44 protein-coding genes (2 of these 44 cut by a window edge) are annotated in these 57,671 nt (G+C 33.1%); 18 read left to right on the plus strand and 26 right to left on the minus strand.

Features of this window, described 5'->3' with window-relative positions:
- The 6 genes from asnB (HYN56_RS12435) to HYN56_RS12460 all read left to right on the plus strand — a co-directional run.
- Nucleotides 1-406: the 3' end of an asparagine synthase B gene (gene asnB, locus HYN56_RS12435; protein ID WP_109192467.1), read on the plus strand. 1,271 nt of this gene lie to the left of the window's left edge; only the last 406 of its 1,677 coding nucleotides appear in the window; its start codon lies beyond the left edge, outside the window; it ends in the stop codon at nucleotides 404-406.
- A 317-nt stretch (nucleotides 407-723) separates the two neighbouring features.
- A complete protein-coding gene (gene asnB / locus HYN56_RS12440) occupies nucleotides 724-2,340 on the plus strand; it encodes an asparagine synthase B (protein WP_109192468.1) in 1,617 nt (538 codons plus the stop codon).
- Nucleotides 2,341-2,779: 439 nt separating this feature from the next.
- Nucleotides 2,780-4,720: a DNA topoisomerase (ATP-hydrolyzing) subunit B gene (gyrB, locus tag HYN56_RS12445; RefSeq protein WP_109192469.1), complete on the plus strand. Its 1,941-nt coding sequence runs from the start codon at nucleotides 2,780-2,782 to the stop codon at nucleotides 4,718-4,720.
- 110 nt (nucleotides 4,721-4,830) lie between these two features.
- Nucleotides 4,831-5,766, plus strand: coding sequence for a malate dehydrogenase (mdh, locus tag HYN56_RS12450; protein WP_109192470.1), 936 nt, complete (start codon nucleotides 4,831-4,833; stop codon nucleotides 5,764-5,766).
- Nucleotides 5,767-5,991: 225 nt separating this feature from the next.
- Nucleotides 5,992-8,985: a protein translocase subunit SecDF gene (secDF, locus tag HYN56_RS12455; protein WP_109192471.1), complete on the plus strand. Its 2,994-nt coding sequence runs from the start codon at nucleotides 5,992-5,994 to the stop codon at nucleotides 8,983-8,985.
- Between the two features lie 85 nt (nucleotides 8,986-9,070).
- Entirely contained in the window at nucleotides 9,071-9,685 is a 615-nt protein-coding gene (locus HYN56_RS12460; RefSeq protein WP_109192472.1) for an acyloxyacyl hydrolase, read from the plus strand.
- A gap of 56 nt (nucleotides 9,686-9,741) precedes the next feature.
- Here HYN56_RS12460 and lgt read toward each other — a convergent pair whose 3' ends face one another.
- From lgt to HYN56_RS12485, 5 genes are all read right to left on the minus strand, one after another.
- On the minus strand, nucleotides 9,742-10,674 hold the full coding sequence (gene lgt, locus HYN56_RS12465; RefSeq protein WP_109192473.1) for a prolipoprotein diacylglyceryl transferase: 933 nt from the start codon (nucleotides 10,672-10,674) through the stop codon (nucleotides 9,742-9,744).
- 61 nt (nucleotides 10,675-10,735) lie between these two features.
- Entirely contained in the window at nucleotides 10,736-10,984 is a 249-nt protein-coding gene (gene yidD, locus HYN56_RS12470) for a membrane protein insertion efficiency factor YidD (protein ID WP_109192474.1), read from the minus strand.
- Nucleotides 10,985-11,090: 106 nt separating this feature from the next.
- Nucleotides 11,091-12,572, minus strand: a complete 1,482-nt coding sequence (cysS, locus tag HYN56_RS12475) for a cysteine--tRNA ligase (protein ID WP_109192475.1) — start codon at nucleotides 12,570-12,572, stop codon at nucleotides 11,091-11,093.
- A 135-nt stretch (nucleotides 12,573-12,707) separates the two neighbouring features.
- The gene (folE, locus tag HYN56_RS12480) at nucleotides 12,708-13,379 is read right to left on the minus strand and encodes a GTP cyclohydrolase I FolE (protein ID WP_091495932.1); all 672 of its coding nucleotides are present in this window, start codon (nucleotides 13,377-13,379) and stop codon (nucleotides 12,708-12,710) included.
- A gap of 187 nt (nucleotides 13,380-13,566) precedes the next feature.
- A complete protein-coding gene (locus HYN56_RS12485; RefSeq protein WP_109192476.1) occupies nucleotides 13,567-14,763 on the minus strand; it encodes a pyridoxal phosphate-dependent aminotransferase in 1,197 nt (398 codons plus the stop codon).
- Between the two features lie 123 nt (nucleotides 14,764-14,886).
- On the opposite strand from HYN56_RS12485, the gene HYN56_RS12490 reads away from it, so the two are divergent.
- The 5 genes from HYN56_RS12490 to HYN56_RS12510 all read left to right on the plus strand — a co-directional run bounded on the left by HYN56_RS12490 (nucleotide 14,887) and on the right by HYN56_RS12510 (nucleotide 22,716).
- Nucleotides 14,887-16,215 carry a PDZ domain-containing protein gene (locus HYN56_RS12490; RefSeq protein ID WP_109192477.1) on the plus strand — a complete coding sequence of 443 codons (1,329 nt, stop codon included), beginning with the start codon at nucleotides 14,887-14,889 and terminating at the stop codon, nucleotides 16,213-16,215.
- Nucleotides 16,216-16,365: 150 nt separating this feature from the next.
- Entirely contained in the window at nucleotides 16,366-18,996 is a 2,631-nt protein-coding gene (locus HYN56_RS12495; RefSeq protein WP_109192478.1) for a gliding motility-associated C-terminal domain-containing protein, read from the plus strand.
- 32 nt (nucleotides 18,997-19,028) lie between these two features.
- Nucleotides 19,029-19,955, plus strand: a complete 927-nt coding sequence (locus tag HYN56_RS12500) for a PorP/SprF family type IX secretion system membrane protein (protein ID WP_109192479.1) — start codon at nucleotides 19,029-19,031, stop codon at nucleotides 19,953-19,955.
- Between the two features lie 10 nt (nucleotides 19,956-19,965).
- On the plus strand, nucleotides 19,966-22,095 hold the full coding sequence (locus HYN56_RS12505; RefSeq protein ID WP_109194790.1) for an OmpA family protein: 2,130 nt from the start codon (nucleotides 19,966-19,968) through the stop codon (nucleotides 22,093-22,095).
- 138 nt (nucleotides 22,096-22,233) lie between these two features.
- On the plus strand, nucleotides 22,234-22,716 hold the full coding sequence (locus HYN56_RS12510; protein WP_109192480.1) for a hypothetical protein: 483 nt from the start codon (nucleotides 22,234-22,236) through the stop codon (nucleotides 22,714-22,716).
- Between the two features lie 88 nt (nucleotides 22,717-22,804).
- On the opposite strand, the gene HYN56_RS12515 is transcribed toward HYN56_RS12510, so the two are convergent.
- Nucleotides 22,805-23,185: a DUF1573 domain-containing protein gene (locus HYN56_RS12515; RefSeq protein WP_109192481.1), complete on the minus strand. Its 381-nt coding sequence runs from the start codon at nucleotides 23,183-23,185 to the stop codon at nucleotides 22,805-22,807.
- 267 nt (nucleotides 23,186-23,452) lie between these two features.
- Between HYN56_RS12515 and HYN56_RS12520 the strand changes: the two genes are divergently transcribed.
- The 3 genes from HYN56_RS12520 (at nucleotide 23,453) to HYN56_RS12530 (ending at nucleotide 29,756) form a co-directional block, all read left to right on the plus strand.
- On the plus strand, nucleotides 23,453-26,086 hold the full coding sequence (locus tag HYN56_RS12520) for a valine--tRNA ligase (protein ID WP_109192482.1): 2,634 nt from the start codon (nucleotides 23,453-23,455) through the stop codon (nucleotides 26,084-26,086).
- A 333-nt stretch (nucleotides 26,087-26,419) separates the two neighbouring features.
- Complete coding sequence (locus HYN56_RS12525; RefSeq protein ID WP_109192483.1) at nucleotides 26,420-27,445, plus strand: hypothetical protein; 1,026 nt, start codon at nucleotides 26,420-26,422, stop codon at nucleotides 27,443-27,445.
- Nucleotides 27,405-29,756: a hypothetical protein gene (locus HYN56_RS12530; protein ID WP_109192484.1), complete on the plus strand. Its 2,352-nt coding sequence runs from the start codon at nucleotides 27,405-27,407 to the stop codon at nucleotides 29,754-29,756. Before HYN56_RS12525 ends, HYN56_RS12530 begins: the two co-directional genes overlap by 41 nt.
- A 66-nt stretch (nucleotides 29,757-29,822) precedes the next feature.
- Here HYN56_RS12530 and HYN56_RS12535 read toward each other — a convergent pair whose 3' ends face one another.
- From HYN56_RS12535 to HYN56_RS12560, 6 genes are all read right to left on the minus strand, one after another.
- Nucleotides 29,823-31,136 (minus strand): APC family permease, encoded by a 1,314-nt coding sequence (locus HYN56_RS12535; RefSeq protein WP_109192485.1) that lies wholly within the window; start codon nucleotides 31,134-31,136, stop codon nucleotides 29,823-29,825.
- A gap of 148 nt (nucleotides 31,137-31,284) precedes the next feature.
- The gene (locus HYN56_RS12540; protein WP_109192486.1) at nucleotides 31,285-33,591 is read right to left on the minus strand and encodes a TonB-dependent siderophore receptor; all 2,307 of its coding nucleotides are present in this window, start codon (nucleotides 33,589-33,591) and stop codon (nucleotides 31,285-31,287) included.
- A 235-nt stretch (nucleotides 33,592-33,826) separates the two neighbouring features.
- Nucleotides 33,827-34,552, minus strand: coding sequence for a DUF4198 domain-containing protein (locus tag HYN56_RS12545; RefSeq protein ID WP_109194791.1), 726 nt, complete (start codon nucleotides 34,550-34,552; stop codon nucleotides 33,827-33,829).
- Nucleotides 34,553-34,696: 144 nt separating this feature from the next.
- Nucleotides 34,697-37,126 carry a TonB-dependent receptor gene (locus HYN56_RS12550; protein ID WP_109192487.1) on the minus strand — a complete coding sequence of 810 codons (2,430 nt, stop codon included), beginning with the start codon at nucleotides 37,124-37,126 and terminating at the stop codon, nucleotides 34,697-34,699.
- Nucleotides 37,127-37,234: 108 nt separating this feature from the next.
- Nucleotides 37,235-38,380, minus strand: coding sequence for a PepSY-associated TM helix domain-containing protein (locus HYN56_RS12555; protein ID WP_109192488.1), 1,146 nt, complete (start codon nucleotides 38,378-38,380; stop codon nucleotides 37,235-37,237).
- An 81-nt stretch (nucleotides 38,381-38,461) separates the two neighbouring features.
- Complete coding sequence (locus HYN56_RS12560) at nucleotides 38,462-40,780, minus strand: TonB-dependent receptor (RefSeq protein ID WP_109192489.1); 2,319 nt, start codon at nucleotides 40,778-40,780, stop codon at nucleotides 38,462-38,464.
- A gap of 252 nt (nucleotides 40,781-41,032) precedes the next feature.
- Here HYN56_RS12560 and HYN56_RS12565 point away from each other — a divergent pair, with 252 nt between their 5' ends.
- Nucleotides 41,033-42,193 carry an MFS transporter gene (locus HYN56_RS12565; protein WP_091495899.1) on the plus strand — a complete coding sequence of 387 codons (1,161 nt, stop codon included), beginning with the start codon at nucleotides 41,033-41,035 and terminating at the stop codon, nucleotides 42,191-42,193.
- A 278-nt stretch (nucleotides 42,194-42,471) separates the two neighbouring features.
- On the opposite strand, the gene HYN56_RS12570 is transcribed toward HYN56_RS12565, so the two are convergent.
- From HYN56_RS12570 to HYN56_RS12580, 3 genes are all read right to left on the minus strand, one after another.
- Complete coding sequence (locus HYN56_RS12570; RefSeq protein WP_109192490.1) at nucleotides 42,472-42,975, minus strand: DUF6265 family protein; 504 nt, start codon at nucleotides 42,973-42,975, stop codon at nucleotides 42,472-42,474.
- Between the two features lie 761 nt (nucleotides 42,976-43,736).
- Entirely contained in the window at nucleotides 43,737-44,213 is a 477-nt protein-coding gene (locus HYN56_RS12575; RefSeq protein WP_109192491.1) for a DUF6265 family protein, read from the minus strand.
- A 264-nt stretch (nucleotides 44,214-44,477) separates the two neighbouring features.
- Complete coding sequence (locus HYN56_RS12580; protein WP_109192492.1) at nucleotides 44,478-46,784, minus strand: type IA DNA topoisomerase; 2,307 nt, start codon at nucleotides 46,782-46,784, stop codon at nucleotides 44,478-44,480.
- A 228-nt stretch (nucleotides 46,785-47,012) separates the two neighbouring features.
- On the opposite strand from HYN56_RS12580, the gene HYN56_RS12585 reads away from it, so the two are divergent.
- Nucleotides 47,013-47,804 (plus strand): DUF5995 family protein, encoded by a 792-nt coding sequence (locus tag HYN56_RS12585; protein ID WP_109192493.1) that lies wholly within the window; start codon nucleotides 47,013-47,015, stop codon nucleotides 47,802-47,804.
- A 15-nt stretch (nucleotides 47,805-47,819) separates the two neighbouring features.
- Here HYN56_RS12585 and HYN56_RS12590 read toward each other — a convergent pair whose 3' ends face one another.
- The 3 genes from HYN56_RS12590 to HYN56_RS12600 form a co-directional block, all read right to left on the minus strand.
- Complete coding sequence (locus HYN56_RS12590; protein ID WP_109192494.1) at nucleotides 47,820-48,233, minus strand: DUF3997 domain-containing protein; 414 nt, start codon at nucleotides 48,231-48,233, stop codon at nucleotides 47,820-47,822.
- A gap of 78 nt (nucleotides 48,234-48,311) precedes the next feature.
- Complete coding sequence (locus tag HYN56_RS12595) at nucleotides 48,312-48,851, minus strand: hypothetical protein (protein ID WP_205727657.1); 540 nt, start codon at nucleotides 48,849-48,851, stop codon at nucleotides 48,312-48,314.
- Nucleotides 48,852-48,914: 63 nt separating this feature from the next.
- Nucleotides 48,915-49,346 (minus strand): copper resistance protein NlpE N-terminal domain-containing protein, encoded by a 432-nt coding sequence (locus tag HYN56_RS12600; protein ID WP_109192496.1) that lies wholly within the window; start codon nucleotides 49,344-49,346, stop codon nucleotides 48,915-48,917.
- A gap of 677 nt (nucleotides 49,347-50,023) precedes the next feature.
- Here HYN56_RS12600 and HYN56_RS12605 point away from each other — a divergent pair.
- The gene (locus HYN56_RS12605) at nucleotides 50,024-50,401 is read left to right on the plus strand and encodes a GreA/GreB family elongation factor (protein WP_109194792.1); all 378 of its coding nucleotides are present in this window, start codon (nucleotides 50,024-50,026) and stop codon (nucleotides 50,399-50,401) included.
- A gap of 75 nt (nucleotides 50,402-50,476) precedes the next feature.
- Here HYN56_RS12605 and HYN56_RS12610 read toward each other — a convergent pair whose 3' ends face one another.
- From HYN56_RS12610 to HYN56_RS12635, 6 genes are all read right to left on the minus strand, one after another.
- Nucleotides 50,477-50,956, minus strand: coding sequence for a hypothetical protein (locus tag HYN56_RS12610; RefSeq protein WP_109192497.1), 480 nt, complete (start codon nucleotides 50,954-50,956; stop codon nucleotides 50,477-50,479).
- Between the two features lie 5 nt (nucleotides 50,957-50,961).
- Nucleotides 50,962-51,456, minus strand: a complete 495-nt coding sequence (locus tag HYN56_RS12615; protein WP_109192498.1) for an SRPBCC family protein — start codon at nucleotides 51,454-51,456, stop codon at nucleotides 50,962-50,964.
- Nucleotides 51,457-51,517: 61 nt separating this feature from the next.
- Nucleotides 51,518-52,210 (minus strand): hypothetical protein, encoded by a 693-nt coding sequence (locus HYN56_RS12620; RefSeq protein ID WP_109192499.1) that lies wholly within the window; start codon nucleotides 52,208-52,210, stop codon nucleotides 51,518-51,520.
- A gap of 267 nt (nucleotides 52,211-52,477) precedes the next feature.
- On the minus strand, nucleotides 52,478-52,831 hold the full coding sequence (locus HYN56_RS12625; protein ID WP_109192500.1) for a hypothetical protein: 354 nt from the start codon (nucleotides 52,829-52,831) through the stop codon (nucleotides 52,478-52,480).
- Nucleotides 52,832-52,986: 155 nt separating this feature from the next.
- Nucleotides 52,987-53,292, minus strand: a complete 306-nt coding sequence (locus HYN56_RS12630) for a hypothetical protein (protein ID WP_146194592.1) — start codon at nucleotides 53,290-53,292, stop codon at nucleotides 52,987-52,989.
- Between the two features lie 178 nt (nucleotides 53,293-53,470).
- Nucleotides 53,471-53,707, minus strand: coding sequence for a helix-turn-helix domain-containing protein (locus HYN56_RS12635; protein WP_109192502.1), 237 nt, complete (start codon nucleotides 53,705-53,707; stop codon nucleotides 53,471-53,473).
- Between the two features lie 111 nt (nucleotides 53,708-53,818).
- Here HYN56_RS12635 and HYN56_RS12640 point away from each other — a divergent pair, with 111 nt between their 5' ends.
- Entirely contained in the window at nucleotides 53,819-54,154 is a 336-nt protein-coding gene (locus tag HYN56_RS12640) for a hypothetical protein (RefSeq protein ID WP_109192503.1), read from the plus strand.
- Between the two features lie 65 nt (nucleotides 54,155-54,219).
- Here the strand turns inward: HYN56_RS12640 and HYN56_RS12645 are convergent, their stop codons facing one another.
- Both HYN56_RS12645 and HYN56_RS12650 read right to left on the minus strand, forming a co-directional pair.
- Nucleotides 54,220-54,462, minus strand: coding sequence for a hypothetical protein (locus tag HYN56_RS12645; protein WP_109192504.1), 243 nt, complete (start codon nucleotides 54,460-54,462; stop codon nucleotides 54,220-54,222).
- A 260-nt stretch (nucleotides 54,463-54,722) separates the two neighbouring features.
- Nucleotides 54,723-57,671, minus strand: partial view of a hypothetical protein gene (locus tag HYN56_RS12650; RefSeq protein ID WP_109192505.1) — the 3' portion only. It continues 891 nt past the right edge of the window; only the last 2,949 of its 3,840 coding nucleotides appear in the window; the start codon falls outside the window, past its right edge; it ends in the stop codon at nucleotides 54,723-54,725.

A 57,671-nucleotide genomic window follows, 5' to 3' on the forward strand; every position in this document is an offset into this window, starting at 1 on the left:
CAAAGAACATCCGATGGAAAAATGGGTTGTTCGTAAAGCTTTTGAAGATATGCTTCCGGAAAGTGTGGCGTGGAGACAAAAAGAGCAGTTTTCTGACGGAGTAGGATATAGCTGGATTGATACTTTGAAAGAAGTGGTAGCCAGAGAAGTTTCGGATGAGCAATTAGCAAATGCTAGATTTAAATTCCCATTACAGACGCCAACTTCAAAAGAAGAGTATTACTATCGTTCAATTTTTACAGAACATTTCCCAAGTGATGCAGCAGCATTATGCGTGCCTCAGGAAGCAAGTGTAGCTTGTAGTACAAAAATTGCTTTGGAGTGGGATGAAGCTTTCAAAAACATGAACGATCCATCTGGAAGAGCAGTAGCTAGTGTTCACGATGATGCTTATGTGAAAGCGTAAAACAACGAGTTTAATTTTTAGAATTAGTATATATATTGCCGAAAGACGTTCTTGCAAAAGAACGTCTTTCTTGTCTAAAATTGTTAAATTCTAGATTTCAGCTCTTTATAAAAAGTTTTTGGCAATTAGTAAGTTTACTTTTTTTATATTTGGCATTCTCCGAAATAAAATTAAATCCCCAAAGATTTTAATATGGAAAGTATTAGGAAAGCAAAAAATAATCTTTAGTTTTGCTTTTAGTGAAAATTTTTAATGATTTTTTAATGTACAGCTTACTTGAGTTTTGTACAATACAATATAATAATAAATAGAATAGTATGTCTGGATTGTTAGCCGTAATTGGTAAAGGAAAAGACCCCAAGCTTGTAAAAGAACTTTCAGAAAGAATGTCTTATCGCGGACCTGATGAAAGTGATGTTCATATTATGGAAAATGGCAGTATACTTTGTCATGAAAGTCTTTCAATCATTGATCTTAATTCTGGAAAACAACCAATTCAGGGAACAAATAAAGCCTGGATGGTTCACGACGGTGAAATTTACAATTATAAAGAACTCAAAGAAACGGTTTTAAAACACCATACTTTTAGAACAGAATCAGATTCGGAAGTAATTGTGCATCTTTATGAAGAGTTTGGTTATGATTTCTGTAACAAACTGGATGGAGATTTTGCTTTCGTTGTAATCGATGGCGATAAATATATTGCAGGCCGTGACCCAATTGGTGTGAAACCCTTATATTATGGTTTGGATGAAAGAGGACGCATTTATTTTTCTTCAGAAATGAAATCTATTGCAGATCAGTGTAAATCATTTTCTACTTTTCCTCCGGGGCATTATTATACAGCAAAAACGGGTTTTATAAAATATTACCGTCCGGAGTACGAAGATCATAAAAATGCAGATCAGCCTTTAGATCTAAATGTAGTTCGTCAGAGTTTAATTGATGCTACAAGTAAGCGTTTATTGGCTAATGTTCCTGTTGGAGTGATACTTTCGGGAGGATTGGATTCATCTTTAACTTCTGCTATTACTGCTCGTGCATTAAAAGAAAAAGGGCAGAAATTACATTCTTTCTCTATTGGTTTAGATGCGGATTCTCCGGATAATATTGTAGCGCGAAAAGCAGCTGAATTTTTAGGAACAGAACATCATGAAATTCATTTTTCTGTAGAAGAAGGAGTTCAGATTTTAGAAAAAGTAATTTATCATATCGAAACGTATGATATTATTTCAGTAAGATCAGGCGTTCCAATGTATTTGTTGTCTAAAGCTATTGCGGAACAAGGTGTTAAAGTAATTTTATCTGGAGAAGGAGCCGATGAGGTTTTTGGAGGGCATTTGTATTTTAGAAATGCACCTTCGGCAGAAGAATTTCAGGATGAAACCATAGAAAGAGTTCAGAAATTGTTTACGGCAGATTTGCTTCGTGCAGATAAAACCACAATGGCACACGGACTAGAAGTGAGATTCCCGTTTTTGGATACTACATTTTTAGATACGAATATCCGAATCAAAACAGAAGAAAAACAGCCTAAAACATACGATGGAATTGAAAAATACATTTTAAGAAAGGCCTTCGATACACCGGAAGATCCTTATCTGCCGTCAGAAGTTTTATGGCGTCAAAAAGAACAATTTTCAGATGGAGTAGGTTACAATTGGGTTGATGAATTAATCGAATATTGTGCTTCGCAGGTAACAGATGAGCAGTTAGCGGGTGCAAATGCAGAATTTCCATATAATTCACCAACAACAAAAGAAGCGTACTTATATCGTTCGATTTTTCATAAATACTATCCGCAGGTCAGTGCGGCTCAAACAGTGCGTAAATGGATACCGAAATGGCAGGAAAACCTGGATCCAAGTGGGAGAGCAAATGCTGCACACCTGAAAGGAAATTTCGAAAATGTAAAAGCTGGAGCAGCTGTTTAAATAAAATTCCAATCTTTGAAATCCCAAATTCCAATATTAGGAATGTAAATATCAAAAAGCCGAAATACATTCAAATGTAGTTTCGGCTTTTTAGTTTTATGTATTTCTTATTTGGGAATTTTAATTGACGTTTCGAGTTTGTAGTTTTTTCATTTTTGGAATTTCAAAGATTGAAATTTTTAAGCTTTCGTAATTATTTCCTGTTTTGGAATTGGGGATTTTAAAGATTGGAATTTTAAAACTTTCGCATTATTTCCAGTTTTGGAATTTGGAATTTGAAAAATTGGAATTTAAACTAAGGTTTTGGTTTTATTTTTAGGTTTTTCAGACAATTGTGTTAATAACTTAACTGCTTTAAGTGGTATTTTACTGGGTATATAGCCTGCGTTTTCATATATTTGCCTGTTAGACAATAATTACATTTATTAGAATAAATTATATGAGCGAAGAAATCAAGAAGAACAATTATTCAGCAGATAGTATTCAGGCATTAGAGGGGATGGAGCACGTAAGAATGCGTCCATCGATGTATATTGGAGATGTAGGGGTTCGAGGACTGCATCATTTAGTTTATGAGGTTGTTGATAACTCTATTGATGAGGCCATGGGAGGTCATTGTGATTCGATTAGTGTTTCAATTAATGAAGACGGCTCTGTTACAGTTGAAGATAACGGACGTGGTATCCCGGTTGATTTACATAAAAAAGAAGGAGTTTCCGCACTTGAGGTTGTAATGACTAAAATTGGTGCGGGAGGTAAGTTTGATAAAGATTCTTATAAAGTGTCCGGAGGTCTTCACGGTGTGGGGGTTTCTGTGGTAAATGCACTTTCGGTTCATATGAAATCTACTGTATTTAGAGAAGGTAAGATTTATGAGCAGGAATACGAAAGAGGAAAAGCTTTGTATCCGGTAAAACAAATTGGAGAAACAGAGAAAAGAGGGACACGCCAGACTTTCTTCCCGGATGATACTATCTTTCAGCAAACAACAGAGTTTTCTTATGATACTTTATCAGCTCGTATGCGTGAGCTTTCTTTCTTAAACAAAGGAATTACAATCACGTTTACAGATAAGAGAGAAGTTGATGATAAAGGTGAATTTAAAAGTGAAGTATTTCATTCTGATGAAGGGCTTAAAGAATATATTCGCTATTTAGATGGTAACCGTGAGCCAATCGTTTCTCATGTTATCAGTATGGATAATGACAAAGGTGAAATTCCGGTTGAGGTTGCCTTGATTTATAATACAAGTTATACAGAGAATATTTTCTCTTACGTAAATAATATCAATACTCACGAAGGAGGAACGCATTTACAGGGTTTTAGAAGTGGTTTGACAAGAACACTTAAAAAATATGCGGATGCTTCTGGTTTATTGGATAAATTAAAATTCGAAATTGCCGGAGATGACTTCCGTGAAGGATTAACAGCGATTATTTCGGTAAAAGTTTCTGAGCCTCAGTTCGAAGGTCAAACGAAAACTAAGCTTGGAAATAGAGAAGTGGTTTCTCCGGTTTCTCAGGCTGTTGGAGAAATGCTGGAGAATTATTTGGAAGAAAATCCAAATGATGCGAAGTTGATTATTCAAAAAGTAATTTTAGCGGCTCAGGCACGTCACGCAGCGAAAAAGGCGCGTGAAATGGTACAGCGTAAAACCGTTATGGGTGGCGGCGGATTACCAGGGAAATTATCTGACTGTTCAGAGCAGGATCCGGCAAGATGTGAGGTTTACTTAGTCGAGGGAGATTCGGCTGGTGGAACAGCAAAACAAGGACGTGATCGTAACTTTCAGGCGATTTTGCCATTACGTGGTAAGATTCTGAACGTTGAAAAAGCAATGCATCATAAAGTATTCGAAAACGAAGAGATCAGAAATATTTTTACAGCTTTAGGAGTAACAGTTGGAACTGCTGAAGATAGTAAGGCGTTAAATCTTGAAAAACTAAGATATCATAAGGTAATCATCATGTGTGATGCCGATGTCGATGGTAGTCACATTTCTACCTTAATATTAACGTTCTTCTTCCGTTTCATGAAAGAGCTTATTGAAGAAGGCCACGTTTACATTGCAGCACCACCTTTATACTTAGTTAAGAAAGGGAACAAAAAGGAATATGCTTGGAATGATGTACAGCGTGATCAGGCGAACGAAAGAATGGGAGGAAGTGCCAATATTCAACGTTATAAAGGTCTTGGAGAGATGAACGCGGAGCAATTATGGGAAACTACAATGGATCCAAATTTCAGAACTTTACGTCAGGTAAATATTGATAGTCTGGCAGAAGCTGACCAGGTTTTCTCTATGTTAATGGGTGATGAAGTACCGCCTCGTAGAGAGTTTATCGAGAAAAATGCAGTTTATGCAAATATTGATGCATAAAATGAAAAATTAATAATTTCAATTCGTTTAATTGTTTAAATTTACTAGACAATTAAACGAATTGTCTTTTTAAAGAATAGGCAATATTAATAACCGATAAAGTATAAAATATGAAAGTTACCATTGTAGGAGCAGGAAATGTTGGAGCTACATGTGCAGATGTTATTTCTTATAGAGGAATTGCTAGCGAAGTAGTATTGTTGGATATTAAAGAAGGTTTTGCAGAAGGTAAAGCGTTGGATATTACACAATGTGCTACAAATACTGGTTTTAATACTAAAGTATCTGGTGTAACCAACGATTATTCTAAAACTGCAGGAAGTGATGTAGTAGTTATTACATCAGGTATTCCAAGAAAGCCCGGAATGACAAGAGAAGAGTTGATAGGTATAAATGCAGGAATTGTAAAAACAGTTGCTGAAAATGTACTAAAGTATTCTCCAGATACAATTATTGTCGTAGTGTCAAATCCAATGGACACGATGACCTATTTGGCTTTAAAAGCGACAGGTCTTCCAAAGAACAGAATTATAGGAATGGGCGGGGCTCTGGATAGCTCACGTTTTAGAACTTATCTTTCTTTAGCTCTGGATAGACCTGCAAATGATATTTCTGCAATGGTAATAGGAGGGCATGGTGATACCACTATGATTCCGTTAACACGTCTGGCATCTTATAACGGGATTCCGGTAACTCAGTTTTTATCTGAAGAAGTGCTTCAAAAAGTGGCAGCAGATACAATGGTAGGAGGGGCAACTTTAACAGGTTTGCTTGGGACTTCGGCTTGGTATGCTCCGGGAGCTTCAGTTGCTTATTTAGTAGATAGTATTTTGAATGATCAAAAGAAAATGATTGCGTGCTCCGTCTTTGTAGAAGGAGAATATGGTCAAAACGATATATGTATAGGAGTACCTTGTATAATAGGTAAAAATGGAGTGGAAGAAATTGTAGATATTAAATTAAATGATCACGAAAAAGCATTATTTACGAAAAGTGCAGATGCGGTTCGTAGCATGAATGAGGCTTTAAAAGCGATTTTAGTGTAATAAAAAACGAAATAAAAGAAAAAGGCTGCACTTTTGCAGCTTTTTTTTTGAGATTAATTAATAAATTAATTGGTTAATATTTTCGTTAATTATATATTTGCTCGGTTTAAAAAAAAATTGGTAATTCGTGATCTCGTATTTTTGTTTTAAAAAATCATGTCAGGGCTTATTTTATGGGACTTTAAAACAAAAACAAAAATAAAACATAATTAATTTTTAGTAATAATGCAGAATAAAGGACTTATTAAATTTTTCGCAATTCTATTTGCATTGGTAAGTATTTACCAACTATCATTCACTTTTGTGGCAAATGGTGTCAAAAGTGAAGCTAAAGCTTTTGCAGGAGATAATCCTGACAAAGAGCTGAAATATTTAGATTCTATTGGTAAAGAAAAAGTATTAAATCTTGGGTTTACTGATTTCACTTATAATGAAGTGAAAAACAAACAACTTAATAAAGGTCTTGACTTAGAAGGGGGAATCAACGTAATTCTTCAAATTTCTATTAAAGATGTATTAAAAGGTTTAGCTAATAATTCTAAAAATCCGGTATTTAATAAATCATTAGCTGATGCATCTGCAAATTTAGAAGGAAACAAAACATATTTAAATAAGTTCTTCGAAGCTTTTGAGGCAAATTCAAAAGGAAGTGTAAAATTGGCATCGCCAGATATTTTTGCTAACAGAAGTCTTCAGGGAGACGGTGGAGTAGATTTTCAAATGTCAGATGCTCAGGTTCAGAAGGTTATCAAAAGAAAAGTTGATGAGTCTGTAGAAAGTGCTTTTAAAGTATTAAGAGAGCGTATCGACAAATTTGGAGTTACTCAGCCAAACATCCAGAAATTAGGAGAAACAGGAAGAATCTTAGTTGAGCTTCCAGGTGCTAAGGATGTTGACAGAATTAAAAAATTATTAGGTGGAAAAGCGCAATTAGAGTTTTGGGAAACTTATAAAATTGAAGAAATCGGAAACTTCTTAGTTGCGGCTAACGAAGCTTTAAAGAAAACTGAAGTTAAGAAAACTGAAACTAAAACTGTTGCTAAAGATTCATTGAATGCTTTATTGACAGATGATGCTAAAGATTCTACTGCAGCTAAAAAAGGAAACAATCCTTTATTTGACAAAATTATCGGTCAGGGTGGTGGACCAGTTTTGGGTTATTTTGCACCAAAAGATACAGCAGCAATCAATGCTTATTTTAAAAGACCAGACATTAGAGTTTTATTGGCTGCTGACCAACATTATGCAAAATTTGTTTGGAGTAAACCAACTACAATAAAAGATCAAAAAGCAAAAGATTTAGCAAGTGCTAAAGATATTGAAGTTGTTGAATTATATGCTTTAAAAGGAAACAGAGACAATAACCCAGCAATGAGTGGTGGTGTTGTAACTGATGCAAAAGATACTTTTGACCAAATGGGTAAACCTGCAGTTTCTATGCAGATGAACAGCCAGGGTGCTAAAGTTTGGGAAGAATTAACAGGAAGAGCATTCGCTCAGAAAAGTTATATAGCTATTGTTCTTGATGACATCGTATATTCTGCACCTGGTGTTACAAGTGGTCCAATCGCTGGAGGAAGATCTGAAATTACAGGTTCTTTTGATGTTGCTGAAACTAAAGATTTAGCTAACGTATTAAACGCAGGTAAATTACCGGCTTCTGCAGATATTATTCAGTCAACTGTTGTTGGTCCATCTTTAGGACAAGCTGCTATTGATGCAGGTACAATTTCTTCTGTATTAGGATTCTTATTAGTTTGTGTTTGGATGGTATTCTATTATGGTAAAGCGGGTTGGTATGCAAACCTTGCGTTATTATTGAACTTACTATTCTTATTCGGAATTATGGCAAGTTTTGGTTTTGTTCTTACATTACCAGGTATTGCAGGTATCGTACTTACATTAGGTACTGCGGTAGATGCTAACATTATTATTTACGAAAGAGCAAAAGAGGAATTGCGTGAAGGAAAATCTCTTTCCGAAGCTGTTCAAGCTTCTTACGGATGGCACGGTGCAATGCGTTCTATTATTGATGCTAACGTTACTCACGTTTTAACTGGAGCTATCTTGTTTATCTTTGGTACGGGTCCAATCAAAGGTTTTGCATTAACGTTATTAATTGGTATCGTAACTTCATTGTTTACTTCTATCTTTATCGCTAGAATTTTTATCGACAGAAATATTTTAGGAAAAGCAGATTTAACTTTCTCTACAAACATTACTAAAAACTGGTTTACTAATTTCCACTTTGACTTTATTAAAGTTAAAAAATTCACTTATATCTTCTCTTCTATTGTAACTGTAGTAAGTTTAGTTTCTATCTTCTTCGTTAACGGATTAGATGAAGGTGTGGATTTTGTTGGAGGTAGAACTTTCCAAGTTAAATTTGAAAAAGCTGTTGATGCTACTGCGGTTTCAGATGAATTGTCTGCAGCTTTTGGTACTCCGGTTGAAGCTAAAATTTTAGGTGATGATGATCAATTAAAAATCACAACTAAATATAAAATTAAAGAAGATGGTGTAGCTATCGATGAGGAAGTAAACCAAAAATTATATGCTGCTTTGCAGAAATATTTCCCAAATACTACTTACGATAAATTCATCAACTCTTACAATGGTAAAACTGTTGGAGTATTGCAGGCTTCTAAAGTAGGAGCTTCTATCTCTGAGGATATCAAAACAAACTCATACTGGGCAGTACTTGGTGCAATGGCGGTTATTTTCTTATACTTAATGGTATCTTTCCGTAAGTGGCAATATTCATTAGGTGCGATTGCAGCTGTTGCGCATGACGTAATCTTTGTATTAGGAGTTTATTCATTATGCTACAAATTCATGCCTTTCCACATGGAAATGGATCAGCACTTTATTGCTGCGATCTTGACTGTAATTGGTTACTCAATGAACGATACTGTAATTGTATTTGACAGGGTGAGAGAGTTTATCATAGGAAACCGTAAAGGAAGTTTTGAAGATATCGTAAATGCTTCTATTAATACTACATTATCAAGAACATTGAATACTTCATTAATGATGATCATTGTATTATTAACAATGTTTATCTTCGGTGGAGAATCTATTAGAGGATTTATCTTCGCAATGTTAATCGGTATTATTGTGGGGACTTACTCTTCATTATTTATCGCAACTCCTGTATTGGTTGATACGATTTCAAGTGATGAGAAACACACAATTGAAGACAAACACAATAAGGCATAATTAAACCTTATTTCTAATAATAGAAAAGATCCAGTGAAAACTGGATCTTTTTTTTATGTTTGTATTTCTGATCTAAAACTAGTTTATGAGGGGAAAGCTAAGACTATTAATTGTTTTGTTATTTGTGTTTTTAAAGGTTAAAGCACAGCATGATTATAGTAATTACAGAGTTGGTTTGAATTATGGTTTTGGTAGCGAGTTCAATAATACTGATTATACTTTTACCAATCATTTTTACAAAGCTCAGTTGTATTATAAGATTAAAGAATCTAAAAATTTTCAATATGAGATATTAATTCAGCCTGAAGTTAATTTTGGAAAGCATCAACTGCTGAATTTGTATTTTGTAAAACCTGAAACACCAGATTTTGAACAAAAACGAATTGAATACATGAAATTGAAAGATGTTCACGAATATGTGCTGAATATTGGTTTTGTAGTTAGAAAACCATTTGGCAAAATATATTCATGTTATCTTTTAGGAAGCGTAGGTCCAATGATTACGGATAAGGAAACAGAGCGAATGTCTAAAGGTTTTGCTTTTGCGGATGTTTTAGCGGTTGGTTTTACGGTTGATTATCAGAAGTTGAGGTTTGATGTGCGTCCTTCTTTAAGGCATGTTTCTAATGCCGGTTTAGGAAGTTCAAACGCTGGCTATAATAAAAGAAATATCGAATTTGGTATTTCGTATCAATTATAAAAAGAAAACGCCCAATATTAAAGATATTGGGCATTTTTTATATTGATTAACGTTTTTTATGATTCTGCCAAAGGATTTCTCTGTGCTCTAATGATAAAGAAAAGTCCAATGATGATAAATGGAATACTTAACCATTGTCCTGTAGAGAAATATCCTAAATTCTCTTCGATACCTCCTTGACTTTGTTTTACAAATTCAACAATAAAACGTACGACGAATAAAAGCACTAAAAATAATCCGAATAAATATCCTGATTTAAGTCTGGTATTGGTTTTCCAGTATAGGAAATATAAAATAGCAAATACAAAAATATAAGAGAAAGCCTCATATAATTGTGCAGGATGTCTCGCAGGAACTTCAGCCAATAAATTCGCAAACTTTGGATTGGTTGCAATGGCATTATAAGCTTCTTTTGGATCGGCAATTCCGGTTTTTTGTACTGCTTCATTTTTACTGAATGCATCATGTAAAAAACGAATTCCAAATGCTGAGGTTGTTTCGTTTCCAATGATTTCTGAATTAAAGAAGTTTCCAAGACGAACAAAAATAGCACCACTTGCAACTGGAATAACAATACGATCTAAAATCCATAAAAGCGGACGTTTTAAGATTTTTTTACTGTAATAGTACATTGCAACAATAATAGAAATTGCTGCTCCGTGGCTTGCTAATCCCTGAAAGCCTGTAAATTCAAATTTTGGATCGAATCTGAATGGAAGGAAAATTTCCAATAAATGATTTCTGAAATACTCCCAATCGTAAAAGAAGACATGACCTAAACGCGCTCCAATTAAAGTCGCAAGAACCGTCCATACAAATAAAGAATCCAGTTTTTCAAGTGATTCATTTTCTCTCTGGAAAATCTTTTTCATTAAAAACCATCCTAAAAGAAAAGCAATTACGAACATTAAGCTGTAAAAGCGAATCATAAAAAATCCCAGATTAATTCCTTCTGAAGGATTCCAAACAAAATTTAAGGCGTGTGTCATGTAAAATGTTTTATATATTGTAAAAATAAATATTTAATGTAAAGTACCGCTTTGTAAAAGGTTAATGTTTGTGATTGCATTTCTTTTCCGGTACAGGATCGTAACCGCTTCTTCCCCAGGGATGACAACTTAAAATACGTTTAATTCCTAAAAATCCGCCATAAAATAATCCATGAGTCTGTAATGCCTGAATCATGTAGGTAGAGCAGGTAGGTTCGAATCTGCAAGATGCCGGAGTAAACGGAGAAATTGCAGTTTGATAAAAACGTACCAACAATACAAATGGATATATGAGGATTTTGGATAACATTTTTTTTAGTATTCAGTGATCAGTTTTTTAGTATTCAGCGCTTGGTGTTTGTTTGGTCAAAAGTTTAAGCCTTAACACTAAAACACTGAATACTGAACACTTGTTTTTATTGTATGCTAAATGATGTTCCTTCTTTTCCGTCTTTAAGCTGAATTCCTAAAGAGATTAACTGGTCTCTGATTTGATCAGAAAGAGCAAAGTTTTTATCTGCTCTTGCCTGATTTCTCATTCCGATAAGCATATTAACTACACCTTCCAGTTTATCATTGTCTCCATCAGCATTTTTCTCGTCAATAAGGCCTAAAACATCCAATACAAATGCGTTTACTGCAGTTGTAAAATCTGCTAAATCAGCTGTGGAAATCGTTTCTTTACCATCTTTTAATAAATTGATATAACGAACAGCTTCAAACAACTGAGCAATTAAAATAGGCGTGTTGAAGTCATCGTTCATCGCATCGTAGCAAAGTTGCTTCCACGTTGCGAAATCAATAGAACTAGTATTTCCTGCTGTAATATTTGGTAAGGCATCAACAGCTTCCATTAATCTTTTGTATCCTTTTTCGGCAGCAACAATAGCATCATCAGAAAAATCTAAAATACTTCTGTAATGTGCCTGAAGCATAAAGAAACGAGTTACAGAAGCCGAAAATGGTTTACTTAAAATGTTATTATCGCCACTAAGGATTTCTCCTGGAAGAATATTATTTCCAGTTGATTTAGCCATTTTCTTCCCGTTTAAAGTCAGCATGTTGGCGTGCATCCAGTAATTTACCGGAGCCTGACCGGTGCAGGCTTCGTTTTGTGCAATTTCGCATTCGTGATGTGGGAATTTTAAATCCATTCCACCTCCGTGAATATCAAAATGATTCCCCAGATATTTAGTGCTCATTGCAGTACATTCAAGGTGCCAGCCAGGAAAACCATCACTCCAGGGCGAAGGCCATCTCATAATATGTTCCGGTTCTGCTTTTTTCCAAAGTGCAAAATCCTGCGGATTTCTTTTATCAGACTGTCCGTCAAGATCACGTGTATTTGCCAGCATATCATCGATATTTCGACCGCTTAGGATGCCGTAATTATTAGTTTCGTTGTATTTTACAACATCAAAATATACAGATCCGTTAGCAACATACCCGATGCCTTTATCAATTATTTTTTTGATGATTTCAATCTGTTCAATAATATGTCCAGTAGCAGTTGGTTCAATACTTGGAGGCAAGAAGTTGAAAGCTTTGAGAATATTATGAAAATCGACAGTATAGCGCTGTACTACTTCCATAGGTTCTAATTGCTCCAAACGCGCTTTTTTAGCAATTTTATCTTCACCTTCATCCACATCATCCACGATATGTCCAACATCTGTAATGTTTCGTACATAACGCACTTTATAATCCAAATGAAGAAAATATCTGAAGATTACGTCAAAAGACATAAAAGTTCTCACATTTCCTAAGTGAACATTACTATATACTGTAGGTCCACAAACATACATTCCAACATTTCCATCATGGATGGGTTTGAAATCTTCTTTTTCACCAGATAGTGAATTGTATATTTTTAAGGGTTGACTGCTATATAGTGGCATATTTTTAACTTAAAATGTTTGTTTTTAGGAGCTAATTCTGCTATCCGCTGTATCTTTTATGGCGAACCCCGCCATAAAAGGATGCCGCTTCTATCAGGGCTAGATCATAAATATAATAGAAATAATCGTAAAAAATTAGAATTGAGTATCTAGTTTAATATAATCAAGAAATTCTCTTTTTGTTTGCGGATCTTTGAATTTTCCTCCAAATTCAGAAGTTACTGTACTGCTTTCGATATCTTTAATTCCGCGAGAGTTTACGCAAAGGTGTTTTGCATCGATAACGCAGGCAACATCTTCTGTTCCTAAAGCTTTTTGAAGTTCCTGAACAATCTGCATTGTCAAACGTTCTTGTACCTGAGGTCTTTTAGCATAATATTCAACAATACGGTTCATTTTGGATAAACCAATAACTCTTCCGCTTGAAATGTAAGCTACATGTGCGCGTCCGATGATTGGTAATAAGTGGTGTTCGCAAGTAGAATAAACAGTGATGTTTTTCTCTACCAGCATTTCGCCGTATTTGTAGTTGTTGTCAAAAGTAGAAGCTTTTGGTTGTTTTGCAGGATTTAAACCTCCAAAGATCTCTTTTACAAACATTTTAGCAACTCTGTTTGGAGTTCCTTTAATGCTATCGTCGGTCAAATCCATTCCAAGAGTTTGCAGAATGTTTTCGACATCTTTTTTTATTTTTTCTATTTTTTCTTCGTCAGTGATATCAAAAGCATCTGCTCTTAAAGGGTTTTTTGCATTACTGCTGAAGTGACTGTCACCAATTTCGTCTAAAAAATCTTCGTTATTTATCATTAAAAACTACTATTATAATGGGTATATCTTTTTAAGGCGGTAAAGATAATTAATAAATGGGAAACCTTTTCTATGGTTTTTACGATTTAATTGTTCCTTTTTGGATATAATTTAAAATTGTTTCAAAATACAAAAGACAATAACGAAAATGGTTATTGTCTTTTGAGTATTTAAGTTTTATTGTTTTTTATCTGTTATTGTAAACTTGTAAAGCTTCTTTTAAGATATTTACGGCTGTAATTAAATCCTGCTTATTTAAAACATAAGCAATACGAACCTGATTTAATCCCATTCCCGGAGTCGAATAAAATCCTTTTGCAGGAGCAATCATAACAGTTTCTCCGTTAAGATTATAACTTTCTAAAAGCCATTGTGCAAAATCATCAGAGTTTTCTATTGGTAATTCTGCAATACAATAAAAAGCTCCTTTTGGTTTCGTTACAATAACTCCGTCAATTTTATTTAATTCTGCAATCAAAGTGTTGCGACGTTCTTTGTATTCTGCAATAACTTCATCAAAATAACTTTGCGGCGTATCTATAGCAGCTTCGCAGGCAATTTGTTCAATGGTTGGCGGACTTAAACGCGCTTGGGCAAATTTCATTACTGTTGCTAAAACTTCTTTGTTTTTAGTAACCAAACAGCCAATTCTCGCGCCACACATACTGTAACGTTTAGAAACAGAATCTACCATGATCACGTTTTGCTGTACATCTTCAAGATTCATTACAGAAAAATGCACATCATCGCCATCGTATAAAAATTCGCGATATACTTCATCAGCAATTAAATACAAGTCATGCTTTTTGATTAAGCTGGCCAGTTGTTTAATTTCTGCTTCAGAATATAAATATCCAGTCGGATTTCCAGGGTTGCAAATCAGAATGGCTTTTGTTTTTGGTGTAATTAGTTTTTCAACTTCTTCAATACCTGGCAATGCAAAAGCAGTTTCGATAGTAGAAACTAAGGGAACTACAGTCGCACTTGTTGAAGATGCAAAGGCATGATAATTAGCATAAAAAGGTTCCGGGATAATAATTTCGTCTCCTGGATCTGTAATTGTGGCCAGCGCAAATAGTAAGGCTTCAGAACCACCAGTAGTTACAATGATGTCTTCTGTGTTAACGTTTACATTTTGGCGCTGGTAAAATTGTGCTAATTTTTTTCTATAGCTTTCATATCCGGCAGACGGACTGTATTCTATAAGAGTCAAATCAATATTTTTTACCGCCTCGATGGCCACTTCCGGTGTCTTGATATCCGGTTGACCAATGTTTAAGTGATACACTTTGTGTCCTTTTTTCTTTGCTAAATCTGCAAAAGGAGCCAGCTTGCGTATCGGAGATTCAGGCATGTTTCTGCCTTTGTGTGAAATTGTTGGCATGAGTATAAATTATTGAAGTGCAAATTTGCATTTTTTTTTCCAATTTAACGTAAACAATACGAGTACTTGTAAAAATGTAACAATAATAAATATATTTAGTAATTTTATAATAAAATATTGTCAATGAAAAAATATATAGTATTGTTTTTTGGGTTATTCTTACCTTTTTTGCTTTTTGGACAAGGCGATTTTTTATTACAGAACAATGCAACAAAGGCGACAGTGCCATTCAAATTCATTAATAACCTTATTTTTATTCCCATAAAAGTAAATGGAGTAGAACTTAATTTTCTTTTAGATTCCGGTGTTGAAGAAACTATTTTATTCAGCATGGAAGAAAAGCAGGAAGTGAGTTTTAACAATGTTGAAAAAATTAAACTACGAGGATTAGGAAGCGAAGAAGAAATTGAAGGTCTGAAATCAACCAAAAATATTCTGGAAACACATGGGCTAAAATCAAGTGACCATATGGTTTTTATTATTTTGGATCAAAGTTTTAATTTATCTTCTCATATAGGAATTCCGGTGAATGGAATTATCGGACATAAATTCTTTAAAAATTATTTGGTAGAAATCAATTATCAAAAAAAGAGAATTGTTGTTCATACCAAAAATGATAAATTTCAGGAGAAACTGGACAAGAAATTTAAAAAGATTCCGATAACGATAGAAAGATCAAAACCTTATTTGTTAACGATGGCAACAGTTAATAATGTGCAAATTCCGGCAAAATTACTTATCGATATTGGAAACAGTGATGCCTTCTGGGTTTTTGAAAATAGTAAAATAAAACTTCCGGATAAAAACTTTCCCGATTTTTTGGGAAAAGGATTTAGCGGAGACATTGAAGGGCACAGAGCCAAAATCGATAAATTTTCTATTGATGAATTTGACTTTAAAAAACCTATTGTGTCATTTCCGGATTCGATTTCCATTCGAAACGTTAAGATGGTTCCGGGGCGTATTGGTTCGGTAGGAGGAGAAGTGCTTAAACGCTTTACTTTGGTTTTAAATTATAAAGAGAAAGAACTGTATTTAAGGAAAAACAGCAAATTTTCAGAACCTTTTACCTATAATAAAAGTGGTATAACCATTCAGCACAACGGATTGCAATGGGTGCAGGAAACCGTACACTTAGAAACAGTTCGGGTAGCTTCTACAATTGATGAAATACAGGAAAGAGATAAAAACAATAACAATAATTTCAAATATAAGTTTGCCCTTAAACCTGTGTACGAAATTGTCAATGTACGCAAAAACTCTGCTGCAGAAAAATGCGGTTTGCGTAAAGGAGATATTATTGTAAGTATAAATCACGTTCAACCCTATAAATACAGTCTGCAACAGATTAATAACCTCCTGAAATCAGAAGAAGACATCTGGATAAATTTAGAAGTAGAAAGAAACAGTTTGATTTTGAAATTTAGGTTTAAACTTGAAGACGAATTGTAGGAAATATTTAACTACAATTCATTAATATTTACTGTAAAAGTATGTTTTATGTCGTTGTATTGCAGGAATAGCTTTTTTTTGTGAAAATTAGTTTGTTAAAAATTAGTTTTCAGGTTAAATATTTTCTTATGTTTAACAAAAATTTAATCTATGGCAAAAAACTACATTAAGGATCTACATTTTGTAGTGTTTTTTATTTTTTTAAGCTTTTTTTCCGAAAATCTTACTGCACAATGCGCTGGAACTGATTCGCAAAAAGTGATTTGTGATATCGAGAATCCGGTTTATCAATATGTGAATTTATTTGACTTATTGGGAGGTTCTCCAGTTCCCGGCGGAACATGGATAGGAAGTAGCCAGCAAGGTCTGAATGCTTCTACCGGTATTTTGAATGCCCAGCTTATACGTGGTGGTGGAACTTACCGTTATACTTACACAGCTCCGGCAACTTCAGGATGTACAGGTAGCAAAGCTGTGGTGACACTTATAATAGGTGCATACGTTGGAGTTGGATCCGAAGCAACCATTTGTAACGAAGATGATACCTTTAATCTTTTTACGGCTTTTGACAGTAAAGTTATGGGACCACATACAAACGGGACATGGACAACTGATACTGGACAACCCGCAACAGCATCAATAAAAGTTGGAGAGTTCAAAACAAAAACGACTCTTCATTTTATATATACCGTACCGGCAGTACTTGCATGTTCTCCAAATGAGAAATCGACTAATGTAGAAGTAACGATTTTAATAGCTCCAAAAGCAGGAAAACCGGAAGACTTAACTTTATGCGGTACTACTGATCTGGCAGGATATACTAACTTAGATCTAAATGACCAGCTTACAGATGAAGATAAAGGAGGTACATGGACGGGTCTGGGATTAACTTCTGCAACAGATCATAATATTAATCTTCAGGAAGTGTTTGATACAAATGGACCAGGGGAATATAGTTATACTTATAGGGTTTTAGCAGTTCCTGATAACTTTATATGTGAGGATAAAGAAGCTACAGTAGTAATAACTCTTGAAAAACGACTTGATTTTACCGGAGCTACAATTACAGTAGATAAAGATATATGTGAATCTGAGATTGCAACAGCTAGATATACAGCAAGAATTACACAGGGGTCTGATAATATTCCTAATGGTGAATATAATGTTTCATTTACGGTTTCGGGACCTTCATCAGGATCACAAACTATTACCGGAAATTTTGTAAATGGTGTATTAAGTTTTCCAATCAGCTCATCGTATTTCAGACAAGTTGGGAAATTTACGATTACTGTTACCGGAATTGTTTCCACTTCAAGTAAAAAATCCTGTACCGATATATTTAGTCCATTTGCAACAGATTTGAATGTTTATCCATTGCCAAGTTTAAATGGAGCAGTGCTGACTGCTGATCCTGTTTGTCAAAATGATACAGCCTTAATTCATGTAAATGCTTCTCAGTTATCTGATGGAATTTATAGTATTACTTATAATTTATATGGAGATAATTTATCGATGGCTGAAACCGCAATTTTGACTGTCGCAGGAAATAAAGGTACTTTTGAAATTCCTGGAAATTTAAATGCAAGAAACGGATTAACAGTAATTAATATTATAAGTATCACTAACATTACAAATCCTTCACCACAATGTAGTAACTCCGCAAATGTAATAGGCAATCTTACTGTAAATCCTTTACCAAATGTTACAGCGGTAAAAATAACAGTAAATGACGATTGTTTAAATGAACAGTTTACTGGTAGAATTTCAGGATTAGGAAATCTGACAAATGTAACATTTACTTATACGATTTCAGGAAGTAATTCATCGACCATACAAACAGTTTCTTTAGTAGTTACAAACGGAAACGCCAGTTTTCCAATTCCTTTAGCTTTGTTACAGAATTCCGGTTCAACCACAATTTCAGGAGTGAGTCTTACTAATAATGTGACGGGCTGTCAAAATACACTTCAAAATGTTTCTGATAATTTTTTAGTCAATCCTATTCCGGTTCCTCCAACAGTAAATCCGCTGTCATTTTGTAAAGAAGAGGAAGCCACGGTTGCAAATTTAGTTCCAAACGGAAATCAGTATAAATGGTATAATTCTCCAACGGCAACAACGGCACTTGCAAGTACGGTTTTATTACAATCAGGCGATTATTTTGTTAGAGAAACTTCTGCTGCAGGTTGTACTTCAGAAGCCGCTATGGTTGTGGTTGCTATCAATGATTCGCCTGCGCCGGTATTAAATTCAGATGGACAAAATTTCTGTGGGTTAAAAAATCCTACTATTGCAGATTTATCCAATAATACAAATGTGCCTTCAACTGTGGTCTGGTACGATGCACCTAATAATGGAAATTTGCTATCGGCAACGACTCCTTTAATAGAGCAAGGCAGATATTACGGATTTAATTTTCCGGGTACAGATTGTTTTTCTTCAGAATATATTGAAGTCACAGTCACATTAACCGATTGCGATAATGTACCAAATGATTTTTTTGTTCCTGATGGATTTTCTCCAAACGGAGATGGTGTGAATGACTCTTTTGTGATAAAAGATATAGAGTTTTTATATCCAAACTATACACTTGAAATTTTTAACAGATACGGAAATGGTATGTATAAAGGAGATAAAAATAAACCAGCCTGGGATGGTATGAACTACGAAAAAAGCGGTATTGCTGGCGGTGTTGCACCCAACGGAGTTTATTTTTATGTGCTTCATTTTAATAAAGACAATAAGCCACCGAAACAAGGCCGTCTTTATTTGAATCGATAAATCTCTTTTTTATATTTTAAATATATTTTTAAATGAAAAAAATACTACTCATTATAAATTTCCTTTTCTGTTTATCCATTGCTGCGCAGCAAGATCCGGAATACACACATTATATGTACAATATGAGTGTTGTAAATCCAGCGTATGCAACAGGCGTGCCTGCTATGATGAATTTTGGAGGATTGTACAGAACACAATGGGTTGGCGCTTATGGAGCGCCAAAAACATTTACCTTTTTTGGGCATAGCGCCATTACAGATAAAATTGAGGCTGGAATCTCATTTATTTCAGATGATATTGGTGATGGTGCTAAAAAAGAAAACAATGTTTACGCTGATTTTGCATACGTTTTAAAATTAGCCGGAAAAAATAAACTTTCATTAGGTTTAAAAGCAGGATTTTCGTCTATGACGAGCAATTTTAATGGCTTTCGTTTTACAGATCCCCAAACAGATTTTGCTTTTTCAGAAAATATAAATGCTACAAAACCGAATATTGGAGTTGGAGCTTATTACTTTAGAGACAATCTGTATGTCGGATTATCTGTACCCAATTTGTTGAAATCGAAATATATTCAGGAAAAAGCGGGAATTAATGCATTTGGTTCTGAAGAAATACATACTTTTTTAACTGCAGGTTATGTTTTTCAGCTGAATGATATGTTGAAATTAAAACCTGCATTTATGTCCAAATTTGTCAAAGGTGCACCGATAACTTTAGATGTTACGGCAAATGTTTTGTACAACGAAAAGTTTGAATTTGGTGCCGCTTACAGAATAGACGATTCTGGCAGTGCATTGTTCAATATAAATGTAACGCCTACTTTGAGAGTGGGTTATGCCTACGATTATACGCTGACAAATTTCGGACAGTTCAATTCAGGAACGCATGAAATCATGTTGTTGTTTGATTTGGATTTATTAGGAAAAGGATTTGACAAATCACCAAGATTCTTCTAAGATGAAAAATATGAAAAAACTACTCGTTATTGTATTCGTATTTTCAATACAGTTTATAAACGCTCAGGATCAGGAACTGATCAGAGCAAAGAAATTCTTTGACAAAACTTACTATACTGAAGCTATTATTTTATATCAAAAATTGGCAGATGAAAGACCTTCACAAGAAGTCATTAAAAATCTGGCAGATTCTTATTTCTATACTAATGACTTAGTAAAAGCACAGCGTTATTATCGTCTTTTATTGAAAAACTACAGTAATAACCTCGATAGAGAATATTATTTTAGATATGCGCAGACTTTAAAAGCAACCAATAGTTATGATGATGCTAATGCTGTTTTAAAGGAATATTACTCAAAATCAGTAAATGCAGAAGATCTTCCAAATTTTGAAAAAGAGATTAAGACACTGGAAAATGTTTCGGCAATCGGAAAACGTTTTGAGATCAAAAATCTGGCAATAAATACTCCGAACTCTGAATTTGGTGCAGTAAAATATAATGATAATTTGGTTTTTGCGGGCGTTAAATTGAAACCGAATCTGTTTGATAAAAAATACAAATGGGATAATGAAACTTATTTAAATCTGGTAAAAATTCCACTGAAAAACAGTAATTCTTCAGATTCAATTGTTCAGTATTTTGCTAAAGAATTAAAGACAGGAATGCACGAATCAAACGCTGTTTTTACAAAAGATGGCAAAACGATTTATTTTACCAGAAACAATTCTAAAAACGGAAAGAAAAAGAGAGACGATAAAAAAATCTCCAATCTTCAGATTTTTAAAGCCGAACTCGTTAATGGAAAATGGACAAATGTTGTTTCTCTTCCATTCAATAGTCCGAATTATTCAACAGAACATCCAGCTTTAAGCGCTGACGAAAAAGTATTGTATTTTGCTTCGGATATGCCGGGTTCATTGGGATCTTTTGATATTTATTCGGTCAATATTAATAGAGGTGCATTTGATACGCCAAGGAATTTAGGTCCGGAAATTAATACAAGTAAGAGAGAACAATTTCCTTTTGTTTCTGCAGATAATAAACTTTATTTTTCTTCGGATGGACATTTAGGTTACGGATCTTTGGATGTTTTTGTTTCTGAAATTAATGGAAATGAATATTCAAAACCAGTTAACATCGGATTACCATTAAATTCAAATTCAGACGATTTTGCTTTTAACATTGATTCAAATACGAAAGAAGGTTTTTTTGCATCAAATAGAGAAGGAGGAAAAGGAGGCGATGATATTTATCAATTCAAAGAAATTAAAGATTTAATTGTAGAAGATTGTAAACAGTTTATTGCAGGAACTATCACAGATGTAGATACTAAACTGGCTCTGGAAAACGCAACTGTAATTCTGCAGGATTCAGAAAATAAAACGCTGCATACTATTACAACTGCTGCGGATGGAAAATTCAGTTTTACTGTGCCTTGTGAATCTTCTTATAAAGTTTCTGCTTTCAAAGAAAAATATACCAATGAGTCAAAAACACTGACTTTAGATAAAACAAGAGATAAAGTAAATGATGCTTCATTAGCTTTAAAATCTTTAGAAGCAATCAAGCAGGAAGAAAAAGAAAAAGCTGAAAAGAAAAGACAACAGGAAATTATTATTGAAGAAGAAAATAAGAAAAAAGCAGAACTTGTTGCGATTGAATTAAAACAAAAAGAGAAAAAAGCCAAAGAAGCAGAAATAGCAGCTGCTGAGGTTAAAAAACAGGAAAAAGTAAAAGAGATTTTAGCGCAGGAAAAAGATGTGATAAAAGATAAAGACCGTCTGATCATTAAAACGGATCCAATTTATTTTGATTATAATATGTGGTATATCCGTAAAGAATCAAAAGTAGTTTTGGGAAGAGTAGTGGAGTTGATGAAGAAATATCCGGGAATGGCAATCGAAATTGGATCTCATACAGATTCCAGAGGAAATGCAAAATTCAATGAAGATTTATCTCAGAAAAGAGCCAATTCAACCAGAGAGTTTATCATTCAATCCGGTATCGATTCCAAAAGAGTCACAGCAAAAGGCTACGGAGAATCGGTGCCAATTATAAAGTGTAAAACAGATGATGCCTGTTCTGAAGAAGATCATGAATTAAACAGAAGATCGGAATTTGTAATTAAGAATTTATAATTTTCCAGGAATAGTAAACCCTACAGATTTTAAAACCTGTCGGGTTTTATTTTTTTACAGAAAAATTTTGCCAAAATCTTTTTGTTGATTTTTTTTTAGCTAATTTTATAGAATAACCCTGAAATAAAATATTGGAATATGAAGAATCTAGTTTTACCTTGTTTGTTAGTAATTGGCTTAGGATTTCAAAGTTGTAAAAATGAAGAAAAACAAAAAGAAGCCGCAGCTGCAAAAGCAGATGCAGAAACAGTTGTAGGTACAGAATGTTATAAAGCAATCTACGAAAAAGACACCCTTGATTTGAAACTGAATACTTTGAAAAATGGAAAATTATCCGGTGAAATGGTGATGAAAGTAGCACCTTCGACAGTTAGAACCGGCGAAGTAGCAGGAGAATTCCACGGAGATACTTTATTTGTAGATTATACTTTTACAGATTCTGCTACTAAAAATACTACGTTTAAAAACCCAATGGCATTGTTGAAACGTGACAAACAACTTATTTTAGGAAACGGAACTATGCAGACAACAATGGGAGTTACTTATCTTGTGAAAGACAAACCAATTGACTTTGAAAAAGTAAAATATAAATTTGATGCAGTTGAATGTGCTGCGAAATAAGATGTAAAATGATTGAAGTTTTACAGATAAAAATAAAAAGCCGTTTCTAATAGAAGAAACGGCTTTTATAATTTATAAATCTAGTTTTTTACAAAACTTCACCTTTAATTTTAAGAGCGACACGTCCGTCAGGATAATTTACTGCATTTGTTTCAACAGTAATAGTTTTACGAATTGGCCCTGAAACCATATTGTATTTAACATCAATTTTTCCTTTTTTGCCCGGCTGAATTGCTGCCGATGGTTTTGTTACGATGATAGAACTTACTGTAGATTCTGCACCTGTAATTAATAAAGGAGCGTCTCCGGTATTAGTAAATTCAAAGGAACGAAGTCCATTGTCACCTTTAGAAATCTTTCCATAATCAATTGTATTGTCCGGGGCTGCAAATTCAATTTTTGGGCCATTTTGTGCATAACTTATTGCGCTAAACAATAAGACTGCAATAAAAGAGGCTGCATTTTTCATATGAAATCGTTTTTTAATTGTAAGTAAATATACATTCTTTTAATTAACACACAAATTATTATTTCTCTTTTTATAGTCTACTTAATTATTTACTTTTGCTGTCGGTAATAAATACAAAAACTGAACCAAAGTTTCGTTTATTTGTTTAACTGTTTAATCGTTTAACCGATTGGGATTGAGTTTAGCTACTAAAATTTCAAAAAGTAATGATTAAACGAATTAACGATTAAACGGATCGACAAAAAATAAACGATTAAACATATATAAATGACAATTCCAGCACAATTTGACGCTAAAGCGATCGAGAACAAATGGTATGATTACTGGATGAAAAACAACTATTTTCATTCAGAACCTGATCATAGAACACCTTATACAATTGTAATCCCGCCGCCAAACGTCACTGGAGTCCTTCACATGGGACATATGTTGAACAATACGATTCAGGATGTTTTAATTCGTCGTGCACGTTTAAAAGGATTCAACGCTTGTTGGGTTCCGGGGACGGATCACGCATCGATTGCTACAGAAGCAAAAGTGGTAGCGAAACTAAAAGCAGAAGGAATCAACAAAAATGATTTAACTCGCGAAGAATTCCTAAAACACGCTTGGGAATGGACAGATAAATACGGAGGAACAATCCTGGAACAACTTAAGAAATTAGGAGCTTCATGCGATTGGGAACGCACTAAATTTACAATGGATCCGGATATGTCAGCTTCTGTAATTAAATCGTTTGTTGATTTATACAACAAAGGATTAATATACAGAGGATACCGCATGGTAAACTGGGATCCGGAAGCCAAAACTACGCTTTCTGATGAAGAAGTTATTTACGAAGAACAACAAGGAAAATTATTTTTCTTAAAATATAAAATTGAAGGAACTGAGGAGTTTTTGACCATTGCCACAACGCGTCCGGAAACTATTTTTGGAGATACTGCCATCTGTATCAATCCGAACGATGAACGTTTTACACATTTAAAAGGTAAAAAAGCTATCGTTCCTATTTGTGGTCGTGTAATCCCAATTATCGAAGATGAATATGTTGATGTAGAATTCGGAACAGGATGTTTGAAAGTTACGCCTGCTCACGATATGAACGATAAAACTCTTGGAGAAAAACACAATCTTGAAATCGTTGATATTTTTAATGAAGATGCTACGTTGAATAGCTTCGGATTGCATTACCAAGGAAAAGACCGTTTTGTAGTTCGTACTGAAATTGCAAAAGAACTGGAAGAAATCGGCGCTTTGGCGAAGACCGAAATCCATTTAAATAAAGTAGGAACTTCTGAAAGAACTAAAGCCGTAATCGAGCCAAGATTATCAGACCAATGGTTCCTGAAAATGGACGATTTGGTAAAACCAGCTATTAAATCGGTTTTAGAAACTGGTGACATTAAATTACATCCAAAACGTTTCGAAAACACTTATGCACACTGGTTAAACAACATTCGCGACTGGAATATTTCTCGCCAATTATGGTGGGGACAACAAATTCCGGCTTATTATTACGGAGACGGAAAAGAAGATTTCGTAGTTGCAGAAAACATCGAAGATGCTTTGGTTTTAGCAAAGGAAAGAACGAATAACTCAGAACTTACAACTTCTAACCTTACTCAAGATGTTGATGCATTAGATACATGGTTTTCGTCATGGTTATGGCCAATGTCTGTTTTTGGAGGAATTATGGATCCGGAAAGTCCAGATTTCAAATATTATTATCCAACAAACGACTTGGTAACAGGTCCGGATATTTTATTTTTCTGGGTTGCGAGAATGATTATTGCAGGTTACGAATATGCAGGCGAAAAACCATTTACAAACGTATATTTGACAGGTTTAGTTCGTGATAAACAACGTCGTAAAATGTCTAAATCATTAGGGAATTCTCCTGATCCTTTAGATTTGATCGATGCTTTTGGAGCCGATGGTGTTCGTGTAGGATTGCTTTTAAGCGCTTCTGCAGGAAACGATATTATGTTTGATGAGGAATTATGTAATCAAGGAAAAGCGTTTTCAAACAAGATTTGGAATGCCTTTAAATTGATTAAAGGATGGGAAGTTTCTGAAACTATCGCACAACCAGAATCTTCAAAAGTGGCAATCGAATGGTACGAAGCAAAATTACAGCAGACTTTAGTTGATATTGAAGATAATTTTGAGAAATACAGAATTTCAGATTCATTAATGGCGATTTATAAATTGGTTTGGGATGATTTCTGTTCTTGGTTCTTGGAAATGATTAAACCAGCGTACCAACAGCCAATTGACAGCGTAACTTTCGCGAAAGCAATCGAAATGTTAGAAAGTAATTTGAAGTTACTTCACCCATTTATGCCTTTCTTGACAGAGGAAATCTGGCAGTTAATTGCAGAAAGAACTCCGGAAGAAGCTCTAATCGTTTCGACTTGGCCAGAATTAAAACCGTTTGATGCTAAATTAATTGCTGATTTTGAAAACTCAATTGAAGTAATTTCTGGAATCAGAACAATCAGAAAAGACAAAAATATTCCGTTTAAAGATGCAATCGAATTAAAAGGAATCAATAGCGAAAATCTTTCGACTTATTTTGATTCAGTTGTAACGAAATTAGGAAATGTTTCTGCTTTCGAATATGTTTCTGAAAAAGTAGACGGCGCCTTATCTTTCCGTGTAAAATCAAATGAATATTTCATTCCGATTACAGGAAATATCGATATTGAAGCAGAAATTGCAAAACTGACAGAAGAATTAAATTACACAAAAGGATTCCTGAAATCTGTTGAAGCAAAACTTTCAAACGAGAAATTCGTAAACGGAGCTCCGGAGAAAGTTCTTAATTTAGAAAAACAAAAACAAGCTGATGCTTTAGCAAAAATTGCTACAATTGAGCAGAGTTTGGCTGGTTTGAAATAAAATCTAGAATTTCTATTAATTTATAGAATTAAACCCGACAGGTTTTAAAATCTGTCGGGTTTGTTGTTTTTCAGCGTATTATTTGTCATCCTGACGAAGGAAGGATCACACTAGAAATTCCGTAAAGAATTTCTCCAATCTTTGTCGAGTTTCTAGTGTGATTCCTCGTTCCTCGGAATGACAAAAGCCTCGCCTTTTTCTTGATAACCAATCAAATTCATTGTTTTTTAAGCTCCAATTTTTCTCAAAAAATAGTTGCTATTTTTTGATTTTTATATTCCAAAAAGATATAATTTTAATACGATTTTACGCTATCTAAATTTTCTTTTTCAAATGAAAAAAATCTTATTTTTTGTATTTATTTTGACTCTTTTTTTCTCTTGTTCCAACAAAATTGACAACGTTGAGAAATCTTTTTATTACTGGAAAAGCAACAGCTGGAGCCTGAATTCAAGGGAAAGCCAGGTTTTAAAAGATTTAAAAGTCAGGAAATTATACATTAAGTTTTTTGAGATTGATCATAATGAAGCTTATGGGGATTTTCCTGTTTCCAAAACGTCTTTGCGTTTTTATCAAAAGGAAGATTTTTTAATTGTTCCAACAGTATATATTAAAAACGAGGTTTTTAAAAATACGAATAGGGAAAGGATGGATACACTGGCCAATAATGTTGCTTTTTTGATTAATAAATATGCAAATGAAAGATTTGAAGGAGCTATCATGACGAAAGAATTTCAAATGGATTGTGACTGGACTTTGACAACAAAGGATAATTATTTTTATTTTTTGAAGAAATTAAAGGCCGTTTCCAAAAAAGAAATTAGCTGTACCTTAAGATTATATCCTTATAAATATCCCGAAAAAATGGGTATTCCTCCTGTAGACAAGGCGACTTTAATGTGTTATAATTTGATAAATCCATTATGGAATCATTCAAAAAACTCCATTTTAGATATCGAAGAATTAAAACTATATCTCAATAAAAAACGAAAATATCCCTTGCATTTAGATATTGCACTTCCAACTTATTCCTGGATGCAGGTGTATAAAAATGATCATTTTTATAAAGTGATTTATGATGGACAGAAAGAGATTTTAAAATCTTTGAAAGAAATTAAACCTTTATGGTATGAAGTCACAAAAGATACAGTAGTTGATGATTTTTATTTAAGAATTGGAGATAAGATTAAATATGAAAATCTGACTTCAGAGAAAATTAATGAAGCCATCAAAGTAATTAAAAAAAATGTAGACTTTGATACGAACACTACAGTAACATTATTTCATTTAGACGAAGAACAATTAAGTAATTACAGCAATGAAGAACTTTCTGGGTTTTATACTAATTTTAGTAAGTAGTAGCATTTTTGCTTGTGGTTTTTATCCGTTTGGAGAAGAAATCCGATATTCATTTTTTAATCCTTCCAATTTTAATTACTATTCTTATTCAGAATTTAATTATTCTTATAATTCATTCTATCCAAATACAGACGGAGTGTATCCGCAAGGTTCAATTAACGAGAATGAAAACCTTTGGATGAAATATTGTCGTCATAAAGTTTCTATCGAAGCTATACGAAGCATTTTATATAATTTTAATGAAGAAGAGATTAATGAAAAATCTTCGAATGAAATGCTTCTGTATTTTTATAAAACTAAAAATTTAGAGGCTGTAAATTATTTGAAATTTGCTAAAACCTGCGAACCTCTTAATGGAATGTATGGCGATCCATGGGAAAAAAAGGAAGGAGCTACAATGCCAAAGAGAAAAGATCTTATCAATAAAGCAGTAGCGATTTCTAAAAAGGTTAAAGATAAAGAAATCAAATTACGATATACTTTTTTGGCTCTTAGACTGGCTTATTATAATAATGATTTGGAACAAATCAAATCATTGTATGATACTATTTTTAAACAACAAAAAAAGAAAGATATACTGAATTACTGGAGTTTATATTTTAGGACATTTGCCGAAACCGATAAAGCCTTAGCAAATTTTTATGCTGCACAGGTTTTTGTAAAAGCCCCGGATAAGCGCTTTATGATTTCTCAGGTATTTAACTCTAAAATTTCATTGGAAGATGTTTTAAAGTATGCTAAAAATGATGAAGAAAGAGCCAATGTTTACTTTTTAACAGGTGTAAAAAAGAGCGATCAAGCCTTGTTTTGTTTGGAGAAAGTCTATCAATACAATCCAAAATTTGAAGGCCTTTCTTTTTTGTTGCTGAGAGAAATTAATAAAATTGAGGATTGGGTATTTACACCTTATTATTCTTTATTTAATCCAGCAGTTTCAAAATATGATTATTGGTCAGACGATGCAAATAATTCGATAAAAGATGTTTTAAATAGAGTTGAAAATGATAGGGTTTATGCTGGAAAAGTGTTGCAATTTGTAAGTAATGTAAAACTTAAAAAAATCAATGACCCAATTTTATGGAAGTTAGGAAAGTCTTATTTATCTTTTGTAGCAAAAAACAACCAAAGCTGTTTGAATGAAATTGCCGTTTTAGAAAAGGAAATTTCGAAAACAGATCCTCTTTATAATCAAATAAAAATTATAAAAGCATTAGCCTTAACTGCCAATCAGGAAAAAGGAAAAGCTGTTATTTTAGATGCAGTAAAACCAATTCTGCTTGAAAATCAAAAAAACAGAAAATTTTTATTTGCTATTGGAAGGGAATTAGAATACAAACAGAATACATTGGATGCCGCTTTTTTATATTCAAAGCTCAATGAAGTTGTGACAGAGCCTCGTGATTATTCTGAAAATAATACAGCGGTTTGGAAAACTTTAAAAAACAAAAGCAATTCGTATAGAGATTTTTATTCTGATTATTTCGAATATATAGATGTGATTTATTCGCCAGAACAAGTACGGGAAATAGTAGAACAGATTGAAAATAAAAGAGAGAATCTAGATTCATTTTCAGAATGGAAGCAAAGCTATCTTAAAAAAGAAATTTCAAGATTATACGATTTGATTGGAACAAAATACATCCGTCAGAACAATCTCAAACTAGCCTCTGAATATTTTGAAAAATTGGATATCGACGAAGTTGCCAGTTACGCAGATTGTCTTTGGGAAAAGCCAAATTGCAAAGAATCAGATATGTTTGATGCAAATCCGTTTTTTGTTCTTAAATATACTCCTGAGTTTATTAAGCAACAAAAGTCCTTCAAATTAAATAAAAGAAGCATTACGGAACATTTGATATTATATCTTAATAAAGCTTCTAATCCGAAAGAAGTCAATAAGGACTATTATTATTTTTTGGCTGCGAACGCTTATTATAATATGACGCAAAATGGAAATTCATGGATGATGCGCCGTTACAATTGGCATCATTATGTTGATGATACTCCTTTTGAAGATGAGAAAGAATATTTTCAGGGTAATTTAGCACAGCAATATTATCTTTTAGCGTTAAAGCATGCTAAAACAGATAAGTTTAAAGCCTTATGCCTGAGAATGATAGGAAGGTGCGAAAAAAACAAATTGCAATATCAATATCCTGATGATTACGATAGCAAAATTGAAAATTATGATGATTTTCTTTTAAGTAAAAATAAATACTATCAGGATTTAAAATCAAAATATGCAGATGATTATGTCGATCTTATGTCTGACTGTAGTTCTTTTGAAGAATATTTTAAGGCGAGAAGATAGATTTGCTAAATAAATGATTAAACCTAACAGGTTTTAAAACCTGTTAGGTTTTTTTATACGCAATATTTACTTTTTCTTCTTCAAAACCCAAAACAAAGGATAAGAAATAATCGTAATAGCAACAATAATTATAAAACTTTTTGGATCGCTGTAAATGAATCCTGCAAGTATTGAGATAGAAAATATAATAGCTATTATAGTTGCCCACGGATACCAAAAAGAACGATAAGGTCTTGGTAAATCCGGTTCTGAAGTTCTAAGTTTTAAAAGTGAATAATACGCCAGTCCCCAAACAATTATAGAGATAAAAGCGGCAAAGGAAAATAATACTTCAAAAGAACCAATACAGATTAAAAACAAACTGAAAAGCGACGAAACCAAAAGTGCGACAATCGGTGTTCCGCCTTTATTGACTTGTGTTCCCTGTTTGATGAAAAACCCGTCACGGCTTAATCCGTAAAGAATTCTTGGCGGAATCATCATAAAAGCATTTAAAATACTGATTAAAGAAAAAATAGAAATTACGGTTACGATTTTTGCTCCGCTGTCTCCAAAAATAATTTTAGCAACATCGGCAGCCGCAAGATTTGATTTGGCTAATGTTTCAATTGGCAATACATGAAAGAATGCTGCATTTACCAAAATGTAAATAGCTACAACAAGTAAAACGCCACTGTATAAAGATTTCGGAATGTTTTTGCCTGGATCATCATTTTCTTCAGCAAAAAAACAAACAGCGTTCCAGCCATTATAAGTTCCAATTATGAGCTGTAATGATTTGAAAAAGCCAAATAAAAGTCCGATTTGGAAGATAGAACTATCAGTTTTGATTGGTGCTATTTCAACACCCGAATACATAAAACAGGCAACAACCAAAGCAACAAAACAAATCACTTTCAATAAACTGGTAATCTGTTGAATTACACTTCCGTTTTTTACTCCACTTAAATGTAGTAAAACAAAAGCAACAAGTATTGAAATTGACATTACAGTAGAATAATTAGCCAGTCCGGGAAACAAAATAATAGTGTATTCACTAATCACTATACAGTAAAAGGCAGGTGGAATTGCATTGACAATATAATCGTACCAGCCAGAAAGAAAGCCGGCATATTCTCCCAAAGCTCTTTTGATATAATTATAAGATCCACCGGCTTTTGGTAACATTGTTGCCAATTCAGAATATGAATTAGCTCCTAACAAAACATACAAACCTCCAAAAAGCCAGGAAGCAAGAATAAGCCAGTAATTGTTTAATAAACCTGCAATGGACCCCGGAGTGCGTAAAATTCCAACTCCAATAGTTCCGCCAATTAATACCGCAATGTTAAAACTTAATCCAAGTGTCTTTTTTAATTGGTTTTGTTTGGAATCTGGCATATTTGAGTTAATGGTTAAAGTGGTGTTCAGAGACAAAAGTACTTATAAATAAAGAACATTTTTTAACAAAATAAAAAACCTCACCTTTTGCAAGATGAGGTTTGAATTTTCAAAAAAAAAAATCTAGAAGAATACTAATTCAATATTTTTAGAATTTATAACGCAAACTTGTCATAACCTGACGAGGCGCTATTGGGTTCACACTGTAATTTTCGTGAACAGTATAATTTAATTCATTTGTGATGTTTGATAATCTGCATAAGATAGAGAATTTTCTCCATTCGTAACCAAGAGAAGCATCTACAGTAACATATCCTTCTAATGGAATATCACGATCTCTGATAGTGATAATGTAAGCAGGATCCGGCTTTGGATTAGTTGGAGTTGGTGTAACAGCTGTCCATAAATAATCATCATTCCAACCTCCGGTACGATCACCAATATAGTTTCCGATAGCTCCAAAAGTTACTCCTTTAAATAACCCGTCAGGTATTTTGTAGAAAAAGCTCAGATTGGCTGTGTTTCTTGGTGTTCTTGCTAAAACATCTCCCACAACAAGACTTCCGTTTGTCCCTGATGATTTAGATACTTTGGTTTCATTAAAGCTATAACCAGCCATAATGTTTAGTCCTTCAACAGGGTTGGCAGTAATATCAATCTCAACACCTTTTCCTTTCGTAGCTCCAACTAATTCTTTAATATTGGTGTTTGTATTTTGTGTAACACCATCTGCCAAATAAGGAGCGGTTTGTGCTAAATTATTATTTGTAATTTGATAAACCGTAACGTTTGTACTCAAAAGACCATTCCAGAAATCTTTTTTCACACCCACTTCATACTGATCTATAATAGATGGATCTAAAGGTTTTGAATCGACTGTTGTTCCTGTGTTTGGAGTAAAAGAGTTAGAATAACTTGCAAACAATGATAAATCTTTAGTAGGCTGTACAACCAATCCGGCTTTAGGTGAAAAAGCTTTATTTATTGCTTTTGCTCCTGTTACAGGTATTGCATTTTCGTAAGTAGTTGTAATGACATTTACATTATTCTTTTTCTCTATAACTTCTTTTGTAGTGGTAGCTTCGCTTTCTTGCCATGACCAGCGTAATCCTGCCAGAACTTTTATATATTTATTTATTGAAACTAAATCTTGAAAATAGGCTCCAAAACGTTGAGTTTCTGTATTTGTTAATTGAGTAGTTCTTGTTGGATAAGGAATAAGAGTACTTTGCGTGCTATAATCGTAAGTATATAAGTTTATAGCAGTAGCTTCTGTTGTTAAAAGGTCTGCAGGTTTTCCAGGAGCATAGAATCCAAAAGTATAACTAGGAGCAATAGAATTTTCATAATCAACTCCTGTAAATATTTGGTGTTTAATTGATCCTGTATTAAAATTTCCCTGAAGACTTAATTGATCACCAAAAATGTTTTCAGCAGCATCTGATTTTGTTAAGCCTCGTTTCCAGTTTCCGTTGGCGTCAATTGTACTTAATTGTGCAGTAGAAGTTTGTGCTCTTCTATAATATTGATAAGAAGAATTAAAATTTAATTTCCAGTTTTTATTAAACTCGTGATTAAATAACATGGATGCACTGGAAGATTTAGTATTGGCAGTTGACCAAAGTGCTCCGAAAAATTCGTTACGAGGCAGGTCTAAGATAGTCTTTCCATAAATTCCTGTTCCGAAATCCGGAGTCCAGTCGGCACTTAAATAATCTCCTTGTAAAGTAATTTGGGTTTTATCTGAAAGATGGAATAAAAAGGAAGGATTCACATAAATACGTTCGTTTTTAACATAATCTCTGAAGCTTTCAGAGTTTTCATAAGATCCTGTAAAACGGTATGCAATAGATTTATTTAAAGGGCCATAAAAATCAATAGAAGGTTTGTAATAAGCATAACTTCCTAATTGCATAGATACTTCGCCACCCTGAGTAAATTTTGGTGTTTTAGTAACCAAATTCATGATTCCTCCCGGAGCTACATTTCCATACAATAAAGCAGAACCTCCTTTTAAGAATTCTACCTTCTCTAAAGAAGAAACTTCAGGAATTGACCCAGCATTATAGCGGAAACCGTTTTTAAACATATTGTTGGCACTCATATCATAACCTCTAGAAAAGAAAGATTCCTGAGCGCCACCACGAGCAGATCCTACATAAACACCATTCAGATTTTTTACAACTTCACTTAGTCGGATCGCTTGCTGTTGTTCTATAATTTCGCTGCCAACGATTTGTACACTTTGTGGCAAGTCCATTACTTTAATTCCGGAACGGGCAGCCTCAATTGGTTTTTTAGGTTTATTTGCGGTGATTAAAACTTCATTAAGAGTTTCTCCTTTTTTATTTTTTACAGTATCGGTGACTGATGAAGTAGTTTCCCTACCTGAATAATCCTGACCGTAAGAGGCAAAGCTCAATAATCCTAATGCTAATAGTAAATTATATTTCATGGTATTTATTTAGATTCAATAAAAATTATCGAGTACAAATATAAATACACATCTTCTTTAACATGAAATTATGACATGGTTTTCTTGCTTAAACATTGCTTAGTTTTTTCTTAAGATTTGCTTAAGAATTTTCTAATGATATTTTAATTTTGTATTAATGTTCAAAAAAAAACCTTGCCGCCAAGCAAGGTTTTTTCAATTGAAATTAAATCTAAGAATATATTTTTTTATAGAATTATTTTACAACGATTTGATAAGTTGCCATTTTCCAGATTTCATCGTATTTTTTACCGTTGTGTTCTCCGGAAGCTTTATCAGTGTGAGCATATTCTACCATATAGTTTCCAGACCAGATTGGAGTAAAAGAGAATTCTCCTTTATAATTTGTCCATAATTCTTTTTCCCATCCGTTTGGAGCGATTACTTTAATTTTGGCTTCTTTGGCAATAGCTCCGTCATAAGAAGCAACTCCTGTAATTTTGGTATCTTTTTTAGCTACATCTGCATTTTCTGAGAAAACAGCAATTTTATTAGTGTTTGATGCAATTGTATTTCCGGCAGTTTTGTTTCCAACAACAACAGTTGCGCTAGAGTTGTAATCCAATTTCATAGTACCATAAACATCTTTTACAGTATGCTGCATTACAATAGTGTAAACTCCGTCTTCAGTAGGGGTAAAGAATGCTTGATATTTATTGTCTAATGCTTTAGAAGTAAGTTTTGTCTCTTTTTTTGAAGGAGAAATAACAATTAAAGTAAAATCTTTTAAATCAGAAAACCATTTATCGGCTTTTGTAATATCATTATCAGAGAACTCTCCAAAGTAAATAGAAATTTCCTGAGCTTTTCCTTTTGTTCCGGTTGCTTTAGTTTCAATCCAAAGTGCGTGAGCAAAAATTTGTGGTGCAGCAAAAAGCATTAAAAATAAAAAAGTTAATGTTTTTAGAGTATTTGATTTCATACGATCAAGTTTAAAATTAGTAGAATGATATTTTTTACAAACATAAGTCTTATTTAGAATAATTAAAAATAAAAACATATAAAAAAGCCCCGAAGCCAAATATATTCTTTGGATTTCGGGGCTTTTTTGTGATTTAAATTTTATTTAGAATTTATAAGCAAAACTTGCTACAACATTTCTTGGTTTTTGCGGATTTACTGTAGACCATCCACCATTGAAATAATCTTTATTTGTGATGTTGTTTACATTTAAGCTTATACGAAATTTAGTTACATTATAAAAAACAGAACCATTAACCACTGTATAAGAAGGAAGAATAAACTTGCCGGTTACTTCACTATCTAAAATAGCATTATCACTGGCATAATTTCCTCCAAAACCCAGTCCGAAGTTTTCTAAAGTTCCTTCATCAAATTTATAGGTTGCCCAAAGGTTTACTAAGTTTTTCGGGCCAGCCCAGAACGGTCTTTTTCCCTGATCCAGCCAGACATTGTTTTCGTCTCCTTTGGTAATTTTACTATCATTATAACTATATCCCGCAATAATGCTTAAACCTTTTATTGGTGCAGCGTTCAGATCAAATTCAAAACCTTTACTTCTTGCTTCGCCACCTTGTGCACTGTACATTGGATTACTGGTTACCAAGTTGGCTACATTAATATCATAATAACTTGCAGTTGCTGTTAATTTATTTGAAAACAAATCTGCTTTTACTCCCGCTTCTAACTGATTGGCGTGTTCCGGTTCAAAAGTCTTTGAGCCTATAAAATTACCATCGTTATCATATAATGCACTTGGAGCAATATTTCTGAATCCATTCATGTAATTAGCAAAAACAGATAACTGATCCTGAATTGGCTGATAAACAATTCCAAATTTTGGCGATAATGCTGTTTGATTGTAATTGTCTGTATCGGTTTTAATATTTCCCTCAGTATCAAAATAATCTACTCTTAAACTTGCCATTACTAATAATTTAGAAGTAATGTTTAATAAATCTGAAGCATAAGCACTATAAGTTGCATCCTTAGAGTTGTAATCCGGACCGGCTTCTCCCGCTAATAATTGATCTACAGAAGTCTGACTAAGATTATAAGGATTATCAGGATCTAATTGTCTTACTTCTCCCTGAGCCGTAACATTATATAATTTTCCATAGCCGGAACCTCCGAACATTACATTTCTGTCAAAATAATCTAAACCAACAACTAAGCGATTTCGCATATTTCCAATTCTGAAATCACCAATAAAGTTTTGCTGAATGTCGGTTGTAGCCGTTTGAGAATTTTCTTTTGTAATCCAAAAACCAAAATCCCGGTTTCCGTCTTCGTTGTCATAAATGTATGAGTAATACCCTTTTGATTTGGTTGAAGTTCTGGATAAAACAGTTTGTGATGTCCATTGATCAGAAATTTTATAGGTCATTTGTCCCTGTAGATTAAATCTCGGATTTTTCATTGGAAGATCATTGCTGTAAAAAGATAAGCTGGTATCGTAATTTAAATCGGCTAAATCTGTAAATTGTAATTTAGCATCTCTCCCTAAAAACAACATCGATGGCGTTGTTTTTTCTTCTGACATAAATTCGGTGTTAATCAGGAAAGATAATTTATTGTTTACTTTATAAGACAGGGAAGGAGCTACAAAGACTGAAGTACGGAATCCTGCATCCTGAAAACTATTTTCAGTTTGGTAGGCTGCATTTATTCTAAAAAGTACATCATTATTATCATCTAAAGGCGTATTAAAATCTGCTGTAACTCTGTTTAAACCAAAACTTCCCGCCAGATACGAAATCTCACCTCCAAAACCACTGTAAGGTTTTTTGGTAACGGTATTGATAAGTCCGCCGTAGCTCACTAAACTACTTCCAAATAAAGTTCCGGAAGGCCCCTTAATAACTTCAATTCGTTCAATGTTGGCAGGATCTAATGTACCGCTGGTCAAGCCCGGAAGTCCATTTACGATGTTGGCCTGAACTTCAAAACCACGAAGGGAATAATAAGAACCTCCATCGCCGCCACGACCTGTAGATTCCCATAATTTTTGAATTCCGGGAACATTTTTCAGAGCATCTTCATAATTAGTAATAGCCTGTTCTTTCATTAATTCAGAAGAAACTATATTGTAGACTTGCGGATTTTCAACATTTTTAAGGGGCATTTTCGAAACATAAGTACTTTGTTTTGGAAATGCTTTTCCTCTGTTATTGGTAATGATAACTTCTTTTAATTGTTTGTTTGAAACAGTAAGTTGTAAATTTAGAGTTGCGGTTTCATTCGCTGTAACATTTACTTGTTGTTCTAATGTTTCATATCCGGATAGTGAAACTTGTAAAATATAACTGTTGGGTTTTACACGATTAAATTCAAATGCACCTTCTTCATTACTAACGGTGCCATATTTTGAACCTTTAAGAATGATATTTACTCCAACAGCATTTTCACCGTCAGATGTAGTGATTGTTCCTTTTATTTTGCCAAAGTTTTGCTGGGCAAAAAGATTACAACTAAAGAATAGCAGTAAGCAAATTTTGGTAAGAATCTGTTTAATGCCCGGATTTGAATAATTCATGGTATTTCTTTTTTTTGGATTAATTTTGAACTTGTTATTTAGAACAAATAAAAAGAAAGCAAAAGTAGAAATTCTAATATCCTTACCAACAATTATTATCTTTTATTATCAGTAGCAGTTTTCTTTTTTTTTGTTATTTCTTCCCCACCAGATTAAAAAACCTGTAATTGGTAAACTTGCACAGATTAGGCTGGCAAAAAAAGCGAGAACTTTACCTGGAAATCCGAGAATACTGCCTACATGTAAGTCGTAATTTATAAATCGGAACTTTTCGCCATTGCTTTTGTCTTTGTACTTTATCGTTCTAAGTGGTTTTGCAGTATATTGGTCGTAATCTGTAGCTGTATCATCAAAGCGGCTTTTGTATCTGATAAAGGTATTGTAAGTTGCAAGTGAATCCGTTTCTTTTGGAAGAAACAGATAATAACTTTTGGCTTCGGGATGCGATTGTTTTACAGAGGTGTAAATTTTGTCAAGCGGTCTGTTTTTGGTAAATTGAGTAGTATCTGAAACTACTTTTTCTCTTTTAAATGTTTTTCCTCCATTCAATAACCATTGAACCCCTTTATCATAAGATTGAAATGCCCAAACCAATCCTGTAAGGGCAATTAGTAACGCAAAAAGCATGGAATAAAACCCAAGAATATTATGTAAATCGTAGTTTTTGCGTTTCCATTTTGTGCTGTTTTTCCATTGAAACCAAAAACGTTGTTTGGCAGCTTGCTTATTTTTTGGCCACCAAAGAATAAGTCCCGTAATTAAAGAAATGATAAAGATAATAGTGGCTGTTCCTGTAATGGGATCTCCAATTTTACTGTTGAGACATAATGTCTGATGCAGCATTCGGACAAAGACAAAAAACTCGAAGTTTACATTTTCCTGTTTTTTAACTACACCAGTGTAAGGATCGACATAAAGATAAGTGCTTTGGTACTGGTTCCAATACCAAAAAGCATCTGGATTTAATTCCTCATAAAACCAAACAATTACGGTGCGGTCGTCTTCATTCAGTATTCGACATCCTGAAATAGATTCTTTTGGATTTTTGTTGGCTTTTTTAGCGATTTCTATGATTTGGCTGAGAGGCAGTTTTTTTTCTTTTACCTGATCTACGTAATAGTAATCATGAACAATAGGACGTAATTCTTCCTCAAAAGAATATAGACATCCGGTTATGCCTAATATAACTACAATTAGTCCGGAAGCTAGCCCCAGCCATAAGTGAATTTTAAGAATGAGTTTTTTAAATGTCATAGAAATAACTCTAAAAATGGGTATAATTAAAATGACGCCTCAATTTTTTAAATTGAGGCGTCATTTTAAGTGTGTTATATTTTAAAACTTAATTGTTAAGTTAGCTAAGATATTGGCTGGTGCCATTGAAGAACCCCAGAAATCCCAGTATTTTTCGTTTGTAATATTGTTGAATTTTAAACCTAATCTCCATGTTGGTTTTTCATAATATACAGTTGCATTATAAACAGTGTAAGAAGGCATATAAACCAAATTATTTGCTGTAAAGTAGTTTTTGTCGATATAGTTGGCACCTGCACCAATACCTAATCCTTTCAATTTATTTTGGAAAGTATAAGTCGTCCAGAAGTTTACTACATTTTCAGGAGAACTTGTTGCTTTTTTTCCTTCGATAGTAGAATCAGAAGCTCTTACGATACGGTTGTCATTATATGCATATCCACTTACAATGCTTAATCCGTTAAATGGAGTTGCCATTAATTCAAAATCTACTCCTTTGCTTACCTGTTTTCCATCCTGGATGGTATATCCGGCATCAACTCTTGTCGCATTATCAATAGTAATGTTGTAGTAACTAATAGAACCGCTTAATTTTTTGTTAGACGTTTCTGCTTTTAAACCTCCTTCATATTGTACCGCATAAATTGGATCCAAAACTAATAAGGTTTGATCGGGTTGTGTTACAGGCGCCATATTCTGGAAACCGTTCATATAATTTGCAAATACAGCAACCTGACTTTTTACAATTTCATATACTAATCCAAATTTTGGAGAAAGTGCTGTCTGGCTGTAACCTTCAACTGTTCCTACTTTGGCTCTTTCAAAATTATCCAGGCGCAAGCTTAACATTGCAGAGAACTTGTCTGTGAAATTCACCACATCACAAACATAAGCGCTAATTGTTTTTTGGTCAGCAACAGGAGAAGTTGTCAGGTTAAGACCGGCATCAACTGCTTTTCTTCTGATAGGAGTAAAAGGAGTTGTAACATCAATATTATCAAGTGTAAAAGTTGATCCGCCTGAGAAGTTTGAAGTATAAATTCTGTAGTTTGCACCGGCAAGGAATTTATGTTTGATGCTCCCTGTAGAAAACTGTCCGTTAATGTTTTCCTGAATATTAGTATAGTTATTAAAGATTGGTCCCCAAAGTCCAACTCTTCTGGCTACCTGTGTTGGAGAACTCCAGACAGCATAACTTTGGTAACTGCGCTCTACATCTTCACCTACAAAAGAAAATACAGTTGTAGATTTCCAGTTTTCAGATATTTGATATTCAGCTTGTCCAAAGAATTTAGTAGCCGTTGATTTGGCATCATTATCATCATGGAACATAGATTTTTTGTAGTCGATTTGAAGTTGGCTTGGATTTGTTATTCCAGAATTTGCGTCATAAGTATTATAAGTACGTCTGGTGTTGTTAACATTATAAAGCTCTGCATCGAAGTTAAAAGTAAGTTTGTCCGATGCTTTGTAAGTTAAGCTGGGAGCAAAAAGAAGCGTATTGTTGAAACCATAATCAAGGAAGCTTTTTTCTCTGTGAACTCCCATATTAATTCTGAATAAAACTGTTTTTTCCTGATTTAAAGGAGTGTTAACATCTACAGTTAATCGGTTTAAATTGTAGCTTCCTGTTGTGTAAGATACTTCAGCAGCAGGGGTTTCAAAAGGCTTTTTGGTAACAAGATTCACAACACCTCCAAAAGAAGATACTGAAGAACCAAATAAAGTTCCGGAAGGACCTTTCAGGATTTCAATACGTTCTACGTTACCAAGATCAACAGAAGAACGTCCGGAAACGGTTTCCATTCCGTTACGTGCATTAACACCAATAGAGAATCCTCTGAAAATCATTCCAACTCCACCAGATGGATAACTGATTGATACAACTCCAGGTGCATTCATAACAGCACCTTTAATATCTACAGAAATCTGCTGCAGTAAAAGCTCTTTTTGAATTACACTATAAACCTGTGGGTTTTCAATATTGGTTAAAGGCATTCTGGCAACATAATCTGTTTTTTTAGATAGAATGCTTTTTTTACTGTTTACGACAACTTCTTTTAATTCTTTGTCAGAAACTTTTAATTGTAAATTAATAGTTGAGGTTTCGCTTTCTGTTACGATTACTTCGCTTTCTGAAGTCTCATAACCAGTTAAAGAAACTTGTAAAGTATAAGTGTTTGGTTTTACTCTGTTGAATTCGAAATTTCCATTTTCATCAGAAACAGTCCAGTATTTTGAGTTTTTTAAAATCACATTAACTCCAGCTGCTAATTCGCCGTCTGAAGTGGTAATGGTTCCTTTAATTTTTCCATTTTGTTGGGCAGATACGATTAAGAACGAAAAGACAAAACTAATTGTTAAGAGAAAACGTAACGTTTTCGGATTAAAATATTTCATTGGTTGTATATTGGTTTATAAATACATTTTTATTTAGAACAAATAAAAACAATGCAAATGTATAGATTATATTTTCTTTGACAAATATTATTTTTAAGGATTTACTAAGCATTTGTTAAGAATATTTTAAGAAAAGAAAGAATAATCTTTAGGTTTTAATTGAAAAAGAAATTCAAGTTTATGTGAAAAAAGAAAAAAGTAGAATGCTTCCCCTAAAAAAAGCCTTAATTTTGCAGTCAGAAAAACAATTTCATGATTTTATCTTTCTTTAAAAAAATTCAAAATACTCCGAGAGGATATCGTATTGCCAATACAGTCTTTTTCTTTCTTTCAGGTTTTGGATATTCTTCGTGGGTTTCACGAATTCCACATATACAGGCTCAATTGCATTTATCTGAAGCTCAATTTGGAGCTGTTTTGTTTGCCTTTCCGATTGGATTAATGTTGACAATGCCTTTTACAGGAAAACTTTTAAACAAATACAGCAGTCGTTACATAATGCTTTTGGGAGCAATTATGTTCAATATTGTATTGTCTCTGCCCGGATTGGTGGCCTTTGTCTGGCAATTGGTTATTGTGCTTTTAATTTTTGGTGCCTCTCGTAATATTTTCAATTTATCGATTAATGCGCAGTCTTTAGAGGTTCAGAAATTATATCCAAAATCTATTATTACCCGTTTTCATGCGGTTTGGAGTATTGCCGTTTTTTCAGGTGCAGGCTTAGGTTATGTAATGGTGACACAAAAAATTGCGCCCTCGCATCATTTGTTGGGAGTGAGTGTTTTTATGCTGGCACTTACTGCTTGTTTTTATCCGATGAGTATTCATAATGAGCCGGTTCCGGTTAAGAAGAAATTTTTCTCAATGCCGGAAAAAAATCTGGTAAAGTTCGCCTTGATTTGTTTTGTTTCTATGGCATGCGAAAACACAATGTACGACTGGAGCGGAATTTACTTTGAAAACATCCTAAAAGCTTCTCCAAAATTAACAAGTGCGGCCTTTGTATTTTTCGCATCAGCAGTTACGTTGGGACGTATATTTGGAGATTATGGTGTAATGAAATTTGGAACTAAAAAAATCCTGCTTTATAGTGGAATCCTGATTACAATAGGTTTCGGAATCTGTTTTATTCTGCCTTATGCTTATCCAACTATTTTTGGCTATGTTTTAATCGGATTTGGAGTTTCTTGTGTGGTTCCATTAGTGTTTAGTATTGCGGGTAGATCTTCAAAATTAAGTAGTGGTTCAGCCTTGACTTCTATTTCTACAATTGGTTATTTAGGGTTTTTACTAGTTCCGCCAATGGTAGGCTTTATCTCCGAATATCTGAGTATGAAATGGGCATTTTTAATTATGGCGCTTCTAGGTACGCTTATGATTTTTATGGTGAATAAGATTGGGGAGAATGAATAAGAAAGTTGCTAAGTTTTTTGCCGCTAAGACACTAAGGCACAGAGTTTTTTTGTAAAAAAAGCTTAAGATGAAAGCTCTAGAAATTTCTTTAGGGACGAATTTTTGCAAGTTCCAGGTAGTTTTTGGATAATTTATTGATTAAACATGCAATGAGGCAAAAGTTCCGTAGGAACGAAAAAGATATTGTAGCAACGGATTTTAATCCGTTGGAGACCAATAATGAAGATCCGTAAAGTTCCGTAGGAACGATTCATGTTAATCTTTTGTTTGTATTAGAATCATCGCTTTTTCATTACAAATCTTTCAGTATTTGGCTTACCTTTTTTCAAACCGGAAATTTCTGCGATTAATGAATCTTTTGCTACTAAATTGTAAATGATTTTGTTTGGATAATCGTGTTTTGGATTTTCAAAAACAATTTGATTATCTGTTGCTGAGGTCATTTCGAAACTTACAGGTAATTCCTGATTTTGTCCCGGAACGGTTACGATATAAGATAGTTTTCCGTTTGTTTCTTCAAGACGAACGTGTTCTCCAAAAACCGTATCTTTTTCTTCCCCTACAACAAAATAGGATTCTCCAAGATAAACCGAATCATTTTCTTTTTTCCAGCGTTCCGTAAGTTCGCCTTCCGGTGATTTATTTCCCCATTCGCCAATAAACCATTCTGCTTTGGCAAGATTTGGATATGTTTTTACTGGAGCTTCTGTTTTAATTTCTTTTTTACAAGAGAATAAAACTGTAAATGCTAGAATTACTGGAAATAAAGCTGCTTTTTTCATGATTTATATATAAAACATTCATTCAATTCAAATTTAGGATAAATCTTTGGTTTTTAGTTTTTTGAATTGTTTTATAATGAATAAAACAAATTATTTGCGTTCTTAATCTATGCCATATATTGATCGAACCTACGGCTCTTCTGAAAAAACAACTTTCCAAATTAACTGGACTGAAGTCCAGCCCTACAAAATTAGTAGAACCTATGGTTCTTTTTTCAAGATTTAGAATTCCGCAGGAATAAATTTTTTTGTAGCAACTGAAGTCCAGCCTTACAAAATTAGTAGAACCTATGGTTCTTTTTTCAAGATTTAGAATTCCGCAGGAATAAATTTTTTTGTAGCAACTGAAGTGCAGCCCTACAAAATTGGTAGAACCTAAGGTTCTTTTTTCAAGATTTAGAATTCCGTAGGAATAAATTATTTTGTAGCAACTGAAGTGCAGCCCTACAAAATTGGTAGAACCTAAGGTTCTTTTTCAAGATTTAGAATTCCGTAGGAATAATTTTTTTTGTAGCAACTGAAGTCCGGCCTTACAAAATTGGTAGAACCTATGGTTCTTTTTCAAGATTTAAAATTCCGTAGGAATAAATTATTTTGTAGCGACTGAAGTGCAGCCCTACGAAATTGGTAGAACCTATGGTTCTTTTTTCAAGATTTAGAATTCCGTAGGAATAAATTATTTTGTAGCAACGGATTTTAATCCGTTGAAGAATAGATCTACGGAGAATGAAAAGTTCCGTAGGAACGGCACATTTATATAACTACTTCTTCGTCATCACAAACTTCTCAGAACTCGGTTTTCCATTCAAATTCCCGTAAATTTCAGCTGTCAAACTATTATTAGCTCCTTTTGTATAAGTAATTTTTTGAGGATAATCGTGTTTCGCGTTTTCAAAAACCAATTGTTTATCCGATTCAGCTGTAGCAGGGAAGAAAACAGGTTTATCGTCATTTTGTCCTCTTACGGTTGCTTTATAAGTTAAAGTTTCTCCAAGTTGAGCCAAAATAATAGTTTCAAAATGAAGCGTATCTTTTCCTTTTATAAAATAAGAAGAAGCACTGAAAGTACTGTCATTTAGTTTTTGCCAGTTTTCGCTTAAAACACCTTCGGGAGTAGTATTTTCCCAATTTCCGATTAACCAGTCGGCTAGTTTGATTTTATCTTTTTCTACAGATTCTTTTTTCTGGCAGGAAGCGAAAGCAATTATAAGTGTAATAAGAGTAATTTTCTGAAACATATTTTATACGGTTTTGATTGTACTAATGTATGAAAAAAATGTTTGCCACAAATTACACGAATTTCCACAAATTTTTCTTTGAAAATTGGAATGATATTTTTGCCACAGATAAAGATTAAAATGATTTTATTTCACGCAGATTTTGCAGATGTAAGCAGATATTCGCAGATTTATATAATTTAAATCCAAATTTAATCTGCCAGAATCTGCAAAATCTGCTTGAAATAAATTTGTGGAAATTCGTGTAATTTGTGGCTAAATAACTTAAACACTTTCTTGTAAAATAGAATACACCAATTCCTTAGTAGGTTTTTGATCCTGTAGTTTGGCTCTTACTTCATCAAAAGTAACTTTAAAATCACAACCTGATTTATATTCAGAACAGCCGTAAGCAGTTTTTCCTTTTAAGATAGTTCCTTTTTTACATTTAGGACAGGTTAAAGAATCTGATGTTTCTTCTTTTGCAGTCGTTTTAGTAACTGTTTTTTTCGGTTCTAATTTGAGTTTGTAATTTTCCTCAAAACGAATCAGGCCTTCAACTGTTCCGGCTTCAGTTTTAAAGCCTTTTATATTGACTGTTGAACCTTTTTGAAGTAATCGTAAATACTGAGGTTCTGTAATTTTTTTATCATGAAAAACATAAGGAAGTACAAAGTCACAACCCGATTTATATTCACTACATCCAAAAGCCGATTTTCCTTTTATAAAGTTTCCTTTCTGGCATTTCGGACAGGTTTCAGCCAAAATTCCTGAAGTTTTCTTTTTCTCTGCTTTAACAACAGGTTTCTGAATTGATGCTGCGTAAGAGATATTCGCGCGGGTAGTCTCACTTCGGACTTCGTAAACCAAAGCTTCAACCATTTTTTTCATGTTTCGAATAAAAGCAGAAGCTGTGTAAGTACCTTTTTCAATGTCTTTCAGTTGTTTTTCCCAGGATCCCGTAAGTTCTGCCGATTTAATCAATTCATTTTGAATCGTATCAATTAGCTGAATTCCGGCTATAGTGGGTAAAATCTGTTTTTTATTACGAACAATATACTGGCGCTTAAAAAGGGTTTCGATAATATTAGCGCGAGTTGAAGGACGACCGATTCCGTTTTCTTTCATCAATTCGCGTAAATCTTCGTCATCAACTTGTTTTCCTGCCGTTTCCATTGCTCTAAGCAAAGTCGCTTCGGTATAATAATTAGGTGGTTTGGTTTCTTTTTGAAGGAAAGAAGGTTCATGCGGGCCTCTTTCGCCCACGGTAAAACTCGGCAGTAAATCAGGTTCTTTTTCTTTCGCATTCGGATCTTCAAAAACAACACGGAAACCTTTTTTCAGAATTTCTTTTCCTGTGGCTTTAAAGGTCACATCGGCTGCTTTTCCAATAACTGTTGTGTTGGCAACAAGACAATCATCATAAAAAACGGCAAGAAAGCGTTTTACAATAATATCATAAACCTGCTGCTGATTATGAGGCAGATTAATTTCGATTCCCGTTGGAATAATAGCGTGGTGATCGGTTACTTTTTTATCATTGAAAACCTTTGGCGATTTTTTGATTTTTTTTCCTAAAAGTGGTCCGGTCAAATGACTGTAATTCGTCAGTTTTTGCAGAATTCCGGGTACTTTTGGGTAAATATCTCCCGGTAAAAAAGTCGTATCAACTCTCGGATAAGTAATCGCTTTCTGCTCGTATAAAGTCTGGGCAATTTTAAGTGTTTCTTCTGCCGAAAATCCGAATTTCTGATTGCAATAAACTTGTAATCCTGTTAAATCAAAGAGTTTTGGAGCATATTCGTTTCCGTTCTTTTTATCGACTGAAACTATTTCAAAATCACTTTCTTTGACTTTTTCAGCTAGAATTTCTCCGTCTTCTTTTTTCAGAAAACGACCTTCTTCATAACTGAAAAGTGTTTCTCTGTATAAAGTCTGCAATTCCCAATACGGTTGAGGTTTAAAGTTTTCGATTTCTTTAAATCGTTCTACAACCATTGCCAATGTTGGTGTCTGTACACGTCCAATTGACAAAACCTGTTTGTAACCGCCATGTTTTACGGTATACAAACGCGTTGCATTCATTCCTAAAAGCCAGTCGCCAATCGCTCTTGAAAATCCGGCGTAGAATAAATTATCGTAATTTTCAGAAGGTTTCAGGTTGTCAAAACCTTCTTTAATAGCTTCTGTTGTAAGTGACGAAATCCATAGACGTTTGATTTCGCCTTTGTAATGCGCTTCGTTCATTACCCAACGCTGGATTAATTCTCCTTCTTGTCCGGCATCCCCACAGTTGATGACCAATTCGGCTTTTTCGAAAAGGGTTTTTATAATTTTAAACTGTTTCTGGATTCCCGAATTCTGAACCACTTTGGTTTCGAATTTTTCAGGAAGCATGGGTAGATTGTTCAAATCCCAGCTTTTCCAGTGCGGTTTGTAATCGTTGGGTTCTTTTAAGGTACATAAATGCCCGAAAGTGTAAGTCACGGCATAACCGTTGCCTTCGTAATATCCGTCGTGTTTGGTATTGGCGCCCAAAACGGATGCAATTTCACGTGCTACACTTGGTTTCTCAGCAATACAGACCTTCATTTTTTCCTTTTCTTATTCGTGGAGCGAAGTTAGGATTTTTATAAGAAAGTTGCTAAGATTTTAAGGCACTAAGATGCTAAGTTTTTTCATTTCTTAGTAAAATTAGGTTTCTAAGGAGTTGTTTAGTTTTAATTTATAGAGCAACAAAAAAACATAAGATAATTGCTTCAAAATATTGAATTTTAAAACATTAAAATAATTATATTCGTTTAACCAAAAACGATTGCGATGAGTGTAAGACAAGCATCTACGATAAATGAGGTTATTCAGATAATGGATGAAATCATTGAAACATCAAAATTGGAGCAAAGTCCAATGGGTTTATTTGCAATGTTATACCGTGAAGTTACGGTAAGAATAAAGCAGGGAATCTCCGATGATTCTTTTCAAAATGGCGAACGAATGGAAAAACTGGACGTTATTTTTGCCAATCGTTACATCAAAGCCTATTATCAATACAAAGCCAATGAAAAGCCTTCTGAATGCTGGGCATTTTCTTTTGAACAGGCAGAAAAATTCTGGCCTATTGTAATTCAGCATTTGTTGCTTGGAATGAATGCGCACATCAATCTGGATTTAGGAATAGCGGCTGCAGAAGTCAGTACAGCAGAAAATATAGGAGATTTAAAATCCGATTTTGATAAAATAAATACCATACTCAGTAGTTTAGTGGCAGGTGTAGAGAAATGTTTAATTAAAATATGGCCAACTCTTACTTTTTTACTAAAGTTAACAGGTAAGGCCGATAATTTCTTTATTGATTTTAGTATGGAAACGGCCAGAAACGGTGCCTGGAAATTTGCCAATGAATTCGTTCTGCTTCCGGAAAACCAAATCAACAGTTGTATACTGGAAAGGGATGCCAGAATTACAGAAATCGCTCGTCTGGTTTCAAATCCAGGTTATTATGTTAGCACTATTTTTAAATTTATTCGCTTATTTGAAAGAGGATCTGTAGCTCAAAAAATAATTGATTTGCGTATAATGGAAGAAAAAAATATGGAATGCGTTACAGTGTAATTTCAAAAAATGCAGTTAATCAAAATACCATTTGGTTGGAAAAGTAAGTTTAAATTCCGGTTTTATGATGGCAAGTTCACGGCATTTTTTTTCGAAATCAGTTTTATTGAACGGACCAAAAACAGGTTTGTCCTGAAAACCACTTTCTGTTCTTTCGATAATGTAATAATTGATTATATTTCGATTTATCTCTTTTGTAGAGTTTCCCACAAGCGGATGCTGTTTTGAATAAATATATTTTGAATCATAGCCTACTGCAAAAACATAAGCAGGAACCAGAGTTTCTCCTTTCTTTAAAGATCGGGATTCGTACAGATCAATCCACAGCGTTTCGTAATCATCTACAATAGCATCACTTCCGTAATCATATAAACCAAAACAGGAGGTGAATACAATTGATAGAAAAATTATAAAAATAATTTTTTTCATGAATAGTAATTTACAAGACAAAATTTCACATACTTTGTTTAAATAACTTATCAGATCAGGCGGGTAGATGAGGGGAGTTTATTCTGTTTTGGATTCTTTTTTTAGAATTAGTAATTGTATGATTAACAGAATAAGAGAAATCTGAAAATACAAACCAATGATGGCATTGTTTCTTTCACTCTGCAATAACTTTTCATTATTGAGGAAAATTTCATCGTTCAGTCTGTTCTTCAATACTTTTATGGTTTTGTTTTTTTTATGATAAACAAGCGAAATAGTATTATCGGCTAAAGCATATTTAGTATGGTAGGCATTAGTTAAATAATCATTCTGACAGGCTATTTGTTTTTGAGTTTTAGAGTCTTTTAAATGTCCCTTAATAGTAGTATAAGTACATCGGGATGCAGAAGTTCCGGAAGATTTTTCCTGTTCTGTAAAAACGGTATCTATTACAAATAAATCATTTTGTAGATACTTTTCAGGATTGTATAGCGCTTTCAGGTTTTCAAAGGGCTCAGCAATGCTTTTTAATGGATTTCCTTCTATGCAACCGTGAACAAATTGTGAAATAACAAAAATTAAACTAATTACCAGATGAACCAGCAAAAAGTATTTCATGGCTTTGTTTTTCCTGAAAAAAGGATGTTTTTTTCGTTTCATTCTGCTTTGCGAAAGGACTGTTTAAACTTTAAAAACATCAATTCCTTTCATCCAGAAAATTCCCGATTCTAAAAACTTAAGTTTTGTCTGAACTATTTTATCGCTTTTATCTCTCGGATTTTTAGTAACAAATCTTGCAGCCGAATTATTGAAATCTAGAGTATACTTTTCGTTCAGATCTTCTTTTTTATCAACAGAAAAAGTAATCACATTATCTTTTGCGCTCCATTTTCCTTTTCCGTATTTGTTGACTTCAGGAGGAACTCCGCCCTGCATTTTGGAATAGGAGTGAAATTCAAATGTTCCATCGGGATTTAGAGTCAGTTTGTATTCAATTTCATGTTTTCCTTTTTCAGAAAGGGAACGTGTATAATCGCCTGCAAATGAACTAGATTGAGCAGATGATGCCAGGAAATTGAAAATTAAAAGTAAAGTGGTTAAAATTAGTTTCATTGGTTTTGTTTTTTTTGAGTGTTTTCTGGCCTGTTTAGGAGCTTTCTCAAAATTAATTGGTTTGAAACAGAATTCCTTACGGGAAACCGTATTCCCAAAACTTTAATTAATAACTCAAATTGACTGGAAATATTTTGTGAGGTTTTTCTTTTTGAATATTCTTTTACTATTTTCGTTAAAAATTAAATTCATGGAAAAACTAATTCAAGGTTTTGAAGTATGGCTGTTGTTATGGCAGTTATTTTTTTTGATACTTTTTGGATTTATACTTTACTTTTTTTACAGACTTTTAAAAAAAGTAATGAAATAAATAAAACCAAAATTCCGAAACTATTCGGGGTTTTTATTTTTGTAAGAAATAAAATGTATCTTGCAGGCTAAGATTATTGCAATAATGGAAACCGCCAATTTTTATTTAATAAACAGCTGTTTGATGTGCTTAATGTACACCTTATTGTATTTACATGATGATGCTTTCTTAAAAAGTTCGAAAGACTTTATTCCTTTAGCCCTGTCATAACTCTGGACAGGGAATTTTCATTACAGACAGTTCGTTTTAATTTTAACCTCCACTTTTCATTCAGGATTAGGTATCACTGAATCAGAAAGGACTGCGGGATATTCAGTGATGAGTTGTATATCAAAATGAGATGGAAAGGGAAGCAAACCAAAAAGTCATGTCACAAAGTATTATTTTAACAACAGGAACATACGATTTAATTAAGGATCATGTAAGAAGAAAAAAAGTAACGCCACACGAAGAAGAACTTTTATTGAATCAGCTAAAACACGCCACTCAGGTGTTAAGAAGAAATCTGCCTGAAGATATAGTTTCAGTAAACCGAAAAGTAACGTATAAAGACCATATCAAAGATGAAGAAAAAACAATTCTTTTGGTTGGTCCCGAAAAAGTAAAAGTAAGCAAAAACAAAATTTCTGTTCTCTCAGATGAAGGTATTGCAATGATTGGTTACAAAGTAGGCGATGTTGTAGAATGGCCCGCTAAAAAGGGTAATTTGAAACTGGAAATTTTAAATGTAGAGGCGGAGAATTAATAACGTTTTCCGCTTTGGAATAAATAAAAACATCCCGGAAAGGTTTTACTTTTTTGGGATGTTTTTTTTAAGGGACTATTCTCCATTTGATATTTCAAATAGTTTTATAAATTTTATCTCGAAATTTTTCCTCTTATAATACATTCTTAAATTAGAAATCGCACCAATAAATACTATAAACAAATTGAATATAATCCAAACTGATAAAGGTGGTTTTTCGATAATAAATATAATATTGAATAGAAGAAATGCGATAAAAGGAAAATACCGAATCCAGTAATATCCAAATTGAATAGGAATTATTTCGTATGAGATTTCGGTTTGGTTTAGATTTTTAGATTTAATCTTCCCTTTTAAAATATAGGGTAGAGGAAACAATATTGCATTTGAAGTTATTTTAAAATTATTTTCACCGAATGTTCCATAAAATAATTTGTTTTTTTCTCCAATCATATTAAATGCATGAAGAGGTGTTCCGCTAATTTTTGGATTGCCTATTTTAGTATTTGCTTTCAGTCTTGCTCTGAATTCTTGAATACCGATTTGTGATATCATTTTGTTTAATTATTAATCATAGGATTCAAATTCTCATCTTTATTTCTTAAATCCAGTCCGCCTTCGTAAACCGATTTCAGATTGATCAAATAAAAATGCCAGCCATTGGAACAACCCAGTCTGATGTACTTTTTGGAGTTATCGTCTGTTGGAATATTATGATGACGAAGTTCGACTATGGTATAATCTTCTTTTTCACTCAATTTTATATCTACCAAGCAATTCCCTTCAAACGTAAATTGCAAAAAATCTTTTCCGTTGGCAGAAATGATTTTTCCTTTCATGGCATCATCATACAAATACCAAAGCCATTCATAAGAACAATTTTCAGAAACATTTTGGTTTTTAACAATTGGTTGTTTATTCACATCAAAAAAAGAAACCTTTTCCAGAAACCATTTTTCGAGTTCATTCGCAGTTGTCCAGGCATTATAAATGTCACTTATTTTAGCTTTAACAGCTATTTTTTTGGTGAAAGAAGTCCAGTCGAAGTTTTCCATGGTTTAGTTTTTTAATTATTATAGCAGAAGTAAGTTTTAATGAAATGTTTTTAGTTTCTATTTACTTCTTCTTAAACTTATATTCCCGTTTATTACTTTTCGGATTAAGATCTACAAATTCATAATCTTCAAAATCTGCGAAACGGGTTTTAAAGAACCCGCCGGCTTTTTCTACCGACCAGGTTTTAGGATAATAAAAACCATCAAATTCTACGTTTTCAAGATGCAGTTTAAAATCATATTTAAATTCGTAGTTGCCAACATAAGTCAAAGCAATTTTTCCGGACCAGTCAATATCAAAACGGTTTGGAGTTGTAGGAGTAATTTGAATACGATGATTGGCACAGCTGTCGTGTCCTAATAAATAAATCCCGAAAGCAACATCATCATAATCATAATCGTCGTCTAGCGGGAAAGTGTCTGCGAGTAAAGCTTCTTTTATAAGATCATTAAAAGAGACTTTTTCAGATTTGGTATTGATTTTAATTCCATTATCGCCCCAAAAAGTCGAAGACATGGTACAGCGATGAAAATTTTCCCAGACTCCTTTAGCATCCCAGTCGCTTTCAGCATCTTCATCCTCTTCGTCATTTAGGTTTGTGTCATCTTCAGCGTAATAATTTTCTGTTTTTAAATGAAAATCAAACCAAATAGATTCGTCTTCTTCGATTCTGCCGCTCCATTCAAATTCTTCTAAAGCGTGACCGTTTGGATATGGATTTCCTAAAAAATAAATTCTGTTGGGTGTATTCATGTCTTTTGGATTTTCTAAAGACTAAAGATAGAAACAAAACGTATTCTTACAAATTTTTCTGGAATCTTCTAGTTTTTTTGCTTTTAGTTGGACTGTTTGAGTTAGAGGGATTTTATAAGAACACTTCCTAAATCGAAGTAATATAAAAGCCAAAAGCTACATAGAAATATGTAGCTTTTGTTTTAATGATTCGTATCGTGTTCTATTGTTGCGGGCACGGATTGCAAATCTGCGCTATCGGGATTTACTTTTAAAACTTGTGTAATTTTATTCACAAAGTAAAGTATCAAAATCTACATGAAGCTGATTTGTATCTTTATCAATATTAACCCAATTAAAGCTTTTTAAAATATAAGCATTTCCTCCATCAATTTGAACCCATTCATCTATTCCTTTGGCAGCATTTGTCAAATCGTTTTTAGCTGTCATTCCGATAGGAGCGACAAAACTTCTGCCTTTTGTTAAATATTTGCAATTACTTGTCTCTATTTCTGATTGCGTTATGTATTTTGATTTTGTTAAAGTAGGAAGCGAATTGTGTACTTGAAGTGGAGACATGGTAGTACAAGAAGTAAGAAATAAAATTACGCCAATAAGGTTTAGCTTAAGTAGTTTATTCATTTTAGATAGATTTAGTTATTTAAAATAAGATATTTCGTCTAGCTTTTTTGAACTCAAATAATTTGCCAATTCTATCTTTTATCAAAAAAAATCTCCTAGAGTGCGCCATTCGTGTAAGCGAGGAGGGCAGGGGTATACAATTTTTAAACAAAGTTTCAGACTATATCCTGTACATTATCTCTAATGGCTACAATAAGTTCTGGATAATTTTCAAAATGATCAGGGCTGATTAATAATTCTTCTCCATTTTCAAGATACACTGTACTTTCAAAATAACCCGTAGTAATTTGTCCGGCTTTAGTATAAGATCCCTGAATACGTTTTGTTTGAACTTTTGTAATGGAAGAAAAAGGGATGAAATCTACTTTTGACGAAGCTAAAGTTGTTCTTTTTATTCCTTTTTCTGTAATCGTAATTTCATTAATCAGGCTAAGTTGATTAATGTGAAAAAAGATACTCAATGCTAAACAGATAACCGATACTATAGTTACTTTAAAATCCTCCGTACGAAAACTATCAAAAAAATAAGACAGGCAAAACAGATCAAAGATCAAGAAAAGTATGTTTATTTTAATCAAAAATAATGTTCGAAATTTTGAATGTATTTCCATTAAATAAAGAATGTTTCAACGTAACGATTTACAAATCCTTAATTAATTCACTTGGATGAATTTTTAAAGCTTTTGCAATTTTAAATAAAGTTCCAATTCTCATTTCCTGTGAGCCTTTAATGTATTTTCTTAGATTTTCTACATCCATTTCAGCATCATTAGCAACTTCTCTTGGTTTTAATTTATTACTATTAATCTCCTCTTTAATCTTTATTCCCAGTTCTTTCACAACTTCTGGTAACTCGGTTTTTCTTTCTTTTTTCATAGAAATGAAATTACAAGTAATAGATTGTTTTAGCAGGATTATAAAAAATCGATTGTTTTCAACCGATTTTTTATATATTTGTTTTGAATTGTAAATTAAATCTTATATAAAATGGAAGTGCAAAATGAAGAAAAAGGGGAAGCATTACTAGAATTAATAACGAAATCAAACTATTTTACCAAACTAAAACCACAGCATAAAAAAGACGATTCGTTTACGATACCGCTAAAAGTATCTTCGTATAACGAATTAAACATGATGGTTTCAGATTTGCTTAAAGCCAGTATTATTTTAATTAATCCTGAAGCCAAAAGTTTTTCCGGTTTTACAAAAGACCAAAATATCAACGTAATGACTTTACTTGAAATCGCTCTGCAACTTTTACCTGAAGAAGAAATGGAATTGCTGGATGATTTGCATAAGGTTTATATGGAGGGGGATTTGTGAAAAAAGAAAAAGCGTAAATGTTAAGACGTTTGCGCTTTTTCTTTTTTTGATAAAAAAACAGGGGCTTAATTTACTTTAGTCCATCCTGCATTTTCAATTTCATTTCCAAAAATGTTGTTGCTTTCAACTTTTTTGATTTTTTTTTGAGTTTTTAAATCTTCAGCTAGTGTGGTGAGACATTTTCCAATTTGCAAATGAACATTTCTAAATGAATTATCTTCGTAGCTGTTTAAAAAAATGACATAATCATTTTCAAATTTTTTCGAAAAGTGTCTGATGAATTCATGCGAATCGAATTCATTAGGCAATTCTTTTTACTATTAGTTCTTTTATCGAATCTAAGTTTTTGATAAAAAAGGATTTAATTTTCATAATTAATATTTTTTATAATTTATATCTTATATAGTACGATAAAAAAAAATTAACATAAATTGAGCCAAGTGCAAATGTTTCTTTGTTAGCACGAACATTTCTCTCTTGCTAGCAAAGTTTTTTAGATTGATTTAGCTTTCATTCACGAATGGGACGCTCGCACCAGCGGAGGAAAATGAAAAACAGTATGTTAAAATCATAAGTACATTTCGTCTTCTCTATTTTTTTCGTTTTCTATTTCCTTATCAATATAATTTAATCTTGCATTAGCCCAAGATCGAACAGTTTCAAATTTATGATTGGATAAAAATTTAAAAATTTCTTTTTTTGCTTCTAAAAGTGGAATTATTGAACCAGTCCATGAGTACGACCCCATATTTGCACTAAAACTTCTAATTACTTCTTCAATATCTCCAAAATTATCCAGTAATTTGATTGCTAATGGGTTTAAGGTATTATAGTTAGTATTGTTATCAGCGTAAATGGGTATTAATTGAGCTAATCTTTCTGGGGCTATGTTTCTTTTTTCTTCTGCCCAATCAAAAATGACATCTATTTTTCCGCTGAACAATAAACCAGTTTTTCTGCCGACTCCACCTATGTAAGACCCTAATATATGTTTTAATCCATAGAATTTATTATAATTTTCATCGGTTGCAATTAAACTCTTGCTCAAATCATTCCAAATAAAATCGAAATATTTTACTATAAGAACGTTATATATTTTTTGTACTTCATTGTCTAAATGATAACTTCTTTCCCAAGAGATGCTACTAATTATAGTTGCATTTATAAATCGTGCTAAATCAGGTTGATTTTCAATATCTAATATTTTTATTAATAATTGGGAAATTTTATAGTCACTAAAGTTTAATTCCGTTCCAAATTCAATAATAAGTTTTTTTGAATAATTCAATAATTCAGGCTCTGGGTTTTCGGAGTTGTATACATTGCTAAAGATTGATTCGATAATAAATGAATACGATTTTTTATTTTTTACCAGAAGATTTTTGTAAAATTTTAACTTTACTTCAATGGGGGCAGTTGAAAGTGCTTGATTGTATGTATATTTATATAATTCATAAATCATCTGCTCGTCATGATCAATTAAATTTAATAAATAATCAAAATAATTATGCCCATCTGAGTCATGGCTTATAAAGTAAAATAATGACTTTTGCAGAGAATAATTTTGAAAGATTTTTTCATAAATTGTTCTTTTTTCTGCTATACTATTGCCGCTTATAAAACCTTCGAATAATGAGTAATTTCGTTGTTCACTAACAGTTTTTTCTAAGGAATCAAGTGATAAATCAACGAATTCAATCTTTTGATTTGATTCTAATAATTCAAAGAGCTTCCGACCAAAATAAAATGTATAATCTGGTTTGGATGAGTAAAAAACAGGTAAGTAAACATTCCAAGAATAATTGTTTTTTAAAAATTCATTAGCTAAATTCTCAAAGTATTCTATGTATTTATTAAATGAGTCACTTCTAAAATCTATATCAAGATAGAAGTGATTATGAGCATTAATAAATCTACTTTTAAAATCGTTTTTGGAAAGCTTGGTTATGTAAAAATTGATTTTATCTAAATCATCATTAATTAAATATTGTATGTCGTATTTTCTTATTTGTTTTAGAGCTAAAAGTCCTTGATCAAAATCCCATTTTTTTATTTCAAAAATTGTTTCTAAATACCTTTTTAATATGTTGAAACATCCGAATCTCACTAATGAACGTGATGATTCTAAAATTATAGAGATACATTTTTCAGAAATCCAATCGTTATTATGTATTGGCTCAATTATTAAATCCAATATTTCTTGCCAATAGATATATATTTCTTGGTTAGAAGGTTCATAATCTTTTAATTTGATTTTACCTTGTTCCTCTGCGCCCATTATTCTTGAAAAATGAGATGAGTCTAAAGCAGATTTAATAGCAGCGAATGCTATTTTTTTAGAATTTTTATCCTCAAAATCAAATGCCCACTTAAGTACATAAAATCGATCTTTCAAATTTGCTGAAGTACCGGGTAATAAAATCTTAAACAAATGGATAAATTCTCCTGTTGAATTGTTTGACCAACTTTCGTTTTCAGCCAAAGCGAATAGAAATAGAGTTTTTGTACTTTGCTTAAAAGTTCTTTTGTCGAAACATAATTTTCCTAAAGACCAAACTAAATTTCTTCTACCTTCTTCAATTTTTAGTAATTCGCTTCTTTGCATTTCACTAAAAATATTCCAAAGGGTGTTGGAAGTCGCTACTGGATTCACTTCAACAAATGAGCGAAAGAGGCGTGAACCCAGTTCTGTATTTAAAACTTTCGCATTATAAAAAGGGCCAAATTCACTAACCAATTTGTCTGTAATTTCTACTGCTTTTGTATTGAAATTTAGATATTTCATACGTTTTGCAAATGAATCAGATATACTTTTTTTATGTTCATCTTCTTCAATGCTAGAAAGATATGTTATAATGTCCGACATTTTTTGAGGACTGCAAGTTTCAAGCCATTCTGTTGCTAATTGCATAGCGAAAGGGAATGGTCTCATACTAATATATCTTCCTCTTCTTTCAAAGATTTCTCTTTTCAAAAAGTGGTTGCAAGTTTCAGTAAATTTAGTAATAAGAACACTATTGTCTTGAATATCAACACTTGTTAAATCTTTGTTTTTTGCAATGTACTCTAGCTCTTTTCTAACTTCATCTTCGAAGCCTATATGATTAAATAATGAACATGACCGTAAAATATTTCTATTCTCAGAATCATTTCCCTTTTCTCCCAATAACCGGTCTAATAATTCCTTGTCATCTAATTTTCCTGTGATAGGATTTCCTTCTCTATCACTATCTGTTAAAAGTTTAACCATTAAAGGTATTCCTTGGGAAAACTCTTTTATTTTTTCAGTATTATCTTTGGATAAATATGAAAAGTCCTCTTCAATTATTTCAGTAACTACATCTGTTAGATTTTCTTGTTGAAGATGTAAATAATTTATACTTGAGTGTTTGCCTGATTCTAATTCTTCAGGGTTTGAGTCAATTGTTATTAAAAAAAGATTATTATTTGATTTCTTTAGAAGGTTTAATAAAATTCTATGATTAGATATCTCACAATTATCTAATATAATTATCTT

It is taken from the genome of Flavobacterium crocinum (genome assembly GCF_003122385.1).
Classification (GTDB): domain Bacteria; phylum Bacteroidota; class Bacteroidia; order Flavobacteriales; family Flavobacteriaceae; genus Flavobacterium; species Flavobacterium crocinum.

Coding starts and splice junctions, on each gene's coding strand:
- asnB (WP_109192468.1), top strand. CDS start 724: ATGTCTGGATTGTTAGCCGTAATTGGTAAAGGAAAAGACCCCAAGCTT.
- HYN56_RS12595 (WP_205727657.1), bottom strand. CDS start 48,851: ATGAAATACTTTTTGCTGGTTCATCTGGTAATTAGTTTAATTTTTGTT.
- folE (WP_091495932.1), bottom strand. CDS start 13,379: ATGATAAATAACGAAGATTTTTTAGACGAAATTGGTGACAGTCACTTC.
- HYN56_RS12510 (WP_109192480.1), top strand. CDS start 22,234: ATGAAGAATCTAGTTTTACCTTGTTTGTTAGTAATTGGCTTAGGATTT.
- HYN56_RS12520 (WP_109192482.1), top strand. CDS start 23,453: ATGACAATTCCAGCACAATTTGACGCTAAAGCGATCGAGAACAAATGG.
- HYN56_RS12605 (WP_109194792.1), top strand. CDS start 50,024: ATGTCACAAAGTATTATTTTAACAACAGGAACATACGATTTAATTAAG.
- HYN56_RS12555 (WP_109192488.1), bottom strand. CDS start 38,380: ATGACATTTAAAAAACTCATTCTTAAAATTCACTTATGGCTGGGGCTA.
- HYN56_RS12635 (WP_109192502.1), bottom strand. CDS start 53,707: ATGAAAAAAGAAAGAAAAACCGAGTTACCAGAAGTTGTGAAAGAACTG.
- HYN56_RS12565 (WP_091495899.1), top strand. CDS start 41,033: ATGATTTTATCTTTCTTTAAAAAAATTCAAAATACTCCGAGAGGATAT.
- secDF (WP_109192471.1), top strand. CDS start 5,992: ATGCAGAATAAAGGACTTATTAAATTTTTCGCAATTCTATTTGCATTG.
- HYN56_RS12575 (WP_109192491.1), bottom strand. CDS start 44,213: ATGTTTCAGAAAATTACTCTTATTACACTTATAATTGCTTTCGCTTCC.
- cysS (WP_109192475.1), bottom strand. CDS start 12,572: ATGCCACTATATAGCAGTCAACCCTTAAAAATATACAATTCACTATCT.
- HYN56_RS12550 (WP_109192487.1), bottom strand. CDS start 37,126: ATGAATTATTCAAATCCGGGCATTAAACAGATTCTTACCAAAATTTGC.
- yidD (WP_109192474.1), bottom strand. CDS start 10,984: ATGTTATCCAAAATCCTCATATATCCATTTGTATTGTTGGTACGTTTT.
- HYN56_RS12505 (WP_109194790.1), top strand. CDS start 19,966: ATGAAAAAACTACTCGTTATTGTATTCGTATTTTCAATACAGTTTATA.
- HYN56_RS12495 (WP_109192478.1), top strand. CDS start 16,366: ATGGCAAAAAACTACATTAAGGATCTACATTTTGTAGTGTTTTTTATT.
- HYN56_RS12525 (WP_109192483.1), top strand. CDS start 26,420: ATGAAAAAAATCTTATTTTTTGTATTTATTTTGACTCTTTTTTTCTCT.
- HYN56_RS12540 (WP_109192486.1), bottom strand. CDS start 33,591: ATGAAATATAATTTACTATTAGCATTAGGATTATTGAGCTTTGCCTCT.
- HYN56_RS12535 (WP_109192485.1), bottom strand. CDS start 31,136: ATGCCAGATTCCAAACAAAACCAATTAAAAAAGACACTTGGATTAAGT.
- HYN56_RS12490 (WP_109192477.1), top strand. CDS start 14,887: ATGAAAAAATATATAGTATTGTTTTTTGGGTTATTCTTACCTTTTTTG.
- HYN56_RS12560 (WP_109192489.1), bottom strand. CDS start 40,780: ATGAAATATTTTAATCCGAAAACGTTACGTTTTCTCTTAACAATTAGT.
- HYN56_RS12485 (WP_109192476.1), bottom strand. CDS start 14,763: ATGCCAACAATTTCACACAAAGGCAGAAACATGCCTGAATCTCCGATA.
- HYN56_RS12570 (WP_109192490.1), bottom strand. CDS start 42,975: ATGAAAAAAGCAGCTTTATTTCCAGTAATTCTAGCATTTACAGTTTTA.
- HYN56_RS12590 (WP_109192494.1), bottom strand. CDS start 48,233: ATGAAAAAAATTATTTTTATAATTTTTCTATCAATTGTATTCACCTCC.
- HYN56_RS12625 (WP_109192500.1), bottom strand. CDS start 52,831: ATGAATAAACTACTTAAGCTAAACCTTATTGGCGTAATTTTATTTCTT.
- HYN56_RS12585 (WP_109192493.1), top strand. CDS start 47,013: ATGAGTGTAAGACAAGCATCTACGATAAATGAGGTTATTCAGATAATG.
- mdh (WP_109192470.1), top strand. CDS start 4,831: ATGAAAGTTACCATTGTAGGAGCAGGAAATGTTGGAGCTACATGTGCA.
- lgt (WP_109192473.1), bottom strand. CDS start 10,674: ATGACACACGCCTTAAATTTTGTTTGGAATCCTTCAGAAGGAATTAAT.
- HYN56_RS12545 (WP_109194791.1), bottom strand. CDS start 34,552: ATGAAATCAAATACTCTAAAAACATTAACTTTTTTATTTTTAATGCTT.
- HYN56_RS12610 (WP_109192497.1), bottom strand. CDS start 50,956: ATGATATCACAAATCGGTATTCAAGAATTCAGAGCAAGACTGAAAGCA.
- HYN56_RS12600 (WP_109192496.1), bottom strand. CDS start 49,346: ATGAAACTAATTTTAACCACTTTACTTTTAATTTTCAATTTCCTGGCA.
- HYN56_RS12620 (WP_109192499.1), bottom strand. CDS start 52,210: ATGAATACACCCAACAGAATTTATTTTTTAGGAAATCCATATCCAAAC.
- HYN56_RS12460 (WP_109192472.1), top strand. CDS start 9,071: ATGAGGGGAAAGCTAAGACTATTAATTGTTTTGTTATTTGTGTTTTTA.
- HYN56_RS12615 (WP_109192498.1), bottom strand. CDS start 51,456: ATGGAAAACTTCGACTGGACTTCTTTCACCAAAAAAATAGCTGTTAAA.
- HYN56_RS12580 (WP_109192492.1), bottom strand. CDS start 46,784: ATGAAGGTCTGTATTGCTGAGAAACCAAGTGTAGCACGTGAAATTGCA.
- HYN56_RS12500 (WP_109192479.1), top strand. CDS start 19,029: ATGAAAAAAATACTACTCATTATAAATTTCCTTTTCTGTTTATCCATT.
- HYN56_RS12515 (WP_109192481.1), bottom strand. CDS start 23,185: ATGAAAAATGCAGCCTCTTTTATTGCAGTCTTATTGTTTAGCGCAATA.
- HYN56_RS12530 (WP_109192484.1), top strand. CDS start 27,405: ATGAAGAACTTTCTGGGTTTTATACTAATTTTAGTAAGTAGTAGCATT.
- gyrB (WP_109192469.1), top strand. CDS start 2,780: ATGAGCGAAGAAATCAAGAAGAACAATTATTCAGCAGATAGTATTCAG.
- HYN56_RS12640 (WP_109192503.1), top strand. CDS start 53,819: ATGGAAGTGCAAAATGAAGAAAAAGGGGAAGCATTACTAGAATTAATA.